Here is a 57,671-nt window from a genome sequence, read left to right as displayed (position 1 = left end):
GCGGCGAGGCATAAAACATTATGCGCTGCGGCCGTGCCGCGATATCAGGCAAAAGCGACGGTGCATGAAGTTTTGCGCATGTGGGCCGTCCCGGCTCACGCGCTTTCATTCCAGGCTGTGCCGCCATAGGCGGCTCTGGTGAAACCGGGATGGAATATTTGGAAAGAGGGCAGGCAGCGCCATGGCGCTGCCTGCCCTCTTTTCTTGTGCGGATTGAACAGTGGAAAAAGAGAGGGAGGTGCTAAAATTTGATAAGCCAACGAAAAAAATAAAATTCCGTAGCTTGGAATTGACTTTTCTGCGTCAGACTCGTAAGGTGATGGATAGAAAATCCGCTCTGCACGAATGGCAAAGGAGCTGGATCGCTGTGAGACACCATGGAGAACGCAGTTCGTGCGATTGCCGCAGCCGCGTTTGCCGGGAGGCGGCCCCATGAAGACCCGCCTATACCGTTCTGCCTCCGGACGCCGATGCGGCGTCCGTTTTTGCTTTTCCGGTGCCCGTTTCGCGCCTGCCGCCGGCATAAAAAACAGCTTGGTGGGATTTGCCAGGTTCCAGCCGTACGCAAGCAGGTGCATATCCAAAGACCACAGGAGGAATGATTATGAAAACAAGAAAAGTCGGCGTTGTCGGTCTGGGTCACGTGGGCGCCCACGTGGCATATTCCCTGGCGGTGCAGGGCATCGCCGATGAATTGGTGCTGGTGGACCAAAACAAGCAGAAGCTTGCCAGTGAGGCCCAGGATTTAAGGGACGCTGCGGCCTATCTCCCCCACCGGGTCACCGTGTGTGCAGGGGAGTTTGCCGATTTGAACGACTGTGACGTGATGGTCAACTGCGTTGGGAAAATTGACCTGCTGCGGGGCAACCACAACCGCCTCACAGAGATGGACTATACAATTCCGGCCGTCCGCGGCTATATGGAGCAGATCAAGAGCAGCGGCTTTGACGGTGTGGTGGTGAATATCACGAATCCCTGCGATATCGTTACCCGGGAGCTGGCGTTGGGACTGGGCCTTCCCAAGGGACGGGTCTTTGGCACCGGAACCGGGCTGGACACCGCCCGCCTGATCAGCGCTCTGGCCCGGCAGACTGGTGTGGACCACAAGTCCATCACCTGCTATATGATGGGAGAACACGGCAACGACCAGTTTGCCCCCTGGTCCTGTGTATCTTTCCGGGGAATGCCTCTGGACAAGTGGGCGGAAACCGACGGGCGATTCCGCTTTGACCGGGAGGCGCTGCAGAAGGAGTCCATCGGCGGCGGCTGGGTGACCTTTGCCGGTAAATTCTGCACCGAGTACGGCATTGCCACCACCGCCGCCCGGATGGTAAGCATTGTCCTCCACGACGAGAAGGCCATTATGCCTGCCAGCGCGGAACTCACCGGTGAGTACGGCGAGAGCGGCCTCTTTGTGGGCGTTCCCTGCGTTATCGGCAAAAACGGCGTGGAGCTGGTGGTGGAGCTGCCTCTTACGGAAGAGGAGAAAGCCAAGTTCCACGCATGCTGCGAGGGCGTCCGAAAGAACATGGAGCACCTGAAAGACATTCCCTGACGACCCTTCCCGTCTGCCCCAAAGGGGCCCCGGAAACTGATGGTTTCCGGGGCCCCTTTTTTCTTTTTTAACCTGGCAAATAAAAATTGAACAAAACGATTTCAGGAATTTTTAAGACATAAATATTGAAGAAAATTTTAATAAATTATAAAAAATAGAAATAAATTCAAGCAATCCTTTCAGCTTGATTTCAACTTTCTCCCGTATGGTATTGCCATGAATTTTTGGAAACGACACCCAGAAAGGAACAGCGAGCCATGAAAGACGAACTGCTGGAAGAACAAGCGGCGGAGGCCCTTTCGCCCGAGGAGGCGCCTGCAAAGAAAAAGCGCGCCTGGAAGAACCCCCTGAAGGGCAAGAAGAAAAAGTGGCTGATTTTGGCTCTGGTGGCGGTTGCCGCCGGCGGTCTGGCGGCCTCGAAACTGCTGAATACCCCAAAGGCTGCCGCAGCTGACACCACCTATACCACAGCGGCAGTGGAGACGAGGAATATCACAAATTCTCTCAGCTCCAGCGGTACGCTGCAGCCGGCGGATTCCTATACGGTGACAACCTTGGTATCCGCAGAGATTCTCAGCGACACCTTTGAGGAGGGCGACGAGGTGACGGAGGGGCAGCTGCTCTATACCCTGGACTCCTCCAACGCCAGCAGCAGTCAGACCCAGGCGCAGAACAGCTATACCCAGGCGCAGAAGAGCTACAACTCGGCGGTAAAGGCCAAGTATCCCACCGCCGACATGAGCGGATCGGTCAGCGAGGTGTATGTCAATAACGGCGACAGTGTGAGTGCCGGCACAGAGCTGCTGAAAATCGTGGGGGACAACAACATTTATATCGACTTCCTGTTTACCTATGTGGACAACAGCGCCTTTTACGTGGGCCAGACGGCCACCATTTTCATCAACGGCTTCGCAGGCACCACCACCGGCACCGTAACCGCAGTCTCCAACGGCTCCACGGCCTCCGACAATGGCAGAATGCTGACCACCGTCCGGGTGAAGGCCACAAATCCGGGGCTTGTCACCTCCAGCTATACAGCCACGGCGGTGATTGGCAGCTATTCCAGTTACGGCAACGCCAGCATCAAAGTCAGTGCCTCCAGTGTTATCACCGCCGAGGCCTCCGGCAAGGTATCCGGCCTCAGCTGGCTGGCCGGTGACACGATTTCTGACGGTGACCGTATCTGCACCATCACCGGCGACAGCGTGGACGACCAGATTGACAATGCCAAAATCAGCTTGAGCAATGCCCAGACCAACCTGGAAAACGCCCAGGACACCCTGGATGATTACAAGGTCACGGCCCCGATTTCCGGCACAGTGGTGACAAAAACCGCAAAGGCCGGAGACAAAATTGAGGGCGGCTCCACCGGGACGCTCTGCACCATCTATGATCTGAGCTATTTGGAAATGACCATGAGCATCGACGAACTGGACATCTCCCAGGTGGAGGTGGGCCAGACAGTGGAGGTGACCGCCGACGCCGTGGAGGGGAAAACCTATACCGGCGTGGTCACCAAGGTGTCCGTGGCGGGCACGACCTCCGGCGGCATCACGACTTATCCCGTTACCGTCCGCATTGATGAGACGGACGGCCTCCGTCCCGGCATGAATGTGGATGCGGAGATTGTGATTTCCTCTGCGGAGGGGGTGCTGGCAGTTCCCAGCGGCGCGGTCAACCGCGGCAACACGGTTCTTGTGACTGCCGACTCCCCCAGTGCGGCCAACGCCACCGACCAGGAGGCTCCGGAGGGCTATGCCTATGTGGAAGTGGAAATCGGCGTCAGCGACGACAGCTATACGGAGATTGCCTCCGGCCTCCAGGAGGGAGATACCGTTGCGTATATTCAAACCGGCAGCAGCGGCATGAACATGATGATGGGCGGTATGCCCGGCGGCATGACCGTGACCACGGTCGGAGGCGGCCCCAGCGGTGGCCCCGGCGGAGGCGGTATGGGAGGAGGGCCCATGGGATGAGCGCCCTCATTGAATTCCGGGACGTCTGCAAGACCTATCAAATGGGAGACACCACCATCCACGCTGCCGACCACGTCTCCTTCCAGGTGCAGAAGGGGGAGTTTGTGGCGATTGTGGGGCAGTCGGGCTCAGGTAAGTCCACCTGCATGAACATCATCGGATGCCTGGATGTTCCCACCTCCGGCACATATCTGCTGGACGGACAGGATGTGGGCGGCATGAGCAGAAATGAGCTGGCTGCCATCCGCAATAAAATGCTGGGTTTTATCTTTCAGCAGTACAACCTGCTGCCCAAGCTCACCTTGCTGGAAAACGTGGAGGTGCCCCTGATGTACGCCGGGATGCCCAAGGGCGATCGCCGGGAACGGGCGAAAATCGCCCTGGAGATGGTGGGGCTTGGAGACAAATTGAAGCACAAGCCTCTTCAGCTCTCTGGCGGCCAGCAGCAGCGGGTGTCCATTGCGCGGGCCCTGGCGGGGGATCCGGCGGTCATTCTGGCCGACGAGCCCACCGGTGCCCTGGACTCCCATACCGGCCGGGAGGTTTTGACGATGCTCCAGCAGCTCCACGCCGCCGGCAACACGGTGGTGCTCATCACCCATGACAACTCCATCGCCGTGCAGGCCCAGAGAATTATCCGACTGGAGGATGGCCGGGTGGTCTATGACGGAGACGCACATGCGCCGGAGGCCGTGGTGACGCCCGGCCTTGCCGGAAAGGGGGCGGCCCAATGAGTTTGATGGAAACCTTTCAGATGGCGCTCAAGAATATCTGGGGCAGCAAGATGCGGACCTTCCTCACGATGCTGGGCATTATCATCGGCGTGTGTGCCGTCATTGTCATCGTGGGCCTCGGCAACGGCATGCAGGGCTACATTGAAGACAGCTTTGCCGATATGGGCACCGACTCCCTCACGGTGATGATCCTGGGCCGGGGATCCTCCCGCAGCGTATCAGAGGAGCAGATGTACGAAATGGCGGAGGAAAACTCTGAATATCTGAAGCAGATCTCCCCTACCGTTTCCATGTCGGGCTCCCTGAAAATCGGCAGTGACACAGTCAGTTCCACCAGCATTACCGGCGTCAGTGAGGACTATTTTTCCATGAAGGGATATGAGGTGGCCCAGGGCCGCGGACTTCAATACACGGATATGGCGAACCGGAAGAAGGTCTGTGTCATCGGGCAGTACCTGAACATGGCCTATTTCGGCGGCAATGCCGTGGGCCAGACGCTGAAGGTAGGCGGAACCACCTTCACCATCGTGGGCGTGATGGCAGCAGAAACCGACGACCTGGAGGAGGGGGGTACCGATGACTGTTTGTTTGTCCCCTATTCTACCGCCGCAAGGCTCAGCTTCACCGGAACAATCTCCAGCTACACCGTGACGGTGCAGAATACGGACTACATCTCTGAGGCCAAAACGCTGGTGGAAAATGAGCTGTACAAAGTCTTTGCTGACGATGACGCGTATAACGTCAGCAGTATGGCGGAGATGGTGGAGGAGATGAACAGCATGGTGAACATGATCATTTACATTCTGGCTGGAATTGCCGCCATCTCTCTGGTGGTGGGCGGTATCGGCATTATGAATATCATGCTGGTTTCCGTCACCGAGCGGACAAGGGAAATTGGTATCCGCAAGGCCCTGGGCGCCAAGGAGGGGGCCATCATGCGCCAGTTTGTCATTGAGGCGGCCACCACCTCCGCCCTGGGCGGTGTGCTGGGCATCGCCTTGGGCTACGGACTCTCTGCGGTGGCCACCACGGTGATTGCCAACGTCATGCCCGACACGCCCATTACGGTCAGCCCCTCCCTGGGTGCGGTGCTGCTGGCCTTCGGGGTGTCCACTGGCATCGGCGTGATCTTCGGCTATCTCCCCGCCAAGAAGGCGGCACTGCTGAATCCCATTGATGCACTGCGGTACGACTGATTTCGCGGATATAAAGAGGCCCTGCCATTCGGCAGGGCCTCTTCTTTTACAGCAGATCCAGCAAAAACCGTCCCATCTCCTCCATGGCGGAGGCTGCTTTTTTCGTGGGAAACATCTGGAACACATGCCACATGTCCTCCCAGACCTCCAGCCGGCAGTTTGCTCCGGCGGCGGTCATGGCGTCCCGCAGCCGCTGGGCGTCGGAGTAGAGAATTTCATGGGTGCCCACCTGGACCAGCGTGGGCGGAAAATCGGTAAAGTCCCCGAAGAGCGGAGAGAGCTCCGGACTCTGCAGGTTTTGTCCGGGGGCATAGGCCTCCCGCATGGCCATGATATACGCGGGTGTCAGCATGGGGTCAATGTCCGCCCGCTCCGTATAGGAGGGGCCGGAGGCGGTCATATCCGTCCAGGGGGACATCAAAAGAAGCGCCGCCGGCAGCATCCGCCCCTGGGCCTTCAGCCGGTGGCACAGAACCAACGCCAGGTTGCCGCCGGCGCTGTCCCCCGCAACCACCACATCCCGGGCGCCGTAGCCCAGGCGCATCAGATCGTCCCAGGCCCGCAGGGCATCCTCCACCGCTGCCGGATAGGGGTGCTCCGGCGCCAGGCGGTACTCAAAGGTCAGCACGTCATACCCTGTCACCTGGGTCAGTTTGGAGGCCAGGACTTTGGAATAGCCCAGGTTCCCGCTGGTATAGCCGCCGCCGTGGCAGTACAGGATGGCATGGCGGCGCCGGTGGGGGCGTTCCAGCCGCATCCAGGCCGCGGGCATGCCGCTTAGATCAAAGGTCTCCCAGTCCATGCCGGCCATAGGCGCCACCAAATTGCCCAGCAGCTCCTGTCCCTTGCGCTGTTTTTCCAGCTCCTCCGCGGTCATATCCCCCGGCGCGGCCGCACTGTGGAGCGCTTTCAGCATCCGCATGGCCGGATCCAGACGGCGGCGCTCCGCGGCCTGCCGCTGGGCAGAGCTGCGGTCTGCCAGAACCTGCTTCAGTTTTGCGCGTTTTTCCTCCATGGGGACCTCCTTGTGGGGCAGAATAGGTTTAGTATACTATAAAAAGGGACAAAAGGAAAGCAATTGGCGCTGCCTTGGCAGATCCTGCCGCAAAGGCGGCTGAATTCCCTTGCCCGACCAGCGGGAAACGTGCTACAATGACTCTGCAAACGACAGGAGAGGGCGGTGAGGAATATGGCGCGGCGGGAGACCCCGTGGTACAAGCTGGACAACGCCGGCACGTTGTATTCCGCCATTCAGCGGGAAGAATACTCCGCCATCTATCGCTTTTCCGCCTGGATGACGGATCCGGTGGATCCGGCCCTGCTTCAAAACGCCATCGACCGCTGTATGCCCCGCTTTCCCGGCTTCGCCGTGCGTATCCGCCGTGGATTTTTCTGGTATTATTTCGAGCCCAATACCGCGCCCGGCCCCTATCTGAAGCCCGATGTGGCGGATCCCTGCCAGCCGGTGCGCTTTCGGGAGGACAACGGGTATCTGGTGCGGTTTTACTACTATCGCAACCGCATCTCCTTTGAGGCTTTCCACGCCCTGGCGGACGGCACGGGAGGACTGGTATTCTTCCGGACGCTGCTGGCGGAATACCTGCGGCTTCAGGGCCATATCATTCCCTGCGGCTCCGGGCTTTTGGATGTGACCGAGGCGCCCCGGCGGGAAGAGCGGGAGGATGCATACGCCCGCTACGCCGGGGAGGTGGCCCGGGCCCCTGCTCTGATCAGGCGGGCCTACTCCAACCGGGGAGAGCCGGAGCCCTTTTATACCTTTCATGTCACCATGGGCTTTGTACCTGTGGATCAGATCAAAAGCAAGGCCAGGGAGTACCAGGCATCCCTGACGGAGTACCTGGCCGCCGGTCTGATTTGGGTGCTGCTGGAAAAGCAGCACCGGGAGCGTCCCCACCGGGAGCGGCCAGTGGCGCTGGCGGTGCCCATTGACCTCCGGGCCCTTTTTCCGACAGATACCCTGCGGAACTTTATCCTCACCGTGCAGCCGTCGGTGGATCCGGCGCTGGGACCGTACCGCTTTGCGGATATTGTCTCTCAGGTGCACCACTATATGCGGCTGCATATCAATCCGCAAGAGCTGCGGGCCCTGTTTACCCGCAATGTCCGCTATGAGCGGAACCCTGCGCTGCAGCTGATTCCCCGTCCGCTGAAAAATCCGGTGATGGCCTACAATTACCGCACCCGCGGCGTGCGGCCCTATTCCGCAACCTTTACCAACCCCGGCGTGTTCCGGGTTCCGCCGGAGATGGAGCCCCACATCCGGCATATGGAGGTGGTGCTGGGACAGGCCACTGTGGCTCGTCCCCATGTTTCGGCCATCAGCTATGGCAACACGCTGGAGATCACCTTTGCCGGCACCCAGCGGGACGCGGAGACGGAGCGGGCATTTTTTCACTTTCTGGTCACCCAGGGGATCCCTGTCCGGATTGAGAGCAACCGCCGTCCCGGCGGCAGTTCAAAGGAGGAAGACTGATGTCCTATTGTGTCAACTGCGGCGTGGAACTGAATTCGGCGGCATCCTGCTGCCCCCTGTGCGGCACGCCGGTTTTGAATCCCCGGCAGAAAGCGGATGAGACGGCTCCGGCGTTTTTCCCCACCCGCCGGGCGGAGGTCGCTCCGGTTTCCAAGCGGGCGATGGCGCTGCTGCTGACGGCGATGCTGGGGTCTGTGGCGGTGTGCTGCGCGCTGCTGAATCTGGTGCTGAAGCCCCACATCCCCTGGTATCTTTTTGTAGTGGGGGCGGCGGCCATGCTGTGGGTGTGGACGGTGTTCCCTCTGCTGGCCCGGAAGGTGCCCCTCTGGGGGAGGCTGACGCTGGATGTGGGGGCCGTGGGGCTGTATGTCTTTTTGATTTCCCTGGCTCTGGACGGCGGGACCTGGTTCCGCAACCTGGCAATCCCGCTGCTGGCGCTGTCTGCCGCCGTGGTGTTTTCCCTGAGCTGGCTGCTGCGGCGGGGGCATTCCCTGCTGACCACCGCCACCATGTCCCTGATTGCCGCCGGCATCTTCTGCCTGGGCGTGGAGGCCTGCTGCGACTGGTATCTGTACAGCGGCTTTGCGCCGGGCTGGTCTTTGGTGGTGTTTGCCTGCTGCGTGGGTCTGTGCATCCCCCTGGTGATCATCCGCCGGATCCCTTCCTTGCGGGAGGAGGCGCGCCGCCGCTTTCACTTTTGAAAAAGCCCGTCCCGAAATACCTCGGGACGGGCTTTTTCAGAATGCTGCCAACTCGCGCAGCAGGGCGATCTCCCTTGCATAGCCCGGCAGCTCGTTAGGCGTCTCCAGGCAAAAGGGCAGCTCCCGCAGCGCGGGGTGGCGGACAATGCGGGCCAGGGCCTCCAGGCCGATGGCACCGTCCCCGATACAGGCGTGGCGATCCTTGCGGCTGCCGGGCGGGTTTTTGCTGTCGTTGAGATGGACGGCTTTCAGACGCTGCAGGCCAATGACGCGGTCAAACTCGGTCAGGACCCCATCCAGATTGCGGATGATGTCATAGCCCCCGTCGGACACGTGGCAGGTGTCCAGACAGACGCCCATCTTCTCCCCCAGCAACACTCGATCCAGGATTTCCCGCAGCTCTTCAAAGGTGCCGCCCACCTCGCTGCCTTTCCCGGCCATGGTCTCCAGGAGAACCGTGGTGTGCTGCTCCGGGGTAAGGATGGCGTTCAGCCCTGCGGCGATATAGGTGATGCCGGCTTCCGTGCCCTGGCCCACATGGCTGCCGGGATGAAAATTGTAGTACTGGCCCGGCAGAAACTCCATCCGGCGGAGATCGTCCGCCATGGTCTCCCGGGCAAAGGTGCGGTTTTTTTCCTCTGCACCGCAGAGATTCAGCGTATAGGGTGCATGGGCGATAATGGGGGCAAAGCGGTGCTCCGCCAGCAGGGCCTGCAGCGCCGCCGCGTCGGCGGGATCCAGATCCTTGGCCCGGCTCCCCCGGGGATTTCGGGTAAAAAACTGAAAGGTGTCCGCGCCCAGCTCCAGCGCCTGCCTCCCCATAGCGGCAAAGCCCTTGGAGGAAGAGAGGTGACAGCCGATGTGCAACATAAAGAACCTCCTGTTTCCAATGGATGTTGTATCATGCGGTCAAACAGACACAACCGTCTTTTTATTTTGATTATTACTATACCACGGACGGCTGAAAATGTCCGGGATAAATGCAACAAAAACGCCGCCGAAAATATCCGGCGGCGTTATGTAACCTAATTTAGCTGTGAACTCCCTGGTCTTCCGTGTTTTTTCCAGAAGGCTCGTCCGCCGTTACATACAATTCCTCCGCTTTTTGCTGCACGGCAATCAGGTTGGACCGAAGCTGCTGCAGGGTCTCCTCTGCGTCGGTAATTGCATTGAAAAGCAGGAGATATTCCTTGGTTACATTCAGCATTTGGTACTCATCCTTTCCAGACTCCCGCAAGATCTTGTGGGATTTTTTCCCATTTTACATAAAATCGGATGGGGATTTTGTCTGAATCTGTCGAGAGACTCTGGAATCTGTACAATTTTTTCGAAAAAGGAAAAAATTTACAAAAACAACGGGAAAAGAAGCCGGGCATAGACATCTGAAAAAGAAGGCGGTCATACCTGAAACGCAACTGTGCCACAAAGTGGTGCAGGGCCTTTTTACTGCTCCGCAATCAACATGACGGAGGTGATGAGCTCCAATATCACCATGCCGGACGAAACCCCTGCGGCAGTCATAGAAACCCCGGGATCGCGATTTACAGACTTTCTGAAGCATACGAAAAAAGGCTTGATGCGGATTGGCGGAGCACGCAATCGTCCGGTTTTCTGATGGAAAGACGACTGAACAAATACAGACATTTTCGGCAGGCGGCAATCTCCGTCTGCTATTTTTTTGACAAATTCGCTGAATTTGTCAAAAAAATAGCAAATAGCTTATGCAGGCTGCACGAAAGGGACTTTGTTTGCTAATAGACAAACTTTTGATAAACAAATAGTTGATATACAAAAAATTTAGTCACAAAGATCTGAATTTTAGGTATACTTAGACATTGTTTCAAAAATGCTCCCAATGCTATACTATCTGGCAACAGGGGAAACACAAATGTGTGCCGCTGGTTGATAGGGGATCCCACTTCAAAAAAATGAAAAGAATGAAAAAGAGGGAACAGTCATGAATTTTGATTTGACGCAGGAGCAGCAGCAGATTCAGAAACTGGCGCGGACATTTGCAGAAAACGAATTGGCCCCCGGCGTCCTGGAGCGGGATGCCAACAGCGAGTTCCCGATGGAGGCATTTAAGAAATTCGGAGGGATGGGTATGTACGGCATTCCCTATCCCAAGGCCTTTGGCGGCCAGGGCGGCAGTTACCTCTCCTACATCCTGGGTGTGGAGGAGGTCTCCAAAATTGACGGCGCCTTTGGCATCTCTTTTTCCGTAAATACCTCCCTGTATGGCGGCAGCGTGATGTATTCCTCTGCGACCGATGAGCAGAAAAAGCGCTTTTTGGCGCCGATTGCCAGCGGAGCCGCCGTTGGCTCCTTCGGGCTGACGGAGCACACCGCCGGTTCCGACGCGGCCGGACAGCAGACCGTTGCGACGCCGGACGGCGACGGCTATGTTTTGAACGGCACAAAGATTTTCAATACAAACGGGCCTTTCGCGGACTATACCGTGGTTTATTGCCTGATGGATCCCAGCATCGGCACCAAGAGCATGGCCGCCTTTGTACTGGAAAAGGGGATGCCGGGCTTTACGGTGGGTCGGCTGGAGGATAAAATGGGTATCCGTTCTGCACAGGTGTCGGAGATGCATCTGGACAATGTACGGGTTTCCGCAGACAGAATGATCGCAAAGCCCGGTGAGGGCTTCAAGCTGGCGATGAAGGTTCTGGACGGCGGCCGCATCGGTGTGGCGGCCCAGGGGCTCGGCATTGCCAAGGGTGCTTTTGAAATTGCCCGGAAGTATCTGATGGAGCGTGAGCAGTTCGGCAAGCCCCTGTGCAAGCAGCAGTATCTGGCGTTTAAAATGGCAGAGCTCCAGACAGAGATTGAAAAGGCGGAGCTTTTGCTGTATAAGGCCGCCATCTGCAAGGAGGAGGGAAAGCCACACAGTGTTCCGGCCGCCATGGCAAAGATGACCTGCACGGACACGGCTATGCGCGTGACCACGGAATGTGTCCAGATGCTGGGCGGTAATGGCTATATGAAAGGATACCATGTGGAGCGCATGATGCGGGATGCAAAAATTACGCAGATTTATGAGGGCACCAATGAAATCCAGCGGCTGGTGATCAGTGGACAGCTTTTCCGCTGATTCCAGTCAAGGAATTCAAAGGATGCCGGAAAAGTCAAAGAAAACCGGCGAAAATACCGTCAAATTTTCCGGTTTTTCCGTTTGTTAGAAAAGCCTCTTTGGAACACTCTCCAAAAACGCTTGCTGTCCAATTTTTTTGTTGCGCTTTGAAAAGCAGGCATGTATAATGAAAAAAACAAACAACCCGCATCCATAAAACTGCTGGAAACAGCGGAGGCTTTGATTTTATGATGATGACTGCTCTGATTAGCATTCTGGTCATTTCCATTATTCTGATTCTGGTACACTTGGTAGTACTGGAAAAGAATAGTGTGTTTGGTCATGCTCAGAGCAAGAATGCGACTCCCGGTTTTGCCGCTTTGGCGGCGTAAGGGAACCTGAAAATTCTTGAACGTCTGTGACCCGACACAAAGGGCCGCAGACGTTTTTTTATAGCTCCGACATGAAAAAACGCTGCGCCGGTCCGATGTTTCCGGCCGCAAAAGACACCAAAGGAGGAAGAAACGATGGAAATGACAGGCGCGCAGATTTTGGTGGAAGGACTTCTGCGGGAAAAGGTAGATATGATTTTCGGATATGCCGGGGCTACCATTTGTCCATTGGCGGACGTATTGCGCTCGACTCCCCAGCTGGGATACACTCTGGTCCGCAACGAGCAGAATGCCGGCCACATGGCCTCCGGATACGCCCGGGTTACGGGAAAGGTGGGCGTCTGCATTGTCACCTCAGGCCCCGGCGCCACCAACCTGCTGACCGGAATTGCCACGGCCTATATGGACTCCATCCCTATGGTGGCCATTACCGGCCAGGTTCCCTCCCACCTGCTGGGACGTGATATCTTTCAGGAAGTGGACATCACGGGAGCGGCATCCCCCTTTTCCAAACACAGCTATCTGGTAAAGGATGCGGCGGATCTGCCCCTGATTCTCAAGGAGGCCTTTTACATCGCCTCCACCGGCCGGCCGGGTCCCGTTTTGATCGATGTCCCCATCGATATCCAGGAGCAGGTGGTGAAGGACGTCTCTTTCCCCGAAACGGTCAGCATCCGGGGCTATAACCCCAGTGTCCGGGGCAACGATAAACAGATTGCCCACGTGGCGGAGGCCATCTGCCAGGCGGAGCGACCGGTGATCTGCGCCGGAGGCGGCGTCTTTTTATCGGATGCCATGCTGGACTTTGAAACCTTTGCCGCCAGAACCCGGATTCCCGTGGTCACCACCATGATGGGACTTTCCCTGCTGCCCACGGATCACCCCTTGAATATGGGAATGATCGGAACCCAGGGCAATGTCTGCGCCAATAAGGCCCTGGCAAAATCCGATCTGCTGATTATGATCGGCACCCGGGCGGCGGATCGGGCCATCTTCTCTCCTGAGGAGATTCAGCGGCGGATGCCCTCCATCCACATTGATGTGGATCCGGCGGAGATCGGCAAGAACATCCAGACGGAGATTCCCCTGGTGGGCGATGTCCGGGTGATTCTTCAGCAGATTTTGAAGCGGGACCTGACGACCCGTTGCACACCCTGGCTGACCCAGCTGCAGGAACGGCGGAAGGAAGAGCTGAACCGGGAGTATCCCGTCCGTGCGGGCAGTGTGTTCCCGGGGCGGCTGCTGCGGCTGCTGGGTGAGCGGCTTCAGGAAAAGGCCGCTGTGTGCGTGGATGTGGGCCAAAACCAGATTTGGGCCTGCAAGCATTTGTGGCTGAAGGGCGGGCGCTTCCTCACCAGCGGAGGCCTGGGCACCATGGGCTATGCCCTGCCGGCCGGCGTGGGCGTCAAGGTGGCCCAGCCGGATCGGCAGACGGTAGTCATTTGCGGGGACGGATCCTTTCAGATGGCTATGAATGAGCTTGCCGCTGTTCGGGCCGGGAACATGGATTTGAAGATTGTCCTGCTGAAAAACGGCGTGCTGGGCCTGGTCAACCAGATTCAGAAGACGGCGCCCTATCACGGGCCCTTCGGCGTGTCGCTGGACGGCAGCCCGGACTTTGCCGCCATTGCGGCAGCCTATGGCATTCCCAGCATCACGGTTGGGGAGGAAGGCGAGGTGGAGAACGCTCTGGACCGCTTCCTGGCGGAAAAGGGCAGCTGCCTGCTGATTGCAAAAGTGGATCCCACTGTGACGACGAGCGACTAAGGAGGAGCAGCATGAAACAGACGATTTCTGTCCTGGTGGAGAACCGGGCCGGTGTGCTGGGCCGCATTACCAGCCTCTTCTCCCGCCGGGCGTTCAATATCGATTCCCTGGCGGTGGGCGTTACCGATGACCCGGCAATCTCCCGCATCACCATTATTGTAGACAACGGCAACAGCGTGGTGGAGCAGGTGGAAAAGCAGCTGAACAAGCTGGTGGAGGTTATCAAGGTCCGCACGCTGGATGAAAGCAGCATGATTGGCCGGGAGCTGATGATTCTCAAGGTCAGCGCCAACGCCAAGACCCGAAACAATATCATGACCATCTGCGATATCTGCGGTGCCAAGGTGGCGGATATCTCCCCCACCTCCATGACCATGGAACTGTCGGATACGCCGGACCGCGTGAATACCTTTGAGGAGATGATGCGCCCCTTCAACATTCTGGAGGTAGCGCGGACCGGGATGATTGCCCTGCAGAAGGGCGGAGGAAAGATTTGAGCATGGCGGTGCTCCGCCGTGTTTGAGGGAAATATGAGGAGGAATGCATTTTGAAGATCCGCGCGACGCAGGCCATTATGGAGTGCCTGCTGGAGCAGGGGGTAGACACGGTTTTCGGCTATCCGGGCGGAACGATTCTGAATATTTATGACGAATTGTACCGCTATCAGGATCGAATCCACCATGTCCTGACCGCCCATGAACAAGGCGCTGCCCATGCGGCGGACGGCTATGCCCGATCCACCGGAAAAGTAGGCGTGTGCTTTGCCACGTCCGGCCCCGGCGCCACCAACCTGACCACCGGCATTGCCACCGCCCATCTGGACTCCTCCCCCGTGGTGTTTATCACCTGCAACGTGGGGGAAAACCTGCTGGGCAAGGATGCCTTCCAGGAGGTGGACTCCACCGGCATTGCCATGCCCATCACCAAGGCCACCTTCCTGGTGCGGGACGCCGCAACCATCCCGGATGTGATGCGCCAAGCCTTTGCCGTGGCGGCCACCGGCCGGCCAGGCCCGGTGCTCATTGACTTTTTGAAAAACGTTACGGCACCCAGTCAGATGATTGACTATGACTTCGTTCCCTGGCGGGAAAACCGGCGGCTTGAAAGCCTGCGCAGCCTGAATGCCAGCCACCAGCTGAAAAATCCAGAGCCCAACCGGCAGGATATTGAAAAGCTGCTGGAGATGATTGGCCAGGCGAAAAAGCCCTTTCTCATCTGCGGCGGCGGTGTGGTCCGCGGCCGGGCACACCGGGAATTCGGAGAATTTGCGGAAAAACTGGATGCGCCGGTGGCCATCACCGTCATGGGCGGCGGTGGTTTCCCCGGCGGCCATTCGCTGACTACCGGCATGATCGGCATGCACGGATCCCGGGCCTCCAATGTGGCCTGCGACGAATGTGACCTGCTGATTGCTGTGGGCTGCCGCTTCTCCGACCGGGTGGCACTGGATCCGGCTACCTTTGCCTCCCAGGCCAAAATTGTACAGATTGACATTGACCGGGCGGAAATCGATAAAAATGTGCTCACCGATCACCATATCATCGGATCCGCCAGAAAGGTGCTGGCCCTTTTAAACGAAAAAATGCCCCAGTACCACCACGATGTCTGGAAGCAGTACATCCTGCCTATGCGGGCGCCTTCTGTGGCGGCAGAGAGCGAAGTCCTGACGCCCCAGCAGATTCTGGATGTGATTCAGCGCCAGGCCCCCAAGGACACCATGGTGGCCACCGATGTGGGCCAAAACCAGATGTGGGCCATCAAATACCTCCACTTCAACTATCCCGGCCAGCTGCTGACGTCCGGCGGCTTCGGCACCATGGGCTTTGGCCTGGGCGCCGCCATCGGCGCCCAGATGGGAAACCCCGATAAGCGGGTCATCCACATCACCGGGGACGGCTGCTTCCGCATGAACTGCCATGAGCTGTGCACCGTGGAGCACTATCACCTGCCCATCATCTCTGTGGTGTTCAACAACGGCACTCTTGGCATGGTCCGCCAGTGGCAGAACCTGATTTACGACAAGCGTTTTTCCGCCACCACCCTGGACCGCGGCCCGGATTTTGTGAAGCTGGCCGAGGCATACGGCCTGAAGGGATACCGGGTTCGCACCCGGGTAGAGATGGAAGCCGCCCTGGACAAGGCCCTGGCCGACGGCTGCGGCGCGGTGATCGACTGTGTGCTGGACATCGACGAGATGGTGCGGCCCATGGTGGCGGCCGGCTCCCCCATCACGGACTTTTTGCTGAAGGAGGGAACGACTTGAAAAAGGAATTCAGTATGGAGCGCAAGCGCTATACCCTCTGCATCCTGGTGGAGGATATCCCCGGGGTGCTGAGCCAGGTGGCCCGCCTGTTCTCCAGAAAGGGATACAACATTGAGTCCATCGTCTCCGGCGAGACGGACAGGCCCGGCATTACCCGCATTTCCATTGAGCTGCTGGGAGACGAGCTGATGATTGACCAGATTGCCGCCCAGTGCCGCAAGCTTCTGCCGGTCAAGGCTGTCAAGATTCTGGATGAGGAGTCCTGCATCCGCAGGGAGATTGCCCTCATCAAGGTCCGCGCGGCGGATCGCGCCGCCCGGGACGAGATCATCCAGCTGGTGAACATCTTCCGGGCCAAAGTCATCGATGTGGGGAAGGAATCCCTGACCATTTGGGTCTTTGGCAGCCAGAGCAAGAACACCGCGCTGATTGGGATGCTGGAGGATTTCGGCATCCTGGAGATCGCAAAAACCGGTACTATCGCCATTGAACGAGGGCGTAGCACGATATACGACAACAACAAATTACGGGAGGAATACGACTATGGCAAAAATGTATTATGAGAAGGACTGCGACATCAACAAGCTCAATGGCAAGAAGATTGCAATCATCGGCTACGGCTCTCAGGGCCACGCCCATGCGCTGAACCTGAAGGAATCCGGCTGCGACGTGTGCGTCGGCCTGCGCCAGGGAAGCAAGAACTGGGCTGCGGCTGAGAAGGCGGGCCTGCAGGTCAAGACGGTGGCTGAAGCTGCCAAGTGGGGCGACATTGTCATGATCCTCATCAATGATGAGGTCCAGGCACCTGTTTACAAGAAGGAAATTGCCCCCAACCTGGAGCCGGGCAACGCGCTGATGTTCGCCCACGGCTTCAACATCAATTTCAAGCAGATCGTCCCCCCCGCAGATGTGGATGTGATGATGATTGCGCCCAAGGGGCCTGGCCACACCGTTCGTTCCACCTATGTGGCGGGCAAGGGTGTTCCCTGCCTGCTGGCGGTCGAGCAGAATGCCACCGGCAAGGCCTATGACTTGGGCCTGGCCTATGCAGCCGGCATCGGCGCTGCCCGCGCCGGCGTGATGGAGACCACCTTCCAGGATGAGACCGAGACCGACCTCTTCGGTGAGCAGGCCGTGCTGTGCGGCGGCGTTGTGGAGCTGATGAAGCTGGGCTTTGAGACGCTGGTGGAAGCTGGCTACGAGCCTGAAAACGCCTATTTCGAGTGCATCCATGAGATGAAGCTCATCATCGACCTCATCAACAAGGGCGGCGTGGCCATGATGAACTATTCCATCTCCGACACTGCTGAATACGGCGAGTATGTCTCCGGCACCCGGATCCTGCCCTATGAGGAGACCAAGAAGAACATGAAGGCCGTGCTCACCGACATCCAGGACGGCGTATTTGCCGGCAAGTGGATTGCGGAGAACCAGACCGGCCGCACCTTCTTCAATGCCAAGCGTGCCCAGCTGGCCAAGCATCCCATGGAGGTTGTGGGTGCCCAGCTGCGGAAGAACATGCTCTGGGGCGACGATGTGGATCCCGATACCGCTTCCAACTGACCCTGCGGAAAGGGGGAGGTGCTCCCTCCCCCTTTTGAAATTCCAGTCACAATACGGAGGTCTTTCCTATGCATAGCGACGTGATTAAAAAAGGAGTGCCGGCCGCGCCCAACCGCTCATTGCTGTATGCACTGGGCTATACCAAGGAGGAGCTGGAGCGGCCGCTGATCGGCGTGGTGTGCTCCTATAACGAGATTGTCCCCGGCCACATGAACCTGGATAAAATCGCCGAGGCGGTAAAGGCCGGCGTCCGGGCCGCCGGCGGCACGCCGGTGGAGTTTCCGGCCATCGCCGTGTGCGACGGAATCGCCATGGGCCACGTGGGGATGAAGTACTCCCTGGTGACCCGGGATCTCATTGCCGACTCCACTGAGGCTATGGCCATGGCCCACCAGTTTGACGGTCTGGTGATGATTCCAAACTGCGACAAAAACGTGCCCGGCCTTTTAATGGCGGCGGCACGGGTGAATGTGCCCACCATCTTCGTCTCCGGCGGCCCCATGCTGGCGGGAACCCTGAACGACGGACGCCGCACCTGCCTCTCCCACATGTTCGAGGCGGTGGGCGCCCATTACGCCGGAAAGCTGAACGACGAGGGGCTGGAGGAGTATGAGGAGAACGCCTGCCCCACCTGCGGCTCCTGCTCCGGCATGTACACGGCAAACTCCATGAACTGCCTCACCGAGGCCATCGGCATGGCCCTGCGGGGCAACGGCACCATTCCCGCCGTCCACTCCGCCCGTCTGCGGCTGGCCAAGCACGCAGGCATGAAGATTATGGAGCTGGTGGAAAAGGACATCCGTCCCCGGGACATCCTGACGGAGTCCGCTTTCCACAATGCGGAGACCATCGACATGGCGCTGGGCTGCTCCACCAACACCATGCTGCACCTGCCCGCCATCGCCCACGAGTGCGGCATTACCCTCTCCTTTGACATGGCCAACGAGATCTCCGAAAAGACTCCCAACCTGTGCCATCTGGCGCCGGCGGGAGACACCTATATGGAGGATTTGGAGCGGGCTGGCGGCGTGTACGCCGTGATGGCGGAGCTGGCCCAGGCGGGACTGCTGGACACGGGCCTTGTGACCTGCACCGGCAAAACGGTGGCGGAAAACCTCCAGGGTGTGGTGAACCGGAACCCGGAGATCATCCGCCCACTGGACAATCCCTATTCCAAAACCGGCGGCATCGCCGTGCTCAAGGGCAACCTGGCCCCCGATGGCTGCGTGGTGAAGCAGTCTGCCGTGGCCCCGGAGATGATGGTCCATGAGGGCCCGGCCCGGGTCTTTAACAGTGAAGACGACGCCATCGCCGCCATCTATGCGGGCAGGATTGTCGCCGGTGATGTGGTGGTGATCCGCTACGAGGGACCCAAGGGCGGCCCCGGCATGCGTGAAATGCTGAACCCCACCTCCGCTATCGCGGGCATGGGACTGGACAAGGACGTGGCGCTTATCACCGACGGCCGCTTCTCCGGGGCCACCCGGGGGGCTTCTATCGGGCATGTCAGCCCGGAAGCTGCCAGCGGCGGTCCCATCGGTCTGGTGGAAGAGGGCGATATGATTGCCATCGATATCCCCGCCCACACCATTGAGCTGAAGGTTTCCGAAGAGGTCCTGGCAGCCCGGAAGGCCGCTTGGGTTTGCCCGGAGCCCCGGATCAAAACCGGATATCTCAGCCGGTATGCCAAGATGGTCTCCTCCGCCGACCGTGGTGCGGTGCTGGAATAACCGACTGCGCTCCCACTAAAAACGGGATGGCGCCATATCTCATGAGAGGATTGATGGAATGTACCGCGACATCGCGCATCTGCTGCTTTACAGCGACCTGCAGGAGGATGAGATCCTGGTTCAGCTGGCCCATATTCTCCGGGACTGGGAGGAGGATCTCTGCGGCAAGGACACGCTGGTGGGCCGGATCTATCCGCAAATCAAGCGGATTTTGGATCTCTCCACCGTCTGCGGCTTTGACGGAAACCTCTGGCATTGCTATCTCACCTGGCTGCTGATGACCAACCAGAACTCCTTTACCCAGACCTGCGAGCGGGTGGGCAGCAAGGAGGGCAGCGTCAACCACTTTGCAAAAAACGACTTTGCCGTCTTCCGGCGGCTGTTCCACTATGACTTTGGTCCGGTGGAGCGGGATCTGGGGATCGACTGTTTTTCCACCATCTGCCAGTACCGGGCAATTCCAAAACGGGAGCGGATGTACAACCGCGACGTCAGTCAGCAGGTACAGACGCTTTGCCGGGCCCTGGAGGAGGCGGCCGACGAACAGGAGATGTTCGATCTGCTGACGGAATACTACCGCCAGTATGGCTACGGCGTGTTCGCCATGAACCGGGCCTTCCGCATCCGCCGCAGCGGGCAGGAGGTGGAGTTCCTCCCCATCAGCAATATCGACCGTGTGATGCTGACGGATCTTCTTGGATACGAGCAGCAAAAGCAGGAGCTCTGCCGGAATACGGAGGCATTTTTGGCGGGGAAGGCCGCCAACAATGTGCTGCTGTATGGCGACGCCGGAACCGGAAAGTCCACCAGTGTGAAGGCGCTGATCAACGAGTACTACGACCAGGGACTCCGGATGATTGAGATTTACAAGCACCAGTTTGGGGATCTGTCTGCCATTCTGGCCCAAATCAAAAACCGGAATTACCGCTTCATCATCTTCATTGACGATCTGTCCTTTGAGGAGAACGAGGTGGAGTACAAGTTCCTGAAGGCTGTGATTGAGGGCGGCGTGGAGACCCGGCCGGACAATGTGCTGATCTATGCCACATCCAACCGCCGCCATCTCATCCGGGAGACCTGGAACGACCGGACGGATATGGAGCACCACGGGGACATCCACCGCTCCGACACCATGGAGGAAAAGCTCTCCCTGGCCAGCCGGTTCGGCGTATCCATCAATTTCAACGCGCCCACCCCCAAGGAGTATCAGAAGATTGTCCTGTCCCTGGCCCGCAAGCGGGGGATCACCATGGACGAACAGCAGCTTCTGGTGGCGGCCAACGCCTGGGAGGTCCGTCACGGTGGATTCTCCGGCCGGGCGGCCCAGCAGTTTGTGGACTATCTGGCGGCCCAGCCGCAGGAGTGAGCCTGATATTTCGAGGGAAGCGCGTATCCAGACAAACCGTGAAAAGGGCGTCCCATTGCGGCGCAATGGGACGTCCTTTTTCTACCCTTTTGCCGGAGAACGGATGGCAGATGGCCGTGCAAGGAGTCTGTATCTGTCTGATTGTGGAAAAAATAGAGGATTTTGTCCGTGAATAGCGGACAGACCCTTGCAAAAGCAGAAAGGCAACCTTATAATAGAGACATTGGGGGCCACTGCAGAGCCCCCTGGAAAACGATTAGAAAGAGGGCAATCTCCAGCACGTTCCATGGAAAAGAGCACGATGCAAACGTGGGGATCCTGAGATCCGACAGGGAGAACCTGTCACAGAAAGGGGAAAAACGATGAAAGAGATTGTAGAAATCCGTTGGCACGGCCGCGGGGGCCAGGGAGCGAAAACGGCATCGCTGCTGCTGGCGGACGCGGCGTTCAACACGGGGAAGTACGTCCAGGGGTTCCCGGAGTACGGCCCGGAGCGGATGGGCGCGCCTATCACGGCGTACAACCGCATCAGCAGTGAGCGGAGCACAGTCCACTCCAACATTTATGAGCCGGACTATGTGGTGGTGGTGGACGAGACGCTTCTCTCCGCTGTGGATGTGACGGCGGGATTGAAAAAAGAGGGGGCCATCGTCATCAACTCCGGCAAGTCCCCCGCCCAGCTGCGGCCGCTTCTGAAGGGCTATGAAGGCAGGGTATATACCATCGACGCGGCAAAGATCAGCGAGGAGGAGCTGGGAAAGAACTTCCCCAACACCCCCATGCTGGCGGCGATTGTGAAGGTTTCCGGCGTGGTGGAGGAGACGGAGTTCATTGAGGACATGAAGGCGTCCTTCCAGCATAAGTTTGCCAGCAAGCCCCAGGTCATTGAGGGCAACATGCGTGCCCTGAAACGCTCTATGGAGGAGGTACAGGTAGGATGAGTCATTTGGCAAAGGATATGACGCCGGACGTGAAATGGCAGGACATCACCCCGGGCTGCAATATTTTTGAAGGTGGTACATCCCAAACCGTGGAGACCGGCGACTGGCGGACCATGAAGCCGGTGCTGGATGCGGACAAGTGCCGGCAGTGCCTGCTGTGCGTGCCGGTGTGCCCGGACATGTCCATCCCCATGACGGAGGACGGCAAGCGGGGAGAGTTTAACTACTTTTTCTGCAAGGGTTGCGGTATCTGTGCCAGCGCCTGCCCTTTCGGGGCCATCACCATGGTCAGAGACGAGAAATAAGGGGGGAACGAAAAAATGGGAATCAGAGAGAGACTTTCGGGCAATGAGGCCATCGCCTATGCCATGAAGCAGATCAACCCGGATGTGATGGGCGCATTCCCCATCACACCCTCCACGGAAATCCCCCAGTATTTCTCCGCCTATGTAGATAACGGCGAAGTGGACACGGAGTTCATCGCGGTGGAGTCCGAGCACAGCGCCATGTCCACCTGCATCGGCGCGGAGGCAGCGGGCTGCCGGGCCATTTCGGCCACCAGTTCCTGCGGCCTGTGCTACATGACGGAGATGCTGTATGTGGCGGCCAGCGACCGCCTGCCCATCACCCTGGCAGTGAGCTGCCGGGCACTGAGTGGCCCCATCAATATCAACAACGACCACTCCGACGCCATGGGCGTGCGGGACACGGGCTGGCTGATGCTGTTCGCGGAGACGAACCAGGAGGCCTATGACAACTACCTGCAGGCCATGCGGATCGGCGAGGCGGTGGGCCTTCCCATCATGATTTGCCAGGACGGCTTTATCACCTCTCATGCCATTGAAAATATTGAGCTGGTGGAGGACGAGAAGGTAAAGGCCTTTGTGGGCGAGTACAGGCCGAAGCACTATCTGCTGAACAAGGATGAGCCCATGGCCGTGGGCGCTTACGCCACACCGGTGTACTACATGGAATCCAAGCGGCAGCAGGCCCAGGCCATGATGGACGCCAAGGAGGTCATCCGGAAGGTTGGCGCAGAGTTCGGCGCAATGACAGGCCGGACCTACGGATTGATTGAGGAATACCGGATGGAGGATGCGGAAGAGGCCATTGTGATCATCGGATCCTCCGCCGGCACAGCCAAGGAGGCGGTCAACCAGCTGCGCCAGGGCGGCAAGAAGGTGGGACTTATCAAGGTCCGCTCCTTCCGTCCCTTCCCGGCAGAAGAGCTGTGTGCGGCGCTGAAGCATGTGAAGGCCTTTGCCGTCATGGATAAGGACGACAGCTTCAATGCCCACTGCGGCCCCATGTACGCGGAGGTTTGCGCGGCACTGTACGCCGCGGGCATCAGCGGCCCGAAGGGGATCAATTACATCTATGGCCTGGGCGGCCGGGACGTGCGGGTGGAGAGCATCCAGCACGTGTTCGCAGAGCTGGAGCAGATCGCATCCACCGGCGACGTGGGCGAAACCTACCGCTATTTGGATGTGCGGGAATAAGGAGGGAGAACCAAGATGAACTACAATCTGAAAGAGAACCTGATGCGGGAAGAGCGTCTGTCCGGCGGACACCGGATGTGCGCAGGCTGTGGTTCCCCCATTGCCATCCGGACAGTGCTGCGGCAGCTGGAGCCAGGTGACAAGGCGGTGGTCACCGGCGCTACCAGCTGTATGGAGGTGTCCACCTTCATGTATCCTTATACGGCGTGGAAGGACAGCTTCATCCACAATGCGTTTGAAAATGCGGCGGCTACCTGTTCCGGCGTGGAGACGGCGTACAAGGCGCTGAAGAAGCGGGGCAAGATCGATGAGACCTGGAAGTTCATCACCTTCGGCGGCGACGGCGGCACCTATGACATCGGCTTCCAGAGCCTCAGCGGCGCCATGGAGCGGGGCCACGATATGGTTTATGTCTGCTATGACAACGAGGCGTACATGAATACCGGCATCCAGCGCTCCTCCTCCACCCCCCACTTTGCCGACACCACCACGACCCCCGCAGGCACGGTGATTCCCGGCAAGCTGCAGAAGAAGAAGGATCTGACGAAGATCATGGTGGCCCACGGCGTGCCCTATGTGGCGCAGACCACCTTTATCGGGAACTTCAAGGACATCAGCGAGAAGGCCCACCGGGCCATCTACACGCCCGGCCCGGCGTTTTTGAACGTGATGGCGCCCTGTCCCCGTGGCTGGCGGTATCCCAGTGAGAAGCTGATGGAGATCACGAAGATGGCGGTGGAGACCTGCATCTGGCCGCTGTATGAAGTGGTAGAGGGCAAGTACATTCTCAGCTATGAGCCCAAGGATAAGAGGCCTGTGGAGGAGTATCTGAAGCTCCAGGGCCGCTTTGCCCACATGTTCAAGCCCGGAAACGAATGGATGATCGAGCAGGTCCAGCAGGAGGTCGACCGCAACTGGGAGGCACTCCTCAAGCTCTGCGAACTGTAAAAGTGTATTCAATATGGGAGAATAAAGCTTGAATTCCCCGTAATTGCTGCATGTAAGGCACTACCCAAAATTCGTCAATATGTATGCTAATATCATGACATGGAAAGAAAAAGTGTGCAATTGTACTGAATTTAAAACTGAACAAAAATTTTTGTATATTTTACAATAAGAAATGCAGAAGAATTTTGCACAAAACATGTGTTCTGGTTTGCGCTCTTGTGGTAAAATATACACAGGTTTTGTAAAACGGAGAAACAGAGCCGTAAATTCATCCTGAAATAAACCGCTATCAGCAACCCAAAGAGGAAGGCAAACCTCCGCAGACAGTCTGACAGAACCCTTGATTGCGGCAACCGTGAAAAAATAGCATGGCGTCTCAGGCCCAAGCCTTCGCCGCGCGGCAGGGAGGAATACTCCAGAAGGCTTTGCAGGACAGCCACTCGATGCAGGATGCGCTGCACCAGCGCTTTTCGAATGGACACGCTTTGCAGATGACAACCACAGGCAAACCGGCGTCACGAACTTCTTGCAGGTATGGGCATAAAACAGGAGATAGGATGTGAACTCGTTGATTACTGTAGAAGAAATTTTAAAGCGTCCCCTGTATAAGCAGTTCCGCTGTGTTTCCGGGGCCCGGGGTCTGGGAAATCATGTTTTCAGTACCGGATTTCTGGAGTGGGAGACCGGGACCAAGATTTTCAACTCCTTTCCTGAAAACGAATTTGTCCTGACAACCCTGTCTTTTGCGAAAAATGCCCCTATGGCTGTAGAGGAAGCGCTGACCAATCTCATTAAATGCAGGGTTGCGGCTATTGCAATTAAACGTGTATATTTGCGCACGATTCCCGATTCCATCAAAAAGCTTTCTGATTCAGCTGGCGTTCCGATCCTGTTTTTTGATGATTTATATGTGGATGATTTGCTGTTTGATTTAAAAATCGCTATTTTGGAGGACGATCCCAAGCGTCAGGAAAAAATCATTGACGATCTGCTGGCCGCCTCATCCCTTCCGACAGAAGAGCGGGAGCAGCTGGCATTACGGCTGAACTCCCGCTTTGAGAGCAACCTGGTTTTCTGCGCATTTATAACGGAAGAAAAGACGGCCCTCCCGATAGAGGGGAGCGACGCTTTCGGCGGAATACCGCAATGGTCCGGGGAAAAACCTGGCCTGCACAATGGCTTTGGAAAGTGCGCCACAAAGCACCTGCTGCTACCTTATCGGAAGGGGACGCTTTGCCTGTATACGGCCCGCGAAAAAATGCCGGTGGACACGGCGCAGATATTGGCCTTTTTAAAACCGTATTTTTTAAAGAAGAAAAAATATCAGGTTGGGATCCGCATTTTGAATGACAGCCTTCCAAGCATTCCAAAAGCCATTCACGAGGCAATCTGTGCGAATAAGATCTGTATCATGAATCAGAGTGCTTATGTGGAATTTTCACAGGCCGGCGTGGATCGTTTTTTGTGCTTTTCCAGTGAAACACCGTGGGCCAGAATCTATTATTTGGATCTGCTCAATCGAATTGAGGCAAATATGGACGCTCCCGGAGTCGCGCTGAATACTATATTTGCCTTTGTAAAAAGTGGAGGAGACATTGACCTTATCTCGAAGAAAATGTATCAGCACAGCAATACAATCCGCTACCGGCTCTCGAGAATTAAGAAGCTGTGGGAAGCTCAAGACGATATTGTTTTTAAAACGCAGACCCTGCTGTTTACAAAGCTGTATCACCTTTACGAATATGAAAGCTGAGGCGCAGAATCAAGTGCCGCGCGTTTAAATGACACCTGTTGGGGACAAGTTCCCTGACTCCGGTGGAAATACATCATGGATCTGGGCAATAGAAAAACAAGCCCCCCTGTTTCTGTAATGTACCGGCTGTTCAGCCGTTGCTACAGAAACAGGGGGGCTCACTATAAAAGAAGGCAGTTGGACGCTTATTCTGCGCTGCAGGCAAGGAAATATATTTCACCGTTACGGACACGAAATGGCTGACACCGCGTATACCTTTTCTGATCAGTGCAAACTGTTTTATATACCTTGCTCAAGGCCGCTGCAGCTTTTCCAAAAGAGGAAGCAGATCGCGCATGGAGGAAATGCGGGCATCCGCATCCGCCAGCTGCTGGCGGTTTTTTCCGCCGTTTGTGAAACCGATGCTGTACATTCCGGCTCTCCGAAGCGCCAAGCAGCCAGGGTCGCTGTCCTCAATGCCAACGGCCTGACTGACGGAGACATTTGCAAGCCTGCAGGCGGTGAGGTAGATCTCCGGAGAGGGCTTCAGCTTCTCCACCTGGTTTTTGGTGAGAAAGAAATCCACATAGCTTGTAAGCCGCAAAAGCTCCACTACAGCCCGGACAAAGGGCTCGTCCGAGGAGAAAGCCACTGCGAGGAGATATCCGTCGGCCTTCAGCATGGATAAGGTCTCCGTTAAGCCAGGAGCCTCTGCTGTTCCTGCCTCCCGCAGCAAGTCCAGTGTAATCTGAAAGTGCTCATCGGCAAGTTCTTCAATGTCCACGGAAAGCTCGGCCTGCCGGCAGAGTTCCTGCCAGCGCAGGCGGACGGAGTATCCGGTCAGCTTGCCCAGCCGGGTGTGGTCCACACCCAGGCGCTCACCAATCCGCCGGTTTGCCTCGGCGTGCGCCCATTCATCGTCCAGCATGGTGCCGTCCAAATCAAAAGTGACGAGTTGAATTACGTTCTTTGTTTGCATGATCTGCTCCTATCTATATGCTTTTGGAATGGAACTGTTTTGCTATTATAGAGGCAGGCAGACGCTGCAGTCAACGGAATTCCGGAGAAGTTTTTGTTCAGTCTGTGTAAAGTGCGGATCCGACAGCCCGCAGGGAATGGCCAAACCGACAGCCGCTGCGTAAAGAAAAAAGGAACGTGCCTTGCAGAAAAGCACGTTCCTTTCAAGCCGATTTGCCATGAGACCGGAGGGGGAAACTTCCGCTACATCACGCCGGCCGGCCGCTTTCCAAAACGATGTCAGCAGGCACAGTGGGCCGTCCGGGCAATGATAATATCCTGTACGCCCTTATCCAGCTCCGTGAAGTAGGCCATATAGCCGGCAACACGAACCACCAGGTCCCGGTAATCCTCCGGATGGACCTGGGCGGCACGCAGTGTCTCATCATCTACCACGTTGATTTGGATATGTTCGCCGCCCTCCATAAATTCCCTGATGACACCGCCGATAATAGCCTTTCCGGGCTCACCGGCAACGCCCCGGGGATCAAAGCGCAGGTTGTAAAGTACGCCGCCGTGGCAGACCTTCTGATTCAGATGGGCCACGGAGTTTGCAGCTGCAGTCGGGCCGCTGGTATCCCGGCCCATGGCGGGAGAGGCGTTGTCGCTCAGGGCTGTAAAGGCCTTGCGGCCATCAGGTGTGGCGCCCACATGCTCACCCAAGGTGACATTGTAGGTCTGAGAGAGGTTACCAGGGGAGAACTTCCCGCCGCGGGCATCGCTGATTTTGGCAATGTGTGTAACACCGGCCTCCACAATGTCGGAAACCATCTGATCCACTTCGGGAATGTCGTTGCCGAACTTTGGGGGCTTGTTGACCAGCATCTGCCGCAGATCTTCAGCGCCTTCAAAGTTGGTGTCACAAAGATGGATGATCTGCTCCATTGTCAGCAGCTTTTTCTGGAACACGGCGTAGTCGATGGCGGCGATAGAATCGCCCACAGTGGCTGGACCGCAGATGAAGGTGTTGACATAGCAGTGCACCGGGCCGCCCTCCTGAATGGACATGCCCTTTTCAATGCAGCCGTCGATGAGAGAGGAGGCGTAAATGGCGGGCAGATTTGTCTGCACGGACTGAGAGATGCAGTGCTCCTTTGTCAAAAGCTCCCAAGCGTAGCAGACCTGCTTCTTTACAGCCTCTACAATATCTTCCTTGCAGGTGAAGGCGGAGGGATCGCCGGTCTCCAGGCCCAATTTTATTCCCGTCACCGGATCCACACCGTTGTGCAGCGCCATCTCCAGACACTTGGGCGCGCTGACATAGCCGCCCACCGGGCTTCCGTCCGTATTGCCCATACCGGGATGCGGCTCAATGCAGCCAATAATGACCCAGTTGCGGGCCTCCTCCAGAGAACCGCCTTTGTCCAGCACCTGCTGCATGGCAACCTTGTCGCTGAAGAAGGCGGGGTTGGCCTGACCGTCCTGGATCATCTCTACACCCTTGCGGAAGAGATCCTCCGGCATCCCGTCGTGAACACGGAGGGCCACCGCAGGCTGTGCCAGCTTGACCTCGCTGGCAGCCTCCAGCACCAGATAGGACAGGTCGTTTGTCACATCGTTGCCGTTTTCGTCGATACCGCCGATCATCAGAATCTGCCACATGGGATAGCCTGCGTCGGCACGGCTGTAATAGTTGTCGCTCATGTTGACGATGGCCGTTACCTTGATGAACAGCAGCTCCAGCAGCTCCTGGGCCTCCTCATTGCTAATGAGCCCCTTCTTCTTATCAGCCTCCAGATACCGACCCAGATTGACATCAAAGCGCCCCAAGCCCGTGGCATAGGAGTTCGCCTCAATGTTCAGGCCCACTTCGATAAACCACTGGAACTGTAGCGCCTCCCGGAAGGTTTCGGGGGCATTTTCAGGCACCTTGCGGCAGATGGCGGCAATTTGATTCAGCTCCGCCCGGCGCGTCTCGTCACTACAGGCGGATGCTTGATGCTCCGCCTCGTCAGCCAGACGGTGGGCATAGGAGATAAAGGCCTCCAGCACGATGATGGTGGCTTCCCAATACTCTATCTTGTGCATCTTCTCCACGTTCAGGCCGCTGTAGGTTGTCTCTTCGATCAAGTCCTTGCAGCGCTGAATCTGTTTGCGGAAGCCGCCCTCCATCATCCGCTGGTAATTGGGATGCACGTGTCCGGAGACACTGCCCTTGTTGCCGGACTTGTAGACACCGGCATTCTCGTGATCTAGCAGGTATTGAGGAATGTGGGCCAGGGTGAGCTCCTCAGTTGCCTTGCCGTCCCAGTAGTGCAAAAGATCAATTGCCTCGGAAACCTCCTCCGGAGAGATTTCGAAGGGATCGTGAGGCCGCTTGGAAATCATAGGCAATGTCTCGTACAGCCACAATTTTCCGGAGGCATACTCCGGGAAGATGTCAGCCGCCCGCACCTTTTCCGTCACAGTACCAACCAGTAGCTCGCCGTCATAGATTCGGACGGTTTTATGCTGAAGCACATACTCCAGAATTTTGGCGCGGTAAATCGGCGTGGGGGCGCCGGAGAACAGCTTGGCGGCCTCTGTCTCCAGCCGCAGCCGCTCAATGCTCAGTGCGGGCTTTACTTCCAAAAGCTGCTTACGCAGTTTTTTTACTCGTTCGGTCATGATGCTTTCCTCCTATCCGAACTGGATTGAAATTGCTCTTCATCAAAGATATGAAATCAATAGGCACTTCCCTATTACTCACGGACGCAGCGCTGCTCCGTGGGAATATCGATGGGCTTTCCGCTGCTCCAGCCGCCATCCACGTAAATCACTTGTCCGGTTACATAATTGGAGGCGGGGGTGGAGAGATAAATTGCAAGCCCGAGGAAATCGTTCACCGCGGCAATCCGGCCGGCAGGATGCTGCTCGATGATACGGTCATAGGTGTTGTCCTGGAACCCCTCCAGCATGGGCGTATAGACCCAGGTGGGGGCGATGCAGTTGACATTAATATTGTATTTGACCCAGGTAACCGCCAAAGAACGGGTGAACTGGTGGACAGCGGCCTTGGAGCACTCATAGGGCATGGAGAGATAGGTATGGCAGAAATCACCTGCAATGGAGCCAATGTTGACGATTTTGCCGCCGCCTTGGCGGATCATCACCTTGCCGACTTCCCGACAGATGAAGATGGTGCCGTTCAGGTTGACATCCACCACCTGACGGACCACCTCCGGCGGATAATTCTCCGGCTCCGAGTGAGCGCCGATACCTGCCGTGTTGATCAGCACGTCAATCCGACCGTACTTTTCGTCGATGGCGTGAATCACATCCACTACCTGATCGTTGTCGGTCACATCCAGCTGGTAGATGTCACAAGCCAGGCCCTCCGCAGCCATGTCCGCCTGCACCTTCTGCGCTTTCCCAATGGAAGTGTTGGTAAAAACCACTTTTGCGCCGTTGAGGGCCATGCCGCGGCCGATATAGGCGCCAAGTCCACCGGCACCTACCACCAGAACCACCCGATCCTGCAGGGAAAAAAGATCGCCGATTTTGCAATCCTTCACAATTTCACTCATGAGAGACATCCTCATTTCTATATCTATCGTTCTGTGTTCATTACTGGATTTGTTCACCAAGAATATCGGCCTTGATGCCATTGGCCTTGAACAGCGCCTGAATTTCGTGGAGCCGCTCCGTATCCGGCGGTGCAAAATTCTCATAGGCCTGCCCCAGACTCTTATATTTGGAAATGCCAAGCTCGTGGTAGGGGAATAGCGTTACATACGTCAGATGGTGCTCCCGATAGAACGCGCAGGTGCGCTCAATGATGGCAGGGGTATCATTCAAACCCTGAATTAACGGCATCCGCATCCAGATTTTTCCATTCACCTCGGGATCGTCTGCGAGTCGGGCCAAATTCTCCAGAATCAGCTGGTTGGAGACGCCGGTGGCATGCTGATGTACCGAGTCGTCAATCGACTTCATGTCATAGAGAATATAGGAGGCCTTTTTCGCCATGCGGTACAGGCGGTCGCCGTTTCCAAACCCGCAGGTATCCAGTGCCACACCGATTCCCTCTGCCACCGCTGCATCCAGCAGTGCTTCCGCAAAATCCACCTGCATCAGCAACTCGCCGCCGCTGATGGTCATGCCGCCGCCGGTACGATCGTAATAGCCCCGATCCTGGCGTACATTGCGCATGACATCTTCCACCGTCATGTCGTTTCCGGCCAGCCGCAGGGCCTCACTATAGCAGTGATCCACACAGGCATAGCAGTGTCTGCAGAGGGACTGGTCAAATTCCACCCGCTCTCCCATGTGGTGCAGCGCGCCCGTGGGACAAGCCTTGACGCAGTTACCGCAGCCAATGCACTTCTGGGCGGTAAATAAAATCTGCCGCTCTGTATGAAGGAGTTCAGGGTTGTGGCACCACCGGCACCGAAGCGGGCATCCCTTTAAAAACACTGAGGTTCGGATACCTGGCCCGTCTGATGTGGAGTATTTTTGAATGCCCCCCACACAGCCTGTCAGTTGTTTCATGTGCACACGGCCCTCCGCTTCTGGTTTATTTTAAATTTACTATAAATTTTGCTGGGTTCATTGTCAATTTCATCTTTTGAAATTGAGATATTAGGATAGTTTTCCCTTGCTTTTTTCATACATGTGAATTTTACTGGTAAAAATTGTATGCCGTAGAAATCAGGTTCGCAGGCTGGAGGAATAAAACCAAAGGGTTGAGCAGGTTTCGCTGCCCAGCTGCCGGAAGCTGTGGGAGGCGTGGGGACGGATAAATAGGGTATCCCCCTCCTCCATATGATAGACGCTACCGTCCATAGTCAACTCCAAGGTACCAGAGAGTACATAGCAGAGAATGCCTTTTCCGTCTCCCGCCGGAACAGTTACCGTTCCCTTGAAGCCTGGATCCATGGTGTAACAGGTACAGCGGTACTGGTCGTTTTCAGCGGCAATATTCTCCAAAATTCCGTCCTTAGCCGCATAAATGCGGCGGCGATCTGCCTTTTTTAGCAACGGAGAGGGATTTCGGGTTGCCCGCAGCAATTCCACAATGTCAATGCGGAGTGCATTGCAGATAATATCCAGCGTTGCAATTGTGGGACTGGCGATATCCCGCTCAATGTTGCTGAGGTAACCCACCGATAAATTGGTTTTCCGGGAAAATTCCTGTAGCGTATATCCAAACCGCTTCCGGTGCTGTCGGATCTGTTCCCCAAGCATGGCTTCCTCCCTGCTCCGATGCTTACATATTGGCGTACTCTGTCCGCGCGATAATCTCGTCCTGCGTGGTTTTCATCAGCGTTGTGAAATAGGCGCTGAAGCCAGAGACACGCACCACTAGATTCTGGTGTTTCTCCGGATGCTCCTGAGCATCCATCAACGTGGCCCGATCCACCACGTTGAACTGGATTTCCATTCCGCCGCTGTGGAAATAGGTGTCAATCAGATCCCGAAGGGCATCCATGTGCCGGTCACTTTTCAAAAAGCTGGGGTTAAACTTCAAATCCAGCACCATGCCGTTGGTGGCTACCCGCAGATCTGTCTTCAGAACGGAATTTACCACGGCGGTGGGGCCCACCTGATCTCTTCCCTGTACCGGGCTCAGCGCATTGGCCAAAGAGACCCGGGCATTCCGACCGTCAGGTGTGGCGCCGGTTCGCAGGCCCATCTTCGCATGATCCTCCACAGAGTAGAGGCCCAGCTGGAATTTGCCGCCCCGCGGATTCCGGTACTCGTCCACCAGCTGGGCAAAGCCGGCCACGATCTCATTCATCATGTCGTCTGCCGCGTCCAGATCATTGCCGAACTTGGGACAGTGCTTCGTCAGCTCGTTCTGCAGATCCTCATGCCCTGTGTAATCCGCCTGCATGGCCTCTGCCAGCTGAGACAGGGAGACCCGTTTTTCTTCAAACACCACCTTGCGGATGGCGCTCAGGGAGTCCACCACGTTGGCCATGCCACAGAGATTGACACCGGAGTTGTTGTAGACCGTCCCGCCGCCGGTGACATCCAAGCCCTTTTCATAGCACTGATCCATCAGCACGGAGAGGAACGGGGTGGGATAGTAGTGCATGACGCTCTCATCCAGAAGGTTGATACAATCCATGGCCAGTCCGCCAAAGTGCAGGAGCTCCGAGCGGTACCAGGCATAAAATTCTTCAAAGCTTTTGATGCTGTCCAGATCCTTCTCCTCTTTCAGCGGGAAGAGGTCTCCTGTCAGCGCGGCCCTGCCGTGGTTCATCATCAGCTGCAGGATCATGGGCATGTTGATCCGCAGCACCTCGGTCTTGGCGTATTCCTTTCCCGGCGTTCCCATTTCCACACAGCCGATAAGGCCGTAATTCCGGGCATCTTCCTCTGCAATTCCCATCCGCAGCTTGGCGGGAATGCAGGCACCGTCATAGAAAAACGCAGGAAAGCCAATGCCGGTTTTGATGAGTGCCATACACTCCGCCCACATGGGATCCGGCATATCATCATTGTACCGCAGGGAGATTAGGGGCTGATCAAAGCGCAGGCGGCGGGTTGCCTGCAGGATAATATAGGTCACAGGATTTGCGGTGAAGTGTCCGTCCCTTCCCATGCCGCCGATGGTGACGTTCTGATAGGCGTGGAGATTGGCACTGAACTTAATCCAGAGGGCGTCAATATAGTCGCTGGCTTCTTCGTAGGTCAGGCGCCCCTCCGCCACATCCCTTTCATAAAAGGGATACAGGGTCTGATCCAGCCGGCCCAGCGAGATGGAGGCCGGCTCGTTTTCCGCGTATAAAAGCTCATGGGTCAGCCAGATCAGCTGCACTGCCTCGAAAAAGGTCTGAGGAACTCCCTCCGCAATGTGGCCGCAGGCCTGGGCGATCTGCTGCAACTGCGCTTTGCAGGCGGGATCTGCGGCCTGCTCTGCCAGCTGCGCCGCCAGCGCCTCGTATCGGCGGATATAGGCGGAGGCAGCCCGGTTGCACATCAGCATGGCCTCTACATAGGGACGATGGGCCGCATCTGCCTTTGCCAGAGCGGCTTCTCCCTCCCGGATGAGGGCGCCATAGCCTTTGCTGACTACCGTGTGATATCCAGGCAGGATGTGGCCGCTTTCCCAGTGCTTAAACAGCCAGTTCTTCACAGCCAGGGAGAAAGTTTCCATCTTTTCATAATCCGCATCGCCGGGCTTCAGACCATGGAACTCCTCGCACTCCTTTGCCTCCCGGGCAGATTCCACACCGAAATCCGGCCGGTAGCGAGGGTCATAGTCCGAGGGCATATTGATGGGAAGGGTGGTGTTGTAGGTATAGCGGTACGCAAAGCCTGCCAGCAGATCATATTCATTCAGGTGGATTTTTTTCTCTGCCAGGAAACGGGAAAAGCCCCGGGCAAAGCGCATGGCCGCCACCTCGTCCGGATATTTGGCAAATTCTTCCCGGTAGACGCGATCCCGGTGGGGGATCTGGCTGCGGTCGTGGTCTTCAATCCGGTGATCCCGGATTCTGCAAATCCGGGGAGAGCACTGTACCTCCGGCACCTGCCATCTGCTTATTGTCATATTTGATCCCCTCCCGCAGTCATTCGCTCTGATACTGGAATACCCGGCTGACGCTCCAGCCGCCGTCCACCAAGAAGGTTTGCCCCGTCACATAGCTGCTGGCTGCACTGGCCAGGAAGAACAGCATTCCCAGATAGTCCTCGGCATAGGAGACCCTCCCCATGGGGATGGTTGCGGCGGCCTGCTTCATATAGTCGCCGGGGCGCTTGGCCATCATGGGGGTCCAGATCCAGACGGGGGCCACGCCGTTGACGGTTACGCCCTTGTCCGCCAGGCTGACGGCAAAGTTCTTGGTGGCCTGCATCAGGGCCGCCTTGCTGCAGGCATAGGACATTCCGTCCACGCAGTTGACGGAGAAGGCGTCAATGCTGTTGATGTTGATGATGCGGCCAAAGCCATTTTTCACCATCACCTTGCTCACGGCCTGATTGATATGGATGCTGCCCAGCAGGTTTGTCTCAAGAGTGTCCTTCATCTCCGCATCATCGGGATTCAGTGTGTCGCACAGCTGGGCTACGGCTGCCGTGTGGATCAAAATATCAATATGACCAAAATCGGCCTCAATCGCTTCGGTTACCCGCCGGCAGTCCTCCTGGCTTTTCACATTTAAGGCGTAGCTCTTGCAAACACAGCCCTCCGCTGTCAGCTCCTCGCAGACACGGTCGGCCTTTTCCCTGCTGCGGTTTGCCAGGGCGATCTTGGCGCCGTTGTGGGCAAAGGCCCGCGCCACCGTTTCACCCAGGCCGCCGGCACCGGTGATAAAGCAGACCCGGTCGCGGATGCTGAACAAATCCGGAATGAGATCACTGGGAATTACATTGTGAAACTCCATGCTAGGTTCCTCCTCAATTAAATAAATCAGGCTTCAGCAGCACTTCCGGCTAGCGGAAGAATGAGTTGTATAAATTGTATAAAGAGAATAGAGTGCACAGCCGCTGAAGGAAACCAGGGAAATCAGCAAAAATACTACGGACAACGGAAAGTGCCGGCTCAGCGCACTGGCCAGCAGGCTCCCGGCAATCATGGATGCGCTGAGGCTGACTGCAGATGTAAACAGCTGCGCAGTGGAGATATATCGGGGGTCAATATGGGATGTGGTATACTGCTGCAGGCAGGGGGCCAGGGTTCCAAAGCTCACACCCTGAAGCAGCATGGATAAGATGGCGCAGACGTAGTTTGGGGACAGCCCAACCAGAACGCACTGCAGCCCATGGGCAAGCAAGCTCATGGTGAATAATGCCCGGAAGGAAAATCGGGCGGACAGGTGTTTGAACAGGAACAGAAAGGGAACCTCAGCAATGGCATACGTAAAATTGCCCAGTCCCACAGCGGAGGCGCTGGCTCCTAAAACGGCCAGATAGGCGGAGAAATAGGAGTTGACGCCCGCAATACCGGACATAGCGAGAAATCCGCTCCATACCACCACCATATACTCCCTCTGCCCGGTTACCATGCGGATCCCCTCTGCCAGCCCCGGTGCCGTGGAAGCCGCGTCCGGAGAGGCTGGCCGCTGGCCGCTGCTTTTGGGTATCGTGAGAGAAACCGCCATACAAACTAGGCCGCACAACACCATCCCTCCCACCAGTCCGGAATAGCCCAGGGACTGGACAGCCCATCCAAAGACAGCAGCCATGACGGCAAACGCCAGGCTGCCGCAGCTTCTGGAGGCCCCATAGTTGATGTGGTACCCCTCTGCATTCAGGCTGGAAATCCAACCACTCCCCATATTCTGGATGCAGTTGATAAACAGTCCTGATAGTAGGGCGCAGAAAGCCAAGGCAGGAAGGGAGTTGGAGCGGATGATGCAAAGGTACAAAAGCGGTATCGCAAGGCTGCTGATTATATAAAAAACACGATGGCAGCGATAGCGGTCACATAAAATGCCCCAAATGGGCTGTATCACTGTGCTGGAGCAGGAGGTAAGGGCTCCCAGCAGCCCAATATAGACGTTTGGAATCTCCTTTTTCAGTAAAATATAGGAAAAAAAGGAGGTTCCGGCATACGCGGCGAAAAAACTGCCCTGCAAGGCAGCAAAGCGCCGGTTCAGTTTTTGATCCTCTTTAATTGGGTGCACCCCGTTTCTAAAAGAAAATCGTCCCGGTCGGAAAAGAGGTGCCCCGTTTAGGAAATCTGCGCCGGCAGATCCAAATCCAAGTACAGCTGCAGCGCTTGCTGCATAAAGGCCTCCGGCGGTGGCTGCAGCTCTGCTGTCCGGGAGGACTGCCCCATGGAGGCGTATTTCCCCACGCCATAGCTATGATAAGGAAGAAGCTGAATCAGGCGGATATGATCTCGCCCGGGGAGACTGGCCAGAAAGGAGGCAATCTGCCGGAAGGTTTCCGGATCGTCGTTGAAGGAGGGAATCACCGGGGTACGGATATAGACATCCGCACCAGCCCGGGTCAGGGTATCCAGATTTTCCAGAATACGCCGGTTGGAGACGCCGGTAGCGGCCCGGTGCCGGCCCTCATCCCAGAGCTTGATGTCGTAGAGAAAGAGGTTGGTCCAGGGAAGAACTGCCTCAAAGCTGGAGAAGGGCACACAGCCGGCGGTGTCCACCGCCGTGTGAAGGCCCGCCTCCCGGCACATATGGAGCATCTGCGCAAGATACGCCGGGTGCAGCATGGGCTCTCCGCCGGAGAAGGTGACGCCGCCGCCGGAAGTCTCATAATACTTTTGATCCTTGAGGATCTGCTGCAGCAGATCCTCCGGCTGATATAGCGTACCAATCAAATTCAGGGCTGTGTGGGGACAGTGATAGGCGCACTTGCCGCAGGCGATACAGCGGGTGCGGTCCAACAGATGGCATCCGTCTTCCGTGATGGTGTGTACATTCTGCGGACAAACGGATACGCATTTGCCGCACGCGGTGCAGGAGGCCTCGATAAACTGCAGAGTCGCCCCCGCCACCATGCACTCTGGATTGTGGCACCAGGCGCAGTGGAGATTGCACCCTTTCAGGAATACCGTGGTGCGGATGCCTGGGCCATCGTCCAGTGAAAAGCGCTGGAGATTGCTGATGTATGGGATCGCGGCGTCCATGCTGCCACCTCCTCAGATTGCCTGATATTCTGTACGGGCGATGATTTCGTCCTGCGTGGTTTTGTTTAAGGAGCGGAAATAGGCACTGAAACCAGAGACCCGTACCACGAGATTCCGGTACTTTTCCGGCTCCTGCTGGGCTGCCAGCAATGTCTCCCGGGAGACAACGCTGAACTGGATCTCCATGCCGCCGTTGTGGAAATAGGTGTCGATCAGCATTTTCAGGGCGTCCACATGAGCCGGGGACTCCAAAAACTGCGGGTTGAACTTCAGATCCAGCACCATACCGTTGGTGGCAATGTTCAGATCTGTCTTCACCACGGAGTTAATGAGGGCGGTGGGGCCGGATACGTCCTTTCCCTGCACAGAAGCCATAGAATTGGACTCATACATGCCAGCCATCCGGCCATCCGGCGTGGCGGCGGTTTTCATACCGGCCTTGGCATGGTCCTCCACGGAGTAAAGGCCGGTCATGTAGTGTCCGCCCCGGGGATTTTTACGGGAGTTGACCACCCGGCCGAAAGCCGCAATCAGGTCGGACATATAGAAGTCCACCGCGTCATTGTCGTTGCCGAATTTGGGACAGTGGTTGGAGACAATGTTGTGCAGGTCCTCATAACCTTCGAAGTTTGCATTTACCGCCTTGGCAAATTCGCTTAGCGGCATCAGATGATCCTCGTAAACCACCTGCTTAATGGCGGCCAGAGAGTCCACGGCAGTGGCCAGACCGCAGGTGCTGACGCCGGTATTGTTGTACCGGCAGGCCCCGGCCGTAACGTCCATGCCCTTTTCATAGCAGCCAACCATCAATGAGGATAGGTACGGGGTGGGAAAACACCAGGGAATCATGGTTTCGATCAGCTCAATGGATCGAATGGAAAGGGCAGTGAACTGCTCCATCTCGCTTTTAAACCAGGCGTAGAATTCATCAAAACTGGAAATAGAATCCAGATCTTTGTCCTCAAACAGCGGGGCGCAGAACTCCTGCATGGTAGCGTGGCCGTGGTTGAACATCAGTTCAAACAGCTTCGGCCAGTTCAGATGCACCAACTCGGTAGGGGTGTATTCATGGCCGGGCAAACCGGTTTCCACACAGCCGATGATGGCGTAATTCCGGGCATCCTCCGGCGTTTGGCCGGTGCTCTCCTTGGCACGGATGCAGATAGGGTCATAGAAAATGCCGGGGAAGCCCGTTCCGGTTTTGATCAGCGCCACAACCTCGTTCCAAAGACGCTTGCTCATGCCGTCGGTATAGCGGAAATCAATGAGCGGCTGATCGAACATCAGCTTCCGGGTGGACTGCATGATCAAATAGGTGAGATCATTTTCAAAGGTCGTGCCGTCGGCGTTGGTGCCGGAGACCGTCACGGCCTGATAGGAGTGAAGATTTCCGCTGAACTTGATCCACAGGGCATCCAGAATTTCGCTGGCCTCATTATAAGTCAGTACCCCGGTCTGCACATCCCGCTCATAGAACGGCGCCAGATACACGTCCATTCGGCCCAGGGACTCCGAGGCGGGGATGTTCTCCACCATCATCATCTCCTGCGCTAGCCACAGCAGCTGCACGGCGTCGAAGAAGTTCCGGGGCTTTCCCTTGGTCAGATGGCGGCAACTGTCCGCAATGCGGGAGAGATTTCGCCGGCACAGGGGATCCTCCGCCTGAGACGCCATCTCCGCTGCCAGCGCGGCATAGCGCGCCGTGTAGGCCACAGCGGCACGGCTGGTAATCAGCATGGCCTCGGCAAACTCCCGGTTCACGCCAGTGTGCCGGGCCACAGAGGCCTCTCCCAGCTCCACCAGCCCTACGAAGCCGATCTCCATCAGACGATCATAGCCCGGGAGAATGTGGCCGGAGAACCAGTGCTTATAGAGCCAGGCGTCCACACCGGAGAGGAAGATGCGCAGCTCCTTTGCCTCCTTGGAATCGGGAGAGAGTTTATGGTGCAGCAAAACAGTTTCATATTCCCGCTGGGAATCCGGAGACACCGGTGGCCGGTACAACGGGTCGTAGTCCTCCGGCATGTCAACCGGAATGGTGGTGCCGTATGTATAGCGGTAGGTAAAGCCCGCTAGAATATCCCGGGGATGGATAAAGATTTTCTTCTCTGCCAGGAAGGCGGAGAAGGCTTTGGCAAATTTTAGTGCCTGCAGGTCGTTGGGGTGCTCTGCAAACACCCGGTGGTAAACCCGATCCCGGTGTGGGATCTGACTGCGGTCATGAATATCATCCTTAATGGAAACCAGATAACGGATGGTGTCGCTGAGATAGAGATCCTCCGTCCTTACCGCAGTCTCAGAAGCTGTCATCATATGTTACTCCTTTTTTGCAGCCGGTCTGGGGTATCAGCCCAGAAGGGAGGGGAAGAAGGTGGAGATGGCGGGCACATAGGTCACCAGAATCAGAGCCGGCAGCCACACCCAGAAAATCAGCTGGAAGGTGGGCTTCAGGACCTCAGCCACATCCGTGTTGCTCAGCCGGGCGCCCAGATACATCAGCGGCGCACAGGGCGGGGTCACACAACCGAGACTGATGTTGACAGCCACGATGGCGGCAAAGTGAACGGGATCCACCCCCACGGACTGCACCACCGGCAGCAGAATGGGAACGCACAGCAGCGTTGCGCTGGTATCGTCCATCAGCATGCCGATGATGATCATAAAGATATTGACAATGGCCAGTACGGCAACCCGGCTGGTAGCAATGGAACCGAGGGCCTCCATAATCATGGAGGGAACATCTTCCATGACAAAAATCCGGCTGAGCATCATAACGGTAAAGATCATAACCATCACGCTGCCGATGGTGTTGGAGCTGGAAATCAGCACGTCCTTGATTTTTCCCCATGTCAGGGTTTTGTAAACGAAGAAACCTACCAGCAGCGCATAGATCAAGGAGACGGAGGCAGACTCTGTGGGCGTCATAATACCAGAGTAAATACCGCCCAGAATAATAATGGGAAAAATAATGGCAGGAATAAATTTGGTAAACCGGATTTTGAATTCCCGCTGGAACTCAGCCGGCTCCATCTTCGTTGCCACGGTCATGCCCTCGTCCTTACGCACCATAAACCAGTAGGCAACGCAGAACATCACCGTCATCATCAGGCCGGGGCCCAATACCGCCAGAAAGCACTTCAGAACCGACTCCTTGGAGAGCATAGCATACAGGATCATCAGGGAACTGGGGGGAATCAGGCCACCCAAAAGGCAGCTGCTGGAAATCAATGCTGCGGACTTGCCCTTGCTGTAGCCGGCGGCCTCCATGCGGGGCCACATGATGGAACCAATGACGGACATGGTGGCGCAGGCGGAGCCGGTGACAGAGCCGAACAGTGCGCAGGCAATGACGGCCACCATGCCTAGGGAGCCCTTCACGCGTCCCACCAGCATGTTAACAAAGTTCACCAAGTGGGCGCCGAGATCGCTTCGCTCAATAATGCCGCCGGCAATAATAAACAGCGGGATGGCCAGCAGAACATAGCTGCTGGTTTTGGAGTAGGCGTAGGGAACCAGAAAGTCAGGCGCGTAGCCGCAGGTGACAATCAGAAACAGTGTCGTGCCAAAAAAGGAGGCCGGGACGGGGATGCCGACCATCAGCAGGACAATAAGCAGAATAATAGCAAGTAAAACGGGAGCACTCATGCCTGGCCCTCCTTCTTATCATCGTGAAAATGAATGAACTGGCGGAAATATTCCACGCTGTGGAACAGTGCGTAGAAGGCCATCAGGAACAGGCCCACCAAAATAACGGTATAGATTACCCATACGGGAAGTTTCAGCCCGGATGTCCGGCTGCCCTCTCCCAACACAAACAGCATCTGCTGGGTGGAGAACACGGCGCAGATTCCGATGAGAACCGCATCCACAATGTGCTGGAAGGATCGCAACAGGGTCAGGAAGCGGGGACTTTTAATAAAGAGACTCATCACGTCGGCAGTAATCTGAGTCTCATCCTTGCTGCTCAGTGCAGCACCGATAAAATAGATGCCGAAGGCAAACAGCATAATCAGATCTTCCATGCCCTGGAAGCTGATTTTAAAGACATAGCGCATCAGGACATTGGCAAACACCAGCAGCACCATAGCCGTGCAGCAGACGATGACCACCAGATGCTCTGCCTTCAAAAGCACATTGCCAAGGGATTTGAAACGGTTTTTCACGGATATCTCCCTCCTAAAATAGGAAATGAGCCAGGAACGCCCATGCTCCTGACTCATTTCCTCTCGGTTTTTGGTCTCAGATCAGAATCATCAGGTTACTGTTCTTCAAGGGCCGCCATCAGACCATCGAATACCTCATCGTTGTCGATGCTTGCCCGCAACTCAGGCCACACCTCTTCGCGGCAGGACGTGGCAAAGGCCTCCAGAACGGCGGCATCGGGCTTGACGACCTCAATGCCGTAATCTTCCATCTTCTGCAGATACTCGTTTTCGGTGGCCTCGCCGCCGTCGACACTCTGGTCAAAGGCCCAGGCAGCGGCCTCCTCCAGAGCGGCCTGCTGTTCGGCGCTCAAGCTCTCAAAGGTCTCCTTGTTGATGCTGATGGTTCCGGCCTCAAAGAAATTGTTGATCTGGATGTAGCACTTGATAACATCCCGGAACTGGTCATAGCACACAGGAGGATGTCCGCCGACAAATCCGTCCACAACACCCGTCTGTACAGCGGTAAACAACTCAGACCAGTTGACAGACTGAGTGCGGTATCCCATGGCGGACATGGGAAGGTTGACCGTATCCGCATCGGGAACGCGCAGCAGGAAGTCGTGCTCCACACCCCAGACGTCCCAGTCCTTGGGCATCTTGGTGGCAGCTAGGCCGCCGGCACCTACCAGATGCAGACCCAGCAGCTTGATGCCAGCCTCGTCGCACAGCCCTGCCATCGCATCGCTCACAAAAGATCCGGGCTTGTACAGCTCAGCGGCCTCATCCCAGGTGGCGGCCAGGTAGGGCATATTCCAGATGTTCAGTGCCTGGCCAAAGGTGGTGGAGTTGGCGCCCCAGGTCATATCAATGCTGCCCTGTGCCACCTCGTCAAACACAGTGGTGTAATCGCCCAGGGAGCCTGCGTAGTAGGGCTTGATGGTAATGGTGCCGTTGGTGCTGTCGCTGACCCGCTGGCAAAAAGCGGCCAACTGCTGGGAGGCAGGGTGATCCTCCGTGTAATCGCAATGGATTTTCAAGGTGACGCTCTTCTCTGCGCCGGCATCGCCGGCATCACTGGCATCACTGGCATCGCTGCCGCCGCAACCGGTCAGAATGCCTATCAGCATCACACAGCTCATCAGGAGGGCAAGTCTTCTTTTCATGGTCATACCTCGTTTCTTCGTATCATTGTTGCTTGCTTTTCCGCTTTGCGCTGATAAAGTTTTACATGAAAAATAAATATACCTTCAGACCTCTTTGTCCTATCAACCTGCCGTATGGAAAGTATTGAAAAGTGGTCAAAGGCACATTTGTTTTTGAAAACCCAAGGCGCATAAACAACTTTTGTACATTATATGCAATGATTCGACAAATTGGAAATTGGAAAACCCGTTTTTAATCCATAGGAAAAACCGATATTTATGCAACATGACAATAACTATTGGGGAATTCCCATTGAAAGCTCCTCCGCACAGAGGGTCAGGAAGCGTTCTGCAAGCTCGGAGAGCACATGATTTTTGCGCTTGATCCAAAAAATGGTGCTGGGCGGAATATCCGTAATGGGGATAGCGCAGATGCCAAGGGGTCGGATGCTCGCGGGAACAACGCCGCTGCCAATGGAGAAGCAGTCCGTTCCCAGAAGGAAAAACGTAATGGCCCCGTTGTCCTGCAGAACAAACTCCTTGTCCCACTCCGGAAGTTGGCACAGCTCCTCCTCAAAATAGCGCGACGTAGCCGGCCCCTGGTAAAAGGTGCTGCACGGGTATGGCCTTAAGTCCTCCAATTTCAAGCTTTTGCGTTTGGCCAGCGGGTGGGAAGAGGAGAAAAATGCGGAAGGCTGCAACGTGCGCAGGATGGTGTATTCCAAATTGCTGCTTTTCAGCTTTCGAAGGGTGTGCATGCGGTTTTCTTCTGTATAGCTGAGAACACCGATCTCACTGATGCCGCTGACAACCTCGTTCAGCACATCCAATTTCCTGCTGTCCAGGTGGCGGAGCATGTATTGGCCGTCCAGATCCTTGGAAAGGCGCGCAAAAGCCGACTCTGTAAAATAGAAGTGTGTGGAGCTTACGGAAAAGTGGTGCTTTTTCCCCTGGTGTGCTGTGTACCGGCGTTCCATATAAGCCACCTGCTCGATGACAGCTTGGGCATCTGCGACAAAGGTCTCTCCCTCCGGTGTCAACGCCATTCCGGAATGATGGCGAAGAAATATTTGAAAGCCCAATTCGTCCTCCAGGTTTTGAATGGCTTCCGATAGCGTGGGCTGGGAAATATAGAGATTTTCGGCAGCCTGGCTGAGCGAACCATATTTCGTAATTGCCAACGCGTATTCAAGCTGTTTGAATGTCATGCCGGTTTCTCCTTTCATAATGGGGCTTTCAGCACTCGTGCGGGAACGTGGCAAAAGCATTTTCTAATCATCAGATTTCAGCGGAAATGGAGGGGGAAATCCGATCAAAGTCTTCCAATGCAGCAAAACCGTGCCCACATCTGCCGGTTGCAGTGCGGGGCGCATCCCAAACTCTTCTTCGGATATTTTCGAAATTTTTTCATTTTCGCCAGGGACCGCCATGTCAGCCAGTGAAATCTTCCATACTTTCAGCAATGTAACATTAAAAGAGAAAGTTTTCAAGCGGAGGAACAAGAAAATTCAAAGGATACCCTGTGTTCGGGCTTGCAATTCCGGTAGAGTTTTTGTTCAGCCTATGTAAAAAAGGAAAGCGCGGCCGTCTCATTTTCCTGCTTTTTCCAAGACATGCTGCGGAAGTGCAGCGGCCAGCAGGCAGGCGGTTTCCAGCAGCTCTTCCTGTGTCAGGCAAAGATCCATGGCGGGAATCAAGCGCTGCAACGTGCACACCTTTTCCTGAAAGCCCCGTGCCAGAAGGAAGCCGCTGTCCGTCAGGTAAATTTTTCCGTACCGCTCCCGTACCACCAGGCCCTTGCCCATCAGGACACCTAGCATTCGGGTAACAGAGGGGCAGGACACGTTCAGCGTCCTTGCCACTGCTGCAGCGCCCACTTCCGGCATGACCTGTCCCAATTCATAGATGGTCATCAAATAACGAAGATGCGTCACACGCCGTTGTTTCATGTTTCTCTCCCCCATTCACAATGAAAACAAAGCAGGGCCCGGGCTTTTTTGATTGCCCGCGCCCTGCTCTTGCACTTATATATGCTTACTTTTTGCGGCAGGCGCTGCAGGAGCCGCAGTCACCGCCGCAGGAACAGCCGCGTTTGCCGTGCTTGTGGTTGTAAATTCCGCGCCCCACGATGGTTCCAAAAACGGCCAGGACAAGTAGGGTTCCAATGAGCGTTGGTAAATTCATACGCCTCTCCTTTCCAAAGGGAAGCCGGTTTGCGGCCGGCCTCCGCCGATAACGAACTGCTTACCGGGCGCCGGCCTTGGCGGCTTCCACCGCGCTGATGGTCAAAACAGTATCGTTGTATTTATTCTTGCGGAACAGCATGTACAGCAGGAAAGCCAGATCAACAACAGCAGCAACGGTGCCCAGACCGAAGCCCACCTCTCCAGTGAGAAGGCCGCCGAACTGGTAAATCATCAGGGAGATGAGATAGGCAAAGCCGCACATATAGCCGATGGCGGCCAGCGTCCACTTTGCGTTGTTCATCTCCCGTTTGATGGCGCCCATGGCGGCGAAGCAGGGGGCACACAGCAGATTGAACACCATAAAGCTGTATGCGGAAACGGCGGAGTAGTGGAGCGCCACAGCGGCTTGGAGGGCGGTGTCGTCCTCCGCCACCTCCTCGCCGACCTGGAAGAGGATGCCGAAGGTGGAAACGACGTTTTCCTTGGCAATCAGGCCGGTGACGGTGGCTACGGTGGACTGCCAGTCGCCGAAGCCAAGCGGCGCAAAGATAAAGCACACCGCCCCGCCGATGGCGGCCAGCAGGGAGTTGTTATTGTCCTCTACCATACCGAAGCTGGCTCCGGTAAAGCCAAAGCCCTGGAGGAACCAGAGAACAATGGAGGAGGCGACAATCACGGTACCGGCCCGCTTGATGAAACTCCAGCCCCGCTCCCAGGTGGCGTGCAGCACATTGTTTGCACTGGGTACGTGATAGGCGGGCAGTTCCATGACAAAGGGCGCTGGGTCCCCGGAAAAGCCGCGGGTCTTTTTCAGGATGATGCCGGAAATGATGATGGCGGCCACGCCGATGAAGTAGGCGGAAACCGCTACCAGCCCGCTGCCGCCGAAAATCGCCCCGGCAAACAGGCCGATGATGGGCATCTTGGCGCCGCAGGGCACGAAGCAGGTGGTCATGATGGTCATGCGGCGATCCCGCTCATTTTCAATGGTACGGCTGGCCATGACGCCGGGGACGCCGCAGCCGGAGCCGATGAGCATGGGGATGAAGCTCTTGCCGGAGAGGCCGAATTTCCGGAAAATCCGGTCCATGATAAAGGCGACACGGGCCATGTAGCCCACATCCTCCAAAACGGCCAGCATCAAAAACAGCACCAGCATCTGGGGTACGAAGCCCAGAACCGCGCCCACACCGGCGATAATGCCGTCAGACACCAGACCGGTGAGCCATTCCGCACAGCCCAAACCCTCCAGCAGCGTCCGGGATCCGGCTTGAAGCCATTCGGCACCCAGCACGTCGTTGGTCCAGTCGGTGAGGAACGTGCCGAAGGGGCCCATGGCCACCCAGTACACCAGGAACATCACGACGGCAAAAATGGGCAGAGCCGCAATCCGGTTGGTGACCACCTGGTCAATCTTGTCGGAGGTGCTGAGGGCGTGCTTGGCCCGCTTTTTCACAACGGCCCTGGACACCACGCCGCTGATGTATGCATAGCGCTGGTTGGTGATGATGCTTTCGGCGTCATCGTCCAGCTCCCGCTCGCAGTCGGCAATGTGATCTTCCAGATGGGCCTTCAGGTCGGCGGGGAGATTCAGGTCCGCCAGAACCTTGCTGTCCCGTTCGAACACCTTGATGGCGTACCAGCGCAGGTAGCGCCGGTCCACCTTGCCCTCCAGAGACTCCTCAATGTGGGCAATGGCATGCTCCACAGAGCCGGTGAACACGGCGGGCAGCTGACCGGTTTTCTTTGCCTGGCCTGCGGCCATGGCCTCCTCAGCGGCGGCCATTCCGCCCTCGCCTTTCAGGGCGGACATCTCCACCACTTCACAACCCAGGGCCTCCGCCAGCTTGGAGAGGCTGATTTTGTCTCCGTTTTTCCGCACCAGGTCAATCATGTTGACCGCCACCACCACAGGCAGGCCCAGCTCAATCAACTGCGTTGTGAGGTACAGGTTCCGCTCGATGTTGGTGCCGTCCACAATGTTCAAGATGGCGTCGGGCTTTTCATTCACAAGATACCCCCGGGCCACCACCTCTTCCAGGGTGTAGGGAGACAGGGAGTAGATGCCGGGCAAATCCTGAATGACCACCTCCTTGTGGCCCTTCAGGCGTCCCTCCTTTTTTTCTACAGTAACGCCTGGCCAGTTGCCCACGTACTGATTGGAGCCGGTCAGGTCATTGAACAGGGTGGTTTTGCCGCAGTTCGGATTGCCGGCCAACGCGATTTTGATATCCATAGTGCTCTCCTTCCTAAATGTTAGTTAAAACTAACTTTTGCGCTTGAAATTTGCGGCCGAAGCCGCATCGCCGAAGCGGGATTCGCCATGGTTCCTTCTGCAGGAACCTCTGCACCCCGCGCTTCTGCCCCTGCTTTCGTAAAAGTCCCGCTTCACCGGGCGTTTCTGCAAGGGATTGAAGATGATTGTACTTCGATCATCTCAGCGTCCGCCTTGCGGACAGACAGTTCATAGCCCCGGACGTTCAATTCCATAGGATCGCCCAGCGGGGCTACCTTCCGAACCAGCAGTTCCGTGCCTTTGGTCAGGCCCATGTCCATAATGCGGCGCTTGGTGGCACCCTCTCCGTGGAGCTTTACCACCGTGGCGCTCTCGCCTACCCGGACATCTTTCAAGGTTTTCATGTGCGCTCTCCTCCTAAATATAAAATCACAACTTCGCTCGGCTTAAATCAAAATGCGGTTTGCCATGGTTTTATCCAGGGCAATCCGACTGTCCTTCACCTGAAGGATCAAATTCCCGGCGATTTCGCTGACCACCGTCACCGTTCCGTCCACCACAAATCCCAACTCTGCCAGGTGCTGGCGTACCTCGTCCTTCCCGGTAATCTGATGGATTGTAACTGTCTCACCCGTCTTTGCCATGGTCAAAGGCATCATATTGTCCCTCCTTAAGATAAAACCCACCGCAACAAACTGTTTTTTAAAAGCTGAGGTTAGAAACGACTAACCCCTGTTTCGCCTTGAGTTTAACGCAACTAACTATCAATGTCAAGACTTTCCTGCTGGTTTTTTGACATTTTGGTTAGCTTTAACAAATTTTGCGGAGAAGGAAACTGCTTGGTCAGGCTTGTTTATGAATTTATACGAATCCACAGAGAAGATGCGGAAGGCTATGTTCAGTTGGCCAAATTATGAAATGTGCAGACGGCGTTTGTCATGGGCAAGGGCATCCACTAAACAAAAAGAGACATCCAGTTGGATGTCTCTTTTTGTTTAGTGGACAATACAGGGTGCGAACCCGTGAATCCCTGCACTTCGAAAAGTACGTAAAACTTTCTACAGGATTATGATAGGTCGGAGCCGTTGGATCTCAATTGATATAAAATATCGAAAAATGGAAAGCTGTTTAAATTATGCGTATTTACGGCCTGTAAAAGCCTGACAAATAACAGAACCAGATGCATTCTAACAGAAGGCAATATGATGTGATGAGGGAAAAAGCGGATCTATACAATATTTTAAATGGTTTCTTTATTTAATCGCGTTCAACAGTACCTTCCCATGTGCTTACAGCTTTTTTAGAGGAAGATTCGTCGTACCAGTGCTTTGTAACCGTCTTCGCACGGGTGTAAAAGCGAACACCGTCTTTTCCCAGAACATGCAGATCTCCGTAAAAAGACTCCTTATTGCCGGAGAATGGAAAATAAGCGGAGGGAACAGGAATGCCCACATTGATTCCAACCATGCCGCCGTCGGTAAGAAATTCAAACTTACGGGCATAGTAGCCGTTTTGCGTAAAAATGACGGATCCGTTGGCACACGGGTTGGCATTCATGACAGCGAGACCTTCCTCGAAGTCTTTCACGCGTTTAATTAATGTCACAGGACCAAAGATCTCCCGATCTCCAATTGTCATCCCAGGCTTCACATGATCAAAAATGGTGGGACCGACAAAAAATCCGTTTTCATAACCGGGAACAACGATATTACGGCCATCCAAAACCAAATCGGCGCCTTCCTCGACTCCCTTTTGAATCCAGTTGCAAACCTTGGATTTGTGTTCAGCAGAGACAACGGGTCCCAGATTTGTCTCGGGGTCATAGGAGCAGCCCACCTTCATGGCCATAGCCTTCTCTTTTAACATTGACACAAACCGGTCCGCAACGCTTTCCTGAACAACGACTACCGGCAATGCCATGCAGCGCATACCGGCGCATCCATATGTAGAGTTGATGATGGCGTTGGTTGCGCTCTCCAAATCGGCATCCTCCAGCACAAGGGCATGGTTTTTGGCTTCGCATTGTGCCTGCACGCGCTTGCCGTGTGCGGAAGCAACGGAATAGATGTGCTTTCCGACGTTTGTGGTGCCAACGAATGTTACCGCTTTCACACGGGGATCCGTCAGGAAGAGTTCAGCCTCATTCCGGCTGCATGTGACTAAGTTGACAACGCCTTTAGGAAAGCCTCCCTCTTCATAAAACAGCTCCAGAATCCGCATGGATGTTAAGGGTGTCAGACTAGCGGCCTTCAGGACGATGGTATTACCTGTGGCAATTGCCAGCGGAACCATCCAGCCCCATGGGATCATGGCCGGAAAGTTAAAGGGAACGATTCCTGCGACAACACCCAGCGGCATCCGATAGGTTGCGGTATCGAAGCCAGTGGTGACCTGAAGAGAGGCGTCTCCCTGCATGAGGGTGGGCAGGCCGCAGGCGTGTTCTGTGGGCTCAATGGCCTTCAAAATGTCGCCGCGAGCCTCATTCAGCGTTTTTCCAAGCTCCTTGGAGCACAACAGCGTCAACTCCTCCAAATGATCCAGCAGGATATTGCGCCATTTGAACATCATCTGCGTGCGGGAGCTGAGGGACTTCTGGGACCACGCCGGAAAGGCAGCCTGAGCCGCTGCAATAGCAGATTCGACCTCATCAACGGTGCAGCAGGGCACTTCGGCCAGGAGGTCACCTGTGCTGGAGTTCGTTACGGGCATCCACTTTTCTGTTTTGGAATTCAGCCACTCGCCATTGACACAATACTTCATCCTTGTAGAAGTTGACATTTTGAATCCTCCTTTTAATTTTCTTATATGTTTGTGATAAACGGATTATAATTCCGATTCATTTAAGTGTCAATATAAAAATAATCAATATTTACTATAAATGAACTGTTAGTCCAAAAATAATTCGAATCCGCTTAAAAAAGACCACCATTGACTATTTGTTCATTTTGTGGCATGATAATTAAATAAAAATTTAACGAACATGCGGAAGCGTATCATAGAATGAAGTCTGAAAAGGATGGTTTGCTATGCCGAACGAGCGGATTGGGCGTCCTTCCAATCAATCTGTAACAAAGATCCTCCAATTGGTGGAAATTTTGGCGGAGAGCAAGGTTCCCATGCGCCTGCAGGATATTATTGGAAGTGTGGGCATGCCGCAGGCGACCTGTCTGCGCTATCTGAACGCCTTGATTCTTGAGGGCTATGCCTATCAGGACAGGGATTCCGGTCGGTATGCGCTGACATGGGGCGTCTGCAACCTGGGGGAAAAGGTGCGGGCGCATCAGAGTCTGCGCTCGATTTCCAGCGATCTTATCAACGAGCTGTCCATTGAACTGGGCCTGGGGATCTGTCTGGTAATTGAGCATGAGATGGAGTGCGTGTATGTCGACTGCTGGTATGAGCCCGCGTCCATGGGGGTCTCTCTGATGAGAATTGGAAAGCAGTCGCCGTTGCATGCAACCAGTTCCGGGAAAATCCTGCTGACGGAATATACCGACGCAGCCTTAGACAGGCTTATTGCGGAGAAAGGATTGGCCCCGTTTACCGACAAGACAATTACGACAAAGCGCGCACTGGTAGAGGAATTGGAAACGGTAAAGCGGCAGGGGTACGCGTTGGATAACGAAGAATGCGAAGAAGGGATGCGGTGTGTGGCGGCGCCGATCTATGATTTCACAGGGAAAGTAGCTGCGGCGATCAGCGTCTTTGGATCATCGGAACGGATCACGGATGCCTGCATTCAGGAGGAGATCCTTCCCACGCTGCAATGGGTTGCCCAAAATATCTCTTTCCGCATGGGGAGCACCTTTGCCCCGCAGAAAAGAGAGATTCCGGAGAATTAAGAGGCATGCTTCACTCGGGGATCAGGTTCTTGAAGAATCTCGCCGGGCGTGGAGGCTTATAGAGGCGTGCGACAGGGCTTAGAAAATTTTGTTCCGCCTCTTGATGAATGATGGGGCTTCTGGTATACTTTCCATAAGATTCGTGGAAATTGAACACGGAAATTCGCGGTCGTGCACCCTTCGGAAATTTTAAGGTTGAGGTAGGGCGTATGTTGCAGGAAGAGCGTTATTTAAAAATTGTCACGTATCTCAAGGAGAACGGCCAGGCGACCCTGGGCAGACTTTCGGAGGAAACCGGCGTCTCTGTGGGAACGATCCGCAGGGACTTGGAAATTCTGGAAAAGAGCGGGATGATCCAAACTGTGCGGGGCGGAGCGATTGCGAAAAACGACGATCTGTCCAAGCAGCGCTTTAATATGCGCAACATCGAGCACAAAAACGAGAAACAGCTTCTTGCGGAGGCGCTGAAGGATATTGTTGTGGACGGACAGTCCGTGGCGCTGAACGGCGGCACCACCAATATCGCAGTGGCCCAATATCTGGTGAGCCATTATCAGCACCTGACGATTATTACGAATAACCTGTATCTTTTTCGGGTTCTCAAAAATGCGAAGAATTTTACACTCATCGTACCGGGGGGGCTGTTTGACCACGAGGAGTACGCGATCTATGGGAAACAGTGCGAGCGGGATTTCCTATCCTATAATATTGATGTGGCGCTTTTGGCCGTCAATGCCATCTCGCTGGAAAAGGGCGTGACGGATTTCCGATGGAGAGAGGTCGGCGTCATCCGTTCCCTCATCAAGAGTGCAAAAAGAAAGATTATTGTGGCAGACTACAGTAAGTTCGATCGGATTGCCTGCGCGAATGTGTGTGGATTGGAAGAAATCGATTATATTGTAAGCGACAGCCGGGTTACAGAAGAAACTGTGCGGAAATATTATGAGAAGGCCCATGTGGGAGTCATCAGGCCTAGAATGGATAACACATGATACAGCAAGAGCGTCTGAACAAAATTGTGGAATATCTGCAGGAAAAGCAGAGGGCAACATTGGCGGATATTGCCCAGCTGAATGGGGTATCCATTGATACGGCGCGGCGGGACTTTGAGCAGTTGGAAGCCCAGGGAAAGCTGAAGCGGGTACGCGGCGGCGCCATCTACTGTCAGCAGAAAGAGAATGGGCGGTCCGTCCTGGAGAACCGGTACCAAGAAAACAGGGCGGCTAAGCGGGAGATTTCAAGGCTCCTCAAGCCCTTTATTGTAGAAGGCCAAAGCGTTTTTCTCAACAGCGGAACGACCAATATCGAAGTTGCCAAGTTCCTGGCTAAGAATTATACCCGTTTAACGGTGATCACAAATAATATTTACGTACTGGATATACTGGCGGAAGCGCAGGAATTTACCACCATTGTACCAGGCGGCATTGTGGATACGGATGAGGGATCCATTGGCGGAGACCAGTGTGAGCGGGATATTCTGCAGTATAATATTGATACGGCGATCTTGGCGCTTGAGGCGGTTTCCATTGAAAAGGGGATCACCGCCTATCACCCGGATCGGGTTTCCACTATACAGGCGATTATGAAGGCGTCCCGGCGAAATATTTTTGTGGCGGATCATACCAAATTTGGCCGTGTTGCGTGCATGAATGTCTGCCCGGTGGACGCGATTGACCTTTTGATCAGCGATTCCGGTTTGTCGGATAAACTGCGCGAGGCTTATGAGAGCCGGGGCATTACGGTGGTGACCTCTGACAGGGAAAACAATTTCCCACTGGAAGAGCCTTAATCACTGTGCTGTGAGGATTTCGGAGCGGGGACCGTGTGAAATTCGAGTTTTCAAGGTTTGGGAAGGAATTCCCCGGCGGCCGACGGAAAGACCAATCCGGCAGTGCGTCTGCTGCTATCCATCATTTTTGAAAAAAGTATCCGGCGTGATATCACGCCGGATACTTTTTTTTCCAGCGCTTCGGCGCCGTATCACCTGTGGGAAGATTTGCCTGGAAAGACGGCCGCCCGCGCTCATGGGATCGTAGAAAAACCCTTGCCCATTGCCAATATCCGTTTGCAGAATCTGCAAGCATCCCAGAGTCGTATGGCACCGAAAGGGGCGGAAACAGGTGCCTGATGACGCGCAATACAAAATATTGCAAAATGTGATAAGATGTCGCAATATATTAAAAGAATAATAAACGCGCGATCTCTGAATTTTAGTTAAAATGAATAAAATATGAAAGAAAAAATGATAAAATATGTGATATATACAATAATTTCTTGAAATAATTGTGCAATTTTTTAAAGCAATTATTCAAAAATATTGCAAAATATAATTGACTTGTTGCAAAAAGAATGCTTTAATGAAGCCGTGGAAGCAACCCCTAAAAAAATAAAAAGGATATCAAGGAGGAGACAACATGTATAACAGACGTTACACCGGCAAGATTGAATTGGCAGTTCTCGACACCGCTGGCACTTTTTGTGATGGTCCCGGCGATATGAGCCACCGCTGGCCTAGGGACGACGGCCGCGGATGCAAAGCCCCGGTTGTTCCTTTTTATGAAGCTATCCGGCAGTTCGGCATTGAGTTGGACTGGGCATCTATCCGTAAGCCCATGGGCATGTTCAAGCCCACCCACCTGCGGATGCTGATGAACCTTCCCGAATTCGTGGAGCAGTGGGAAGCCAAGTACAATCGTCCCTGGGGAGAGGACGACTTTGAGGCGATTCTCGCCGCTTTCCGCCCGCTGATGAGCAAGTACATCGTCGACGAAGACCTAGCCCGTCCCATTGAAGGTGCCGTGGAGGCCATTGCCAAAATGAAAGAGGCCGGTATTCTGGTTGGCTGCGACACCGGTTATTATGCCGAGGACTCTGCCGCATTGAACAAGGTTTTGGAAGACAAGTTCGACATGAAGTTTGATGTGGTCACCAACGCCGAGAAGGTACCCGGCCGTCCCTCTCCCTTTATGGTGTACGATTGCATGCTCAGCGCCTACAAGCTGACCAATAAGGTCATCCCCTGCGAGGCCGTCGTGAAGATCGATGACACGGCCGCCGGCATGAAGTGCGGCAATAACGCTGGCGTTTGGACCATTGGCTTGTACGCCTCCGGTTCCAACGATTATGATATGCTGGCCGCATCCAAGCCCGACTTTCTGGTACCTTCTGTCAAGTACGTCCCGGAGATCATCTTCAACGAGATTGAGCCGAGACTGAGAAGAGGCGAGCGCCCCGGTCAGGGTCTCATTGAAACGATCTAATTTATAACCCAATCCGGAGAAGAGACACCCGCCTATCCTTTACCCAGGTGTCTCTTCTTCGACTCTTTTATGTGGCGGAAACTGTATTTTTAAGGGAGAATAGTTGCAAAACATGAAATTGGGAGGGAACTTCATGGAAACTAGCTCGAAAACTTACGGATATTCACAGACCGACTATACGAAGTTTAAAAAGTACGCCAAGTACATGCTCCTTGGATTTGGTTTCACCTACATGTTTTTCTACAACGGCAGACAAAATATGTCCCTGGCGATGCCTGTCATGGCGGAGGCGTTTGGAACCACCAAGGCAGAAATCGGCTTTATCAGCTCCGCTTTGTTCTGGTGTTATGGGTTTGGCCATCTGTTTTCCGGGCGGCTGGGCGAAATTGTTGGAAACAAACGATTTATGATCGTCGGCATCATTGTTTCTGCCATCTGCAACTTTACCATCAGCTTTCAGTCCTCTTTGGCAGTAATTGCCGTACTCTGGGGACTAAACGGCTTTGCACAGTCTATGGTTTGGTCTCCCGGACTGGGAGTTTTGAACAAGTGGTGGCCCAAAGAAAAAAGAGGCTTTGCCTCTGGCGTTGCAACAGGTTTCTCTGGCGTTGCACAGGTGGTGACCTATGGATGCGTTTTTGCCGCTTACGCCATTTCCCCGGACTGGGGCTGGCGGGCTGCGTTCCGCTGGCCGTTGATTCCCATGCTGTTGATTCTGGTTGTCTTTGCGGTTTTTGTAAAGAACCAGCCGGAAGATATCGGCTTGAAGCCTTTTGAGGAACCGGACGCCGCGGCTGCTGCCGAAGATGAGAAGCGAGTCGCCATCCTCAAGACCAAGAGCGCAGTGTATCCCTATAAGCTCCTGTTCTCTGAGCCGAAGGTCATTCTGCTGTGCTTCATCTCCGCGATTGCCGGTATCGGTCGCTACGGCCTGCTGACCTGGATCCCAACGTACTTCACCGACGTAATGGGAATGGATATTAAAACCGGTATTCTCAGTTCGATTCTGCTACCGCTGGGGCAGGCCTTGGCCATGTTTGTGTTCCCCACCTTGACGGACAAGGTTTTCAAAGGCAAACGCGAGCCGATGCTGCTGTTGGCTGCGGTGGTGTCCGTGGTGTTGCTGTGCGTGTTCCCATTTGTGAAATCCCAAATGATGGCCTCTGCATTGCTTCTGCTTGTAGGCTGCGCCTCCATGGTCACTGGCGTGATCTGGGCCATTTCGGGCGACCTGGGTGGTCGGGCAATGTCCGGAACCACCACCGGCATTCTTGACTGGGCCATTTACATGGGGTCTGCTGCTCAGTCCATGATTTTTGGAGTGGTTTTGGATAAAACCGGCAGCTGGCCCGCCATCTTCATCACCATCGCTGTTCTGTACGTCATCATGGTGATTCTGACCTTTATCGTACGGAGCATGAAGATGACCAAGTTGGAAAAGGCTTTCGCTGAAAAGTGATATCTCCTGCCCCATGCTGATTCCCGCATGTAAGGTATATGCGTGTGTCGTGGCTCTACCATATGCGCATCCCGCTCAACGCCGTGATTTTGCGATTTATAAAAAGGAGGAAAATACTATGTCAAAATATGTTCCCTATTGCTCTGTGGAAATCAAGTTCGGCACCAAGGAGGCCCTGCGTGAACTGGTGAATGACTGTGGCCCGGAGAAAAAGGTACTGGTCGTCTGTGAGCGGTTTTGTACAGATCTGTGGGATCTGACCGCTGACATTGAGAAGAATGTTGCCAGTGGAAACGAGTTCTGGATGGACACCATCACGCCAAACCCCACCCAGCAGGATGTTTATAACGGTTTAAAGCTGATTGAGGGGTATGATCCCGATTTTATCCTGGCGATCGGCGGCGGATCCGCGATTGATACGGCCAAGGGTGTTTCCAACTTCCACTATCTCTTTAAGGGAAAGGAAATCACCATTGATGCCATTACGGAACTGCTGAAAACCGGCGCCTATAAAACGGAGCATGAGGTGATCGACATTATCTCCGTCCCCTCCGCCGCCGGCACGGGTTCCGAGGTGACACAGTTCGCCACGATCTGGGACATCAACAAAACCGCGAAATTCTCCATTGACACGCCCCAGAACTATCCCAAAATGTCGCTAGTAATTCCCGAACTGACGCTGACACTTCCCACGAAGATGACATTCTCCACAGGCGTTGACGCGCTGTCCCATGCCATTGAGGCATATTGGGCGAAGCCCACGACATATGTGGTGAAGGATATTGCGCTGAAGGCCATTGATACGATTATGACCTATTTGCCCAAAGTCCTGGCCGATCCTCAGAATCTGGAGTTACGTACGTACCAAAGCCGCGGCGCACTGCTGGCTGGCATGGCGTTTGCAAGAACTCGCACCACCGCCTGTCACTCTATCAGCTATGCCGTCACCATGCAGTATGGCGTCCCCCACGGCATTGCCTGTGCCCTGACGCTGGACGCGGTTTCCAAAATCAACCGCGAGGCAATTGTCTGCGCAGATGATTTGTTTGACACCTTTGAAAGGCACGGCGGTCTGCAGAAGTGGCTGGATGAGACCGCTGCCATGGCCGGCGTCACACTGCGGCTGAAGCCCCTGGGAGTCCCTGAGAAGGGAATTGACCACTTGGTTACCCAGACCTTCACAAAGGGCCGCATGGATAACAACCCTGTTGACATCTCCCCGGAGAAGGTAAAGGAGATTCTGCTGAGCATCTACGAGTGATGTTCAGTCGTCCAGCCTTCCCACGGACGCGGGGCCGGCAAGCTACGCTTTTCCAACAGGCGGCTGCCGGCCGGCTTCCGGGGGGCTGGCAGTTCCAATTTAGAATTTAATGTCCAAAGGCAAACTGGCAACAGGCGGAGGAGAATATGAATGGTTCTCCTCTGCCTGTAAGCAGGCGTCAGCCGGAGTGGAACTCCTGCGGTTCATCGGTCAGGCGCCCTGCGCATATTCGTGTGATGGACGGAAGTCGTGATACGGCGTCCATGACAGGTCTCCAAACAAACAGAACCGAAACAAGCGGAGTATGAGCTGCTTGCTGAGGTGATATTCTTGTACAAGGAGCGATGAGGTGTGGCAAGGGAATTTTTAGTACCAAGAAGCATTCTGACAGGCTCTGGAGCATTAGATGCTGCAGCCGTTACTCTGCAAAGAATGGGTAAGAAGGCGCTGATTGTCACCGATTCCATGATGGTGGAATTGGGCAACTGTGCCAAGGTGGAAAAGGTCTTGGCAGATGCGGGCATTCATTATACTGTTTTTGACCGTATCGGCGGCGAGCCAACCGATCTGATGGTAAGGGATGGACTGGGCCAGTACAAAGCTGAGGGCTGCGATTTCTTGATTGCCTTAGGTGGCGGCAGCCCCTTGGACACGATGAAGTCCAT

At 55.5% G+C, this 57,671-nt stretch carries 51 protein-coding genes (1 of these 51 running past the window's edge); 28 read left to right on the top strand and 23 right to left on the bottom strand.

The genetic code is table 11. The features are described 5' to 3' along the window. The 5 genes from thiD to BMZ81_RS10755 form a co-directional block, all read left to right on the top strand. Window positions 1-14: the final stretch of a bifunctional hydroxymethylpyrimidine kinase/phosphomethylpyrimidine kinase gene (gene thiD, locus BMZ81_RS10780; protein WP_091131915.1), read on the top strand. The gene continues 793 nt to the left of window position 1, outside the view; the window shows 14 of its 807 coding nt (coding positions 794-807); its start codon lies beyond the left edge, outside the window; its stop codon occupies window positions 12-14. Window positions 15-604: 590 nt separating this feature from the next. Then, a complete protein-coding gene (locus BMZ81_RS10770) occupies window positions 605-1,555 on the top strand; it encodes a lactate/malate family dehydrogenase (RefSeq protein ID WP_177187294.1) in 951 nt (316 codons plus the stop codon). A 257-nt stretch (window positions 1,556-1,812) separates the two neighbouring features. Next, window positions 1,813-3,531: an RND family efflux transporter gene (locus tag BMZ81_RS10765; protein WP_091131909.1), complete on the top strand. Its 1,719-nt coding sequence runs from the start codon at window positions 1,813-1,815 to the stop codon at window positions 3,529-3,531. Continuing rightward, complete coding sequence (locus tag BMZ81_RS10760; RefSeq protein ID WP_091131907.1) at window positions 3,528-4,265, top strand: ABC transporter ATP-binding protein; 738 nt, start codon at window positions 3,528-3,530, stop codon at window positions 4,263-4,265. The genes BMZ81_RS10765 and BMZ81_RS10760 overlap by 4 nt, the downstream gene beginning before the upstream one ends. Next, window positions 4,262-5,461: an ABC transporter permease gene (locus tag BMZ81_RS10755; protein WP_091131905.1), complete on the top strand. Its 1,200-nt coding sequence runs from the start codon at window positions 4,262-4,264 to the stop codon at window positions 5,459-5,461. The genes BMZ81_RS10760 and BMZ81_RS10755 overlap by 4 nt, the downstream gene beginning before the upstream one ends. 46 nt (window positions 5,462-5,507) lie before the next feature. On the opposite strand, the gene BMZ81_RS10750 is transcribed toward BMZ81_RS10755, so the two are convergent. Continuing rightward, on the bottom strand, window positions 5,508-6,476 hold the full coding sequence (locus BMZ81_RS10750; RefSeq protein WP_091131902.1) for an alpha/beta hydrolase fold domain-containing protein: 969 nt from the start codon (window positions 6,474-6,476) through the stop codon (window positions 5,508-5,510). 174 nt (window positions 6,477-6,650) lie between these two features. Between BMZ81_RS10750 and BMZ81_RS10745 the strand changes: the two genes are divergently transcribed. Continuing rightward, complete coding sequence (locus BMZ81_RS10745) at window positions 6,651-7,955, top strand: hypothetical protein (RefSeq protein WP_091131900.1); 1,305 nt, start codon at window positions 6,651-6,653, stop codon at window positions 7,953-7,955. Next, window positions 7,955-8,656, top strand: coding sequence for a DUF6320 domain-containing protein (locus tag BMZ81_RS10740; RefSeq protein WP_091131898.1), 702 nt, complete (start codon window positions 7,955-7,957; stop codon window positions 8,654-8,656). The genes BMZ81_RS10745 and BMZ81_RS10740 overlap by 1 nt, the downstream gene beginning before the upstream one ends. Before the next feature lie 36 nt (window positions 8,657-8,692). Here the strand turns inward: BMZ81_RS10740 and BMZ81_RS10735 are convergent, their stop codons facing one another. Both BMZ81_RS10735 and BMZ81_RS14115 read right to left on the bottom strand, forming a co-directional pair. Next, window positions 8,693-9,526, bottom strand: coding sequence for a deoxyribonuclease IV (locus BMZ81_RS10735; RefSeq protein WP_091131896.1), 834 nt, complete (start codon window positions 9,524-9,526; stop codon window positions 8,693-8,695). A gap of 160 nt (window positions 9,527-9,686) precedes the next feature. Further along, on the bottom strand, window positions 9,687-9,863 hold the full coding sequence (locus tag BMZ81_RS14115; protein ID WP_177187293.1) for a hypothetical protein: 177 nt from the start codon (window positions 9,861-9,863) through the stop codon (window positions 9,687-9,689). 750 nt (window positions 9,864-10,613) lie between these two features. Here BMZ81_RS14115 and BMZ81_RS10730 point away from each other — a divergent pair. The 14 genes from BMZ81_RS10730 (at window position 10,614) to BMZ81_RS10670 (ending at window position 25,957) form a co-directional block, all read left to right on the top strand. Continuing rightward, window positions 10,614-11,756, top strand: coding sequence for an acyl-CoA dehydrogenase family protein (locus BMZ81_RS10730; RefSeq protein WP_091131893.1), 1,143 nt, complete (start codon window positions 10,614-10,616; stop codon window positions 11,754-11,756). A 227-nt stretch (window positions 11,757-11,983) separates the two neighbouring features. Beyond that, complete coding sequence (locus tag BMZ81_RS14110) at window positions 11,984-12,127, top strand: hypothetical protein (RefSeq protein ID WP_177187292.1); 144 nt, start codon at window positions 11,984-11,986, stop codon at window positions 12,125-12,127. A gap of 135 nt (window positions 12,128-12,262) precedes the next feature. Beyond that, window positions 12,263-13,894 (top strand): biosynthetic-type acetolactate synthase large subunit, encoded by a 1,632-nt coding sequence (gene ilvB / locus BMZ81_RS10725; RefSeq protein ID WP_091131891.1) that lies wholly within the window; start codon window positions 12,263-12,265, stop codon window positions 13,892-13,894. 11 nt (window positions 13,895-13,905) lie between these two features. Beyond that, on the top strand, window positions 13,906-14,391 hold the full coding sequence (gene ilvN / locus BMZ81_RS10720; RefSeq protein ID WP_091131889.1) for an acetolactate synthase small subunit: 486 nt from the start codon (window positions 13,906-13,908) through the stop codon (window positions 14,389-14,391). Window positions 14,392-14,441: 50 nt separating this feature from the next. Next, window positions 14,442-16,157, top strand: coding sequence for a biosynthetic-type acetolactate synthase large subunit (gene ilvB, locus BMZ81_RS10715; RefSeq protein WP_091131887.1), 1,716 nt, complete (start codon window positions 14,442-14,444; stop codon window positions 16,155-16,157). Continuing rightward, entirely contained in the window at window positions 16,154-16,720 is a 567-nt protein-coding gene (gene ilvN, locus BMZ81_RS10710) for an acetolactate synthase small subunit (protein WP_242942624.1), read from the top strand. Before ilvB (BMZ81_RS10715) ends, ilvN (BMZ81_RS10710) begins: the two co-directional genes overlap by 4 nt. Then, the gene (ilvC, locus tag BMZ81_RS10705; RefSeq protein ID WP_091131885.1) at window positions 16,701-17,720 is read left to right on the top strand and encodes a ketol-acid reductoisomerase; all 1,020 of its coding nucleotides are present in this window, start codon (window positions 16,701-16,703) and stop codon (window positions 17,718-17,720) included. Before ilvN (BMZ81_RS10710) ends, ilvC begins: the two co-directional genes overlap by 20 nt. Window positions 17,721-17,788: 68 nt before the next feature. After that, window positions 17,789-19,450 (top strand): dihydroxy-acid dehydratase, encoded by a 1,662-nt coding sequence (gene ilvD, locus BMZ81_RS10700; RefSeq protein WP_091131883.1) that lies wholly within the window; start codon window positions 17,789-17,791, stop codon window positions 19,448-19,450. Window positions 19,451-19,508: 58 nt separating this feature from the next. Continuing rightward, a complete protein-coding gene (locus BMZ81_RS10695; protein WP_091131881.1) occupies window positions 19,509-20,816 on the top strand; it encodes an ATP-binding protein in 1,308 nt (435 codons plus the stop codon). 362 nt (window positions 20,817-21,178) lie between these two features. Next, the gene (locus BMZ81_RS10690) at window positions 21,179-21,757 is read left to right on the top strand and encodes a 2-oxoacid:acceptor oxidoreductase family protein (RefSeq protein ID WP_091131878.1); all 579 of its coding nucleotides are present in this window, start codon (window positions 21,179-21,181) and stop codon (window positions 21,755-21,757) included. After that, window positions 21,754-22,062, top strand: coding sequence for a 4Fe-4S dicluster domain-containing protein (locus tag BMZ81_RS10685; RefSeq protein ID WP_091131876.1), 309 nt, complete (start codon window positions 21,754-21,756; stop codon window positions 22,060-22,062). Before BMZ81_RS10690 ends, BMZ81_RS10685 begins: the two co-directional genes overlap by 4 nt. Window positions 22,063-22,077: 15 nt before the next feature. Continuing rightward, complete coding sequence (gene porA / locus BMZ81_RS10680) at window positions 22,078-23,256, top strand: pyruvate ferredoxin oxidoreductase (RefSeq protein WP_091131874.1); 1,179 nt, start codon at window positions 22,078-22,080, stop codon at window positions 23,254-23,256. Window positions 23,257-23,271: 15 nt separating this feature from the next. After that, the gene (locus tag BMZ81_RS10675) at window positions 23,272-24,204 is read left to right on the top strand and encodes a thiamine pyrophosphate-dependent enzyme (protein WP_091131871.1); all 933 of its coding nucleotides are present in this window, start codon (window positions 23,272-23,274) and stop codon (window positions 24,202-24,204) included. A 559-nt stretch (window positions 24,205-24,763) separates the two neighbouring features. Then, window positions 24,764-25,957 carry a PucR family transcriptional regulator gene (locus BMZ81_RS10670; RefSeq protein ID WP_091131869.1) on the top strand — a complete coding sequence of 398 codons (1,194 nt, stop codon included), beginning with the start codon at window positions 24,764-24,766 and terminating at the stop codon, window positions 25,955-25,957. A 292-nt stretch (window positions 25,958-26,249) separates the two neighbouring features. Here BMZ81_RS10670 and BMZ81_RS10665 read toward each other — a convergent pair whose 3' ends face one another. From BMZ81_RS10665 to BMZ81_RS10575, 20 genes are all read right to left on the bottom strand, one after another. Continuing rightward, the gene (locus BMZ81_RS10665; RefSeq protein ID WP_091131867.1) at window positions 26,250-26,915 is read right to left on the bottom strand and encodes an HAD family hydrolase; all 666 of its coding nucleotides are present in this window, start codon (window positions 26,913-26,915) and stop codon (window positions 26,250-26,252) included. Between the two features lie 278 nt (window positions 26,916-27,193). After that, window positions 27,194-29,560, bottom strand: coding sequence for a glycyl radical protein (locus BMZ81_RS10660; RefSeq protein WP_091131865.1), 2,367 nt, complete (start codon window positions 29,558-29,560; stop codon window positions 27,194-27,196). A 74-nt stretch (window positions 29,561-29,634) separates the two neighbouring features. Next, a complete protein-coding gene (locus tag BMZ81_RS10655) occupies window positions 29,635-30,459 on the bottom strand; it encodes an SDR family NAD(P)-dependent oxidoreductase (protein ID WP_177187291.1) in 825 nt (274 codons plus the stop codon). Window positions 30,460-30,499: 40 nt separating this feature from the next. After that, the gene (locus tag BMZ81_RS10650) at window positions 30,500-31,423 is read right to left on the bottom strand and encodes a glycyl-radical enzyme activating protein (protein ID WP_091131860.1); all 924 of its coding nucleotides are present in this window, start codon (window positions 31,421-31,423) and stop codon (window positions 30,500-30,502) included. 159 nt (window positions 31,424-31,582) lie between these two features. Next, a complete protein-coding gene (locus tag BMZ81_RS10645; RefSeq protein WP_091131858.1) occupies window positions 31,583-32,119 on the bottom strand; it encodes a helix-turn-helix domain-containing protein in 537 nt (178 codons plus the stop codon). Between the two features lie 22 nt (window positions 32,120-32,141). Further along, a complete protein-coding gene (locus BMZ81_RS10640) occupies window positions 32,142-34,433 on the bottom strand; it encodes a pyruvate formate lyase family protein (protein ID WP_091131856.1) in 2,292 nt (763 codons plus the stop codon). Window positions 34,434-34,452: 19 nt separating this feature from the next. Next, window positions 34,453-35,265 carry an SDR family NAD(P)-dependent oxidoreductase gene (locus BMZ81_RS10635; protein ID WP_091131853.1) on the bottom strand — a complete coding sequence of 271 codons (813 nt, stop codon included), beginning with the start codon at window positions 35,263-35,265 and terminating at the stop codon, window positions 34,453-34,455. Window positions 35,266-35,298: 33 nt separating this feature from the next. Next, the gene (locus BMZ81_RS10630) at window positions 35,299-36,459 is read right to left on the bottom strand and encodes an MFS transporter (protein WP_177187290.1); all 1,161 of its coding nucleotides are present in this window, start codon (window positions 36,457-36,459) and stop codon (window positions 35,299-35,301) included. Window positions 36,460-36,554: 95 nt separating this feature from the next. After that, window positions 36,555-37,475 carry a glycyl-radical enzyme activating protein gene (locus BMZ81_RS10625; RefSeq protein ID WP_091131849.1) on the bottom strand — a complete coding sequence of 307 codons (921 nt, stop codon included), beginning with the start codon at window positions 37,473-37,475 and terminating at the stop codon, window positions 36,555-36,557. Between the two features lie 12 nt (window positions 37,476-37,487). Then, window positions 37,488-39,788, bottom strand: coding sequence for a pyruvate formate lyase family protein (locus BMZ81_RS10620; protein ID WP_091131846.1), 2,301 nt, complete (start codon window positions 39,786-39,788; stop codon window positions 37,488-37,490). A gap of 33 nt (window positions 39,789-39,821) precedes the next feature. Continuing rightward, window positions 39,822-41,120 (bottom strand): TRAP transporter large permease, encoded by a 1,299-nt coding sequence (locus BMZ81_RS10615; protein WP_091131845.1) that lies wholly within the window; start codon window positions 41,118-41,120, stop codon window positions 39,822-39,824. Further along, a complete protein-coding gene (locus tag BMZ81_RS10610; protein WP_177187289.1) occupies window positions 41,117-41,638 on the bottom strand; it encodes a TRAP transporter small permease in 522 nt (173 codons plus the stop codon). The genes BMZ81_RS10615 and BMZ81_RS10610 overlap by 4 nt, the downstream gene beginning before the upstream one ends. Window positions 41,639-41,733: 95 nt before the next feature. Next, on the bottom strand, window positions 41,734-42,783 hold the full coding sequence (gene dctP / locus BMZ81_RS10605) for a TRAP transporter substrate-binding protein DctP (protein ID WP_177187288.1): 1,050 nt from the start codon (window positions 42,781-42,783) through the stop codon (window positions 41,734-41,736). 275 nt (window positions 42,784-43,058) lie between these two features. Then, a complete protein-coding gene (locus tag BMZ81_RS10600) occupies window positions 43,059-43,970 on the bottom strand; it encodes a LysR family transcriptional regulator (RefSeq protein ID WP_177187287.1) in 912 nt (303 codons plus the stop codon). A gap of 381 nt (window positions 43,971-44,351) precedes the next feature. Further along, the gene (locus tag BMZ81_RS10595; RefSeq protein ID WP_177187286.1) at window positions 44,352-44,711 is read right to left on the bottom strand and encodes a metal-dependent transcriptional regulator; all 360 of its coding nucleotides are present in this window, start codon (window positions 44,709-44,711) and stop codon (window positions 44,352-44,354) included. Between the two features lie 85 nt (window positions 44,712-44,796). After that, complete coding sequence (locus BMZ81_RS13930) at window positions 44,797-44,946, bottom strand: FeoB-associated Cys-rich membrane protein (RefSeq protein ID WP_143072771.1); 150 nt, start codon at window positions 44,944-44,946, stop codon at window positions 44,797-44,799. 60 nt (window positions 44,947-45,006) lie between these two features. Then, window positions 45,007-47,184: a ferrous iron transport protein B gene (gene feoB / locus BMZ81_RS10590; protein ID WP_091131834.1), complete on the bottom strand. Its 2,178-nt coding sequence runs from the start codon at window positions 47,182-47,184 to the stop codon at window positions 45,007-45,009. A gap of 152 nt (window positions 47,185-47,336) precedes the next feature. After that, window positions 47,337-47,588, bottom strand: coding sequence for a FeoA family protein (locus tag BMZ81_RS10585; RefSeq protein ID WP_091131832.1), 252 nt, complete (start codon window positions 47,586-47,588; stop codon window positions 47,337-47,339). A 42-nt stretch (window positions 47,589-47,630) separates the two neighbouring features. Beyond that, on the bottom strand, window positions 47,631-47,843 hold the full coding sequence (locus tag BMZ81_RS10580) for a FeoA family protein (protein WP_091131829.1): 213 nt from the start codon (window positions 47,841-47,843) through the stop codon (window positions 47,631-47,633). A 598-nt stretch (window positions 47,844-48,441) separates the two neighbouring features. Then, a complete protein-coding gene (locus tag BMZ81_RS10575; RefSeq protein ID WP_091131827.1) occupies window positions 48,442-49,962 on the bottom strand; it encodes a CoA-acylating methylmalonate-semialdehyde dehydrogenase in 1,521 nt (506 codons plus the stop codon). A gap of 248 nt (window positions 49,963-50,210) precedes the next feature. Here BMZ81_RS10575 and BMZ81_RS10570 point away from each other — a divergent pair, with 248 nt between their 5' ends. The 7 genes from BMZ81_RS10570 to BMZ81_RS10535 all read left to right on the top strand — a co-directional run. Beyond that, a complete protein-coding gene (locus tag BMZ81_RS10570) occupies window positions 50,211-51,026 on the top strand; it encodes an IclR family transcriptional regulator (RefSeq protein ID WP_091131825.1) in 816 nt (271 codons plus the stop codon). A gap of 209 nt (window positions 51,027-51,235) precedes the next feature. After that, window positions 51,236-52,018, top strand: a complete 783-nt coding sequence (locus tag BMZ81_RS10565; RefSeq protein WP_091131822.1) for a DeoR/GlpR family DNA-binding transcription regulator — start codon at window positions 51,236-51,238, stop codon at window positions 52,016-52,018. Beyond that, the gene (locus BMZ81_RS10560; RefSeq protein WP_091131820.1) at window positions 52,015-52,815 is read left to right on the top strand and encodes a DeoR/GlpR family DNA-binding transcription regulator; all 801 of its coding nucleotides are present in this window, start codon (window positions 52,015-52,017) and stop codon (window positions 52,813-52,815) included. The genes BMZ81_RS10565 and BMZ81_RS10560 overlap by 4 nt, the downstream gene beginning before the upstream one ends. A 625-nt stretch (window positions 52,816-53,440) precedes the next feature. After that, entirely contained in the window at window positions 53,441-54,286 is an 846-nt protein-coding gene (locus tag BMZ81_RS10550; protein WP_091131815.1) for an HAD hydrolase-like protein, read from the top strand. Between the two features lie 133 nt (window positions 54,287-54,419). Beyond that, a complete protein-coding gene (locus tag BMZ81_RS10545) occupies window positions 54,420-55,745 on the top strand; it encodes an MFS transporter (RefSeq protein WP_177187285.1) in 1,326 nt (441 codons plus the stop codon). Window positions 55,746-55,863: 118 nt separating this feature from the next. Beyond that, the gene (locus tag BMZ81_RS10540; protein WP_177187284.1) at window positions 55,864-57,006 is read left to right on the top strand and encodes a phosphonoacetaldehyde reductase; all 1,143 of its coding nucleotides are present in this window, start codon (window positions 55,864-55,866) and stop codon (window positions 57,004-57,006) included. 351 nt (window positions 57,007-57,357) lie between these two features. After that, the coding region (locus BMZ81_RS10535; RefSeq protein WP_143072770.1) for an iron-containing alcohol dehydrogenase at window positions 57,358-57,671 on the top strand (314 nt) is incomplete at its 3' end.

Source organism: Oscillibacter sp. PC13, from assembly GCF_900115635.1.
Classification (GTDB): Bacteria; Bacillota; Clostridia; order Oscillospirales; family Oscillospiraceae; genus Oscillibacter.
This window is presented reverse-complemented; position numbering and strand designations above follow the sequence as displayed.

Bases quoted from the DNA above. Each gene is read 5' to 3' on its own strand.
- BMZ81_RS10770 (WP_177187294.1), top strand. From the start codon at position 605: ATGAAAACAAGAAAAGTCGGCGTTGTCGGTCTGGGTCACGTGGGCGCC.
- BMZ81_RS10765 (WP_091131909.1), top strand. From the start codon at position 1,813: ATGAAAGACGAACTGCTGGAAGAACAAGCGGCGGAGGCCCTTTCGCCC.
- BMZ81_RS10760 (WP_091131907.1), top strand. From the start codon at position 3,528: ATGAGCGCCCTCATTGAATTCCGGGACGTCTGCAAGACCTATCAAATG.
- BMZ81_RS10755 (WP_091131905.1), top strand. From the start codon at position 4,262: ATGAGTTTGATGGAAACCTTTCAGATGGCGCTCAAGAATATCTGGGGC.
- BMZ81_RS10750 (WP_091131902.1), bottom strand. From the start codon at position 6,476: ATGGAGGAAAAACGCGCAAAACTGAAGCAGGTTCTGGCAGACCGCAGC.
- BMZ81_RS10745 (WP_091131900.1), top strand. From the start codon at position 6,651: ATGGCGCGGCGGGAGACCCCGTGGTACAAGCTGGACAACGCCGGCACG.
- BMZ81_RS10740 (WP_091131898.1), top strand. From the start codon at position 7,955: ATGTCCTATTGTGTCAACTGCGGCGTGGAACTGAATTCGGCGGCATCC.
- BMZ81_RS10735 (WP_091131896.1), bottom strand. From the start codon at position 9,526: ATGTTGCACATCGGCTGTCACCTCTCTTCCTCCAAGGGCTTTGCCGCT.
- BMZ81_RS14115 (WP_177187293.1), bottom strand. From the start codon at position 9,863: ATGCTGAATGTAACCAAGGAATATCTCCTGCTTTTCAATGCAATTACC.
- BMZ81_RS10730 (WP_091131893.1), top strand. From the start codon at position 10,614: ATGAATTTTGATTTGACGCAGGAGCAGCAGCAGATTCAGAAACTGGCG.
- BMZ81_RS14110 (WP_177187292.1), top strand. From the start codon at position 11,984: ATGATGATGACTGCTCTGATTAGCATTCTGGTCATTTCCATTATTCTG.
- ilvB (WP_091131891.1), top strand. From the start codon at position 12,263: ATGGAAATGACAGGCGCGCAGATTTTGGTGGAAGGACTTCTGCGGGAA.
- ilvN (WP_091131889.1), top strand. From the start codon at position 13,906: ATGAAACAGACGATTTCTGTCCTGGTGGAGAACCGGGCCGGTGTGCTG.
- ilvC (WP_091131885.1), top strand. From the start codon at position 16,701: ATGGCAAAAATGTATTATGAGAAGGACTGCGACATCAACAAGCTCAAT.
- ilvD (WP_091131883.1), top strand. From the start codon at position 17,789: ATGCATAGCGACGTGATTAAAAAAGGAGTGCCGGCCGCGCCCAACCGC.
- BMZ81_RS10695 (WP_091131881.1), top strand. From the start codon at position 19,509: ATGTACCGCGACATCGCGCATCTGCTGCTTTACAGCGACCTGCAGGAG.
- BMZ81_RS10690 (WP_091131878.1), top strand. From the start codon at position 21,179: ATGAAAGAGATTGTAGAAATCCGTTGGCACGGCCGCGGGGGCCAGGGA.
- BMZ81_RS10685 (WP_091131876.1), top strand. From the start codon at position 21,754: ATGAGTCATTTGGCAAAGGATATGACGCCGGACGTGAAATGGCAGGAC.
- porA (WP_091131874.1), top strand. From the start codon at position 22,078: ATGGGAATCAGAGAGAGACTTTCGGGCAATGAGGCCATCGCCTATGCC.
- BMZ81_RS10675 (WP_091131871.1), top strand. From the start codon at position 23,272: ATGAACTACAATCTGAAAGAGAACCTGATGCGGGAAGAGCGTCTGTCC.
- BMZ81_RS10665 (WP_091131867.1), bottom strand. From the start codon at position 26,915: ATGCAAACAAAGAACGTAATTCAACTCGTCACTTTTGATTTGGACGGC.
- BMZ81_RS10660 (WP_091131865.1), bottom strand. From the start codon at position 29,560: ATGACCGAACGAGTAAAAAAACTGCGTAAGCAGCTTTTGGAAGTAAAG.
- BMZ81_RS10655 (WP_177187291.1), bottom strand. From the start codon at position 30,459: ATGAGTGAAATTGTGAAGGATTGCAAAATCGGCGATCTTTTTTCCCTG.
- BMZ81_RS10650 (WP_091131860.1), bottom strand. From the start codon at position 31,423: ATGAAACAACTGACAGGCTGTGTGGGGGGCATTCAAAAATACTCCACA.
- BMZ81_RS10645 (WP_091131858.1), bottom strand. From the start codon at position 32,119: ATGCTTGGGGAACAGATCCGACAGCACCGGAAGCGGTTTGGATATACG.
- BMZ81_RS10640 (WP_091131856.1), bottom strand. From the start codon at position 34,433: ATGACAATAAGCAGATGGCAGGTGCCGGAGGTACAGTGCTCTCCCCGG.
- BMZ81_RS10635 (WP_091131853.1), bottom strand. From the start codon at position 35,265: ATGGAGTTTCACAATGTAATTCCCAGTGATCTCATTCCGGATTTGTTC.
- BMZ81_RS10625 (WP_091131849.1), bottom strand. From the start codon at position 37,475: ATGGACGCCGCGATCCCATACATCAGCAATCTCCAGCGCTTTTCACTG.
- BMZ81_RS10620 (WP_091131846.1), bottom strand. From the start codon at position 39,788: ATGATGACAGCTTCTGAGACTGCGGTAAGGACGGAGGATCTCTATCTC.
- BMZ81_RS10615 (WP_091131845.1), bottom strand. From the start codon at position 41,120: ATGAGTGCTCCCGTTTTACTTGCTATTATTCTGCTTATTGTCCTGCTG.
- dctP (WP_177187288.1), bottom strand. From the start codon at position 42,783: ATGAAAAGAAGACTTGCCCTCCTGATGAGCTGTGTGATGCTGATAGGC.
- BMZ81_RS10600 (WP_177187287.1), bottom strand. From the start codon at position 43,970: ATGACATTCAAACAGCTTGAATACGCGTTGGCAATTACGAAATATGGT.
- BMZ81_RS10595 (WP_177187286.1), bottom strand. From the start codon at position 44,711: ATGAAACAACGGCGTGTGACGCATCTTCGTTATTTGATGACCATCTAT.
- BMZ81_RS13930 (WP_143072771.1), bottom strand. From the start codon at position 44,946: ATGAATTTACCAACGCTCATTGGAACCCTACTTGTCCTGGCCGTTTTT.
- feoB (WP_091131834.1), bottom strand. From the start codon at position 47,184: ATGGATATCAAAATCGCGTTGGCCGGCAATCCGAACTGCGGCAAAACC.
- BMZ81_RS10585 (WP_091131832.1), bottom strand. From the start codon at position 47,588: ATGAAAACCTTGAAAGATGTCCGGGTAGGCGAGAGCGCCACGGTGGTA.
- BMZ81_RS10580 (WP_091131829.1), bottom strand. From the start codon at position 47,843: ATGATGCCTTTGACCATGGCAAAGACGGGTGAGACAGTTACAATCCAT.
- BMZ81_RS10575 (WP_091131827.1), bottom strand. From the start codon at position 49,962: ATGTCAACTTCTACAAGGATGAAGTATTGTGTCAATGGCGAGTGGCTG.
- BMZ81_RS10570 (WP_091131825.1), top strand. From the start codon at position 50,211: ATGCCGAACGAGCGGATTGGGCGTCCTTCCAATCAATCTGTAACAAAG.
- BMZ81_RS10565 (WP_091131822.1), top strand. From the start codon at position 51,236: ATGTTGCAGGAAGAGCGTTATTTAAAAATTGTCACGTATCTCAAGGAG.
- BMZ81_RS10560 (WP_091131820.1), top strand. From the start codon at position 52,015: ATGATACAGCAAGAGCGTCTGAACAAAATTGTGGAATATCTGCAGGAA.
- BMZ81_RS10550 (WP_091131815.1), top strand. From the start codon at position 53,441: ATGTATAACAGACGTTACACCGGCAAGATTGAATTGGCAGTTCTCGAC.
- BMZ81_RS10545 (WP_177187285.1), top strand. From the start codon at position 54,420: ATGGAAACTAGCTCGAAAACTTACGGATATTCACAGACCGACTATACG.
- BMZ81_RS10540 (WP_177187284.1), top strand. From the start codon at position 55,864: ATGTCAAAATATGTTCCCTATTGCTCTGTGGAAATCAAGTTCGGCACC.